We start from the raw sequence: 56,733 nt of genomic DNA on the forward strand, positions 1-56,733 counted from the left end.
GGGATCATCGCCGCCATCGAGAGCACGATGCTGATCAGGTCGATCCGGCCCGGGTTCGGGTCGCGGCTCTCCGGCACCAGCAGGGGTGCCGCGATCAGCAGCGGGATCAGGACGGGGACGGCGATGAGGAACACCGACCCCCACGCGAAGTGCTCGAGGAGGAAACCTCCGACGATCGGGCCGAGCGCCGAGCCTGCGGAGAACGCCGACGCCCAGACGGCGATCGCCATCCGGCGCTGGTCACGGTTCTGGAAGATCGAGCGCAGCAGAGAGAGGGTCGACGGCATCAGCATCGCACCGAAGAAGCCAAGCAGCGCGCGGGCCGCGATCAGCAGGGCCGCCGTCGGCGCGAAAGCCGCGAGGGCGGAGACCGCCGCGAACCCGGTCGCTCCGATCAGGAGCATCTTCCTGCGGCCGAAGCGGTCGCCGAGCGTCCCCATCGTCACCAGGAGTCCGGCGAGGACCAGCGGATAGACGTCGATGATCCACAGCTGCTCGGCGCCCGAGGGCGCGAGGGCGATGGAGATCTCGGGGAGCGCGAAGCTCAGCACCGTATTGTCCACCGATACCAGGAGCACCGGCAGCATGAGGACGACCAGCGCCGCCCAGCCCCGGGCTCCGACACGGGGAGCATCCGTCTCTGTCGTCGGGATCGACGCAGTACGGGTCATGGAACACCTCTCAGGATCACGAGGACGATCTTTTACTAAACCGTCCGGATGGTATAGTAACAGAATCCCGTCGTCTCCCCTGTGCAGAGGACCCCGAATGCCCCGACCGCCCCTGGCTCGCGAACGCGTCCTCGACGCCTTCGAAGCCATCGTCATCGCCGAGGGTGAACGCGCGGCCACCCTGGAGGCCACCGCGAAAGCAGCCGGCGTCTCCAAGGGCGGGCTCCTCTACCATTTCGGCTCGAAGGACGAACTCGAAGCGGGGATGCTCGAGCGCCTGGACGCGCTCACCACCGCCGACCTCGCACGCATGGCCGCGGCAGAGGAAGGGCCGGTGGCGTACTACGTCCGCACCTCCGTCATGGAGGATGACGCCCTCGATCGGGCGTTGATCGCGACCACGCGCCTCGCGCAGGGCGGCTCCATCCCCGCCGCAGACATGCTGCGGCACACGCGGGGACGCTGGGCGGCCGAGATCCGCCCCCACGTCCGGGACGCGGCGAGCCTCGACCTCGTGATGCTGCTCAGCGACGGGCTCTACTTCAACAACTCGCTCGACGTGCACGGCCCCGAGCGGTTGGTTCCGCATCGTGAAGAGCTCGCCGCGCTCATCGAACTGGTGCTGCGCGCCACGTCCTGACCTCCCCCGGCACGCAGAAGAGGCGGGGGCATCACGCCCCCGCCTCTTCTCCGAATCCGTGGATCAGACCTCGGTGAGCTCGATCTGACGGAACAGGTCGGCGTCGATCGCGGCGCTGACGTCTTCCAGCAGCTCCTCCGACACCGGCGAGTCGAGCGTGAGGACGCTCAGCGCCTGCGCACCCGCGGCCTGACGCGCGATCTGCATACCGGCGATGTTGATCCCCGCCTCGCCGAACTTCTGGCCGTACACGGCCACGATTCCGGGGCGGTCGGTGTAGAGCATCACGACGTGGTGCTTCTCGATCGGCAGCTCGAGCGTGTGGTCGTTGATCCCGACCAGCTTCTCTGCCTGCTTCGGACCCGTGAGCGTGCCGGACACGGAGAGTTGCGAACCGTCGGACAGTGCACCGCTGAGCGTGATGACGTTGCGGTACTCGTCGCTCACATCGTCCTTGAGCAGACGCACCGCGATCCCGCGCTGCTCGGCGAGCAGCGGCGCATTGACGTACGACACGGTTTCGCTGACGATGTTCGTGAACACGCCCTTGAGCGCCGCGAGCTTGAGCACGCTGACGTCGTACTCGTTCAGCTCGCCGTGCACCTCGACGTCGAGGCTCGTGAGCGGCGACGTCGCCAGCGCGGCGAAGATCTGACCGAGCTTCTCGACCAGCGAGATGCCGGGGCGCACGTAGGGGTCGATGACACCACCGGCGACGTTGACCGCATCCGGCACCAGGTCGCCCCCGAGGGCCAGACGCACGGACCGCGCGACCGAGACGCCGGCCTTCTCCTGGGCCTCTTCCGTACTCGCGCCGAGGTGCGGCGTCACGACCACGTTCGGCAGGTCGAGCAGCGGGCGGGCCGTGCCGCCCTCGGCCGGCGGCTCCGAGGTGAAGACATCGAGACCGGCACCGGCGATCTCGCCGGCGACCAGCGCCTCATGCAGGGCGACCTCGTCGATCAGGCCACCACGGGCGACGTTCACCACGAACGCGGTCGGCTTCATGGCCTTGAACTGCTCCGCGCCGATCATCCCCGTCGTCTCGGGCGTCTTGGGCATGTGGATGGTGAGGAAGTCCGATTCGGCGACCAGCTCGTCGAGTGAGAGGAGCTGCACGCCGAGCTGCTGCGCGCGCGCCGACGTGACGTAGGGGTCGTACGCCACGACGCGCATGTCGAACGCCGCGAGACGTGCCGCGACGAGGGCGCCGATCCGTCCGAGGCCGACGATGCCGACGGTCTTCTCGAAGAGCTCGGCACCGGTGAAGGAGCTGCGCTTCCACTGTCCTGCGGACAGCGAGGCGTGCGCGGCGGGGATGCGGCGTGCGAGGCTCAGGATGTGTCCGACCGTGAGCTCGGCGGCCGAGACGATGTTCGAGGTCGGCGCGTTGACGACCATGACACCCGCCGCGGTCGCGGCCTTGATGTCGACGTTGTCGAGGCCGACGCCGGCGCGGGCGACGACCTTGAGCTTCGGCGCGTGCGTCAGCGCCTCCTCGTCGATGCGCGTCGCGGATCGGACCAGCACCGCATCCGCGTCGGACAGCGCGGCGAAGAGCGCCTCACGGTCGGTGCCGTCGACGTCACGGACGTCGAAATCGGGGCCCAGAGCCTCGATCGTGGCGGGAGAGAGAACTTCGGCGATGAGGACGACGGGCTTCGGCACAGAGGATCCTTCGGGGCAGCGCAGCAGGGGCCGATGCGCCGCACACCATGGGGGCGCGATCACCTCCACTGTACCGGAGCCGTCTCACCGCTCCGTGCCGTGTGACGGGGCCGAGCCCGCTACGAGGTCGCCAGAGTGAGGCTGTACGCGATCAGACTCATCCAGAACACCGCGACGATACCGAGGCCGGCGAGCAGCGCCAGGGCGAGCTCACCTGCCTTCCGCCGACGCCCGATGACGTAGGCGAACGCGAACACGATCGCGGGGAAGACCACGCCGAACGAGAGCACCGCCCAGCCGCCGCCGCTCAGTCCGCCCTGAGCCATCGCGATCAGATGCGCGACCGCATTCCAGACCGCGTAGGCATAGAAGAGTCCGGCCAGGCCCAGGACCAGTCCGACCAGCCAGCCCGGAGACGCGGCGGTGCGTGGGCTCTGTGTTCCGCTCATGAGCCGATCACCCCCACCGTCACGAAGGGCCAGGGAACGAGGAGCACGACACCCAGCAACAGCAGAGACACCCGGATCCATGCCGCCCGGCCGCGCGTGAGCGCCCAGGTCGCGAGGAACCACAGCGCGGGAGCCGCGATCGCGAGCACGAACCACGGCAGGAACATCGCGTCGGCCACGAAGAAGTTGGCGAGCGGCTTGAGCCGCAACCCTCCGACCACCCACCCGATCGAGTAGAGCAGGTAGACGCCGCCGACCACCCCGAGCACCAGGAGCATCGCGGTGCTGAGCGGTTCCGAGCCCTCCGGGTCGGCGACCGCAGTGTCCTCGGCAGCGCCGTCGTCACCGACACGGCCCACCTCGTCACTGCCCTTGCCCACGGCGTTCCACCCTGAGGGGAGCGCCGGTGCGATGGGCGGCGCGTCCTCGTCACCATCCCAGCTCAGGGCGTCATCGGAATCGGAAGTCATTCCCCCAGAGTAGGACACGCGTTCCACTAGGCTCAGGGGCATCCGGGCCGGTCAGGTCCATGTCGGGGGAAGGATCACCGTGGCTGAGCAGCACAAGAAGGTCGAGCAGGGCGCATCGAAGGCCGACGCCGGCGAACCGCCCGCAGGCTGGACCCCGACGCCCGAGGCGAAGGCGAAGGCCACGCGCTTCCGCTGGATCGCGGCGATCCTCTGGGCTGTGGCGATCATCGGCGAAGCGGTCGGCATCTTCTGGTTGCTGCGTCAGCGCGTGTTCGTCGGCGAAGACGGGAAGCTCGTCCGTGACGCCGACACCGGCCTCCTGCGGGAGCAGGGCGTCGCCGCGGAGTTCCCCCAGTGGGCGTTCGTCGCGCTCCTGGTGCTGCTGGTGGTCATCGCCGCCCTGTCGATCACCGGTTCCGTTCTCTGGAAGAAGGCGAACCGCCTCGATCCGGCACGCAAGTCCGACACCGTGCGGTTCTTCGTGCAGAACCAGCTCGGCGCGATCATCGCGATCGTCGCGTTCCTCCCGCTCATCATCCTGATCTTCCTCAACAAGGACATGTCGAAGGGGCAGAAGACGACCGCCGGCATCGTCGGCATCGCGCTGGCCGTTCTCGCCGCCGTCCTGGGCACCAGCATCAACCCGCCGTCGGTCGAGCAGTACACGGCCGACCAGTCCGCCGTCATCCAGCTGCTCGGACAGGACGAGGTCGTGTGGGTCGACGGCGGTGCCGTCTACCACGTCTGCGACGAGGTCTCCGCGATCCAGACCGGCAGTGAGATCCGAACCGGCACCACTGCCGAAGCCATCGAAGCGGGCAAGAGCCGCCTCACGCTGCAGTTCGCCTCGGAGCTGCGCGCCTGCGATCTCTCCGTGCCGGAGAACGCCGATCAGATCACCGAAGCCCTGCGCGCGATCCAGGCAGGACAGACAGATACCGCCCTCCCCGCCCCCGTGTGGGCGGACCCCGCCGACGCTCCCATCACCGTGGAAGAGGCTCCCGCGGAGTAGTCCTCCGAAGCGCGCTCGGCGCTACTCGGCGCCGAGCGCCTCGACGAGTCTCTCCTCCGCGGAGGAGAGATGCGCATCCAGCAGCTGGGCGGCGCGCTGACCGTCCCCCGAAGCCACGGCGTCGAGGATCTCGGCATGCTGCGCGGCGATCGCAGAGGCGTCCAGCAGCCTTCGCCCTTGGACCTGGGCCATGCACAGCCGCACCTCGTCGAGGACGCTGCGATACATCCGCCCTGTGCGCTCACTGTGGAGGGCATCGATGAGGGCGGTGTGGAAGCGCAGGTCAGGGTCGACCGTCGCAGGATCCGGCCCTGGCTCCATGGCGAGGATCTCGGCGTTCGCGGCGATCGCCGCAGCGGGGACGGCCCGTCGCGCGGCGAGCTCGCGCAGCGCCGCGCTCTCCAGGCGCGTCCGCGTCCGATAGACGTCGCGCACCGTCTCAGGATCGATGCCGACCACTCTCGCGCTCCGATGCGCCGTGCGCTCCAGAAGCCCCGACGCGACGAGCTGCTCGATCGCGGCCTTCGCGCTGGGCCTGGCCACACCGAACATCTGCGACACCGCCGCTTCGGTGAGCGGAGCGCCGGAGCGGATCTCACCGCTCAGGATCCGCTCGCGCAGCTGCGCCGTCACGGCATCCACCACGCCGACGATGCCGAGGGCGGCTTCTGTGGTCGTCATTCGATCAGTCTATCGAAGCGCCCACATCTCGGTACACTTGTCAGACAATCTTCCGACGGAGCAGAGGAGCACCGTGCCGACCACCCTCGCCGAACCCCTGGATCCCGCCCTTCTCGGGCCATCGACTCAGGTGCACTCACGGTCGATCGATCGCTTCGCCCGGGCGCACGATGCCTCGCACTATCTGCTGATCCCCGACGCCGTGCTCTCCCCCGCCGATGCCGAGGGCGTCGCACGGGCCTTCGGAGCAGTGCGTCAGGCCGGTCGCACCCTCACCTTCCGCTCCGGCGGCACCAGCCTCTCCGGCCAGGGCGTCAGCGGAGACATCCTCGTCGACACCCGCAGCCACTTCCGCGACATCCACGTCGAGGACGAGGGGGCGACGGTGCGCGTCGGCCCCGGCGCGACCGTGCGCCAGGTCAACACCCGCCTCACCCGATACCGGCGCAAGCTCGGCCCCGACCCCGCCAGCGAGATCGCCTGCACGATCGGCGGCGTGGTGGCGAACAACTCCAGTGGCATGGCGTGCGGCATCACCGAGAACTCCTATCGGACCATCCGCTCGCTGCGCGTGGTGCTCCCCAGCGGAACGATCCTCGACACCGGTGCTGCCGACGCGAACGCCCAGTTGCGCGCGGCCGAGCCCGCCCTCGCCGAGGGGCTGCTCGCGCTGCGTGAGCGGCTGCTGGCATCACCCGATCATGTGGCCTTCCTGCGCCAGCAGTTCTCCATGAAGAACACGATGGGATACGGCCTCAACGCGCTGCTCGACTTCGACGATCCGGTGCGCATCCTCGAGCACCTGATCATCGGCTCCGAGGGCACGCTCGCCTTCGTGGCCGAGGCGACATTCCGCACGATCGAGGTACGCTCCGCCATCGCGACCGGACTGCTCGTGTTCGAGACGCTCTCCGCCGCCATGGCAGCTCTGCCCGCACTGACCGATCTCGGACTCGCGACGATCGAGCTGCTCGATGCCGCCTCCCTCCGCGTCGCCCAAGGGCTGAGCGACGTTCCCGCGACCATCGCCGAGATCGAGGTCCGAGGTCACGCCGCACTCCTCGTCGAGGTGCACGCCGCGGATGCCGAAGCGCTGACCGCCTCCCGCGCGGTTGCTCAGGCGCACTTCGAGGCCCTGCCGCTCGCCGTGACGCCGAAGCTCACCACCGATGCCGCCGAGCGCGCCGCCCTCTGGCATGTGCGCAAGGGCCTCTACACGGCGGTCGCCGGCGCGCGCCCCTCCGGCACCACCGCTCTCCTCGAGGACATCGTGGTGCCCGTCAATCGGCTGCTGGTCACCTGCGAGCGGCTGATCGAGCTGTTCGCGGAACACGGGTACGAGGGCTCCGTCATCTTCGGCCATGCCAAAGACGGCAACGTGCACTTCCTGCTGAACGAGCGCTTCGACGACGCCGACAGCGTCGCTCGCTATCGGCGCTTCACGGACGACCTCGTCGAGCTGGTACTCGGCCAGCAGGGCTCGTTGAAGGCCGAGCACGGGACCGGCCGGATCATGGCGCCGTTCGTCCGCCGACAGTACGGCGATGAGCTGACCGACATGATGTGGGAGATCAAGCGCCTCTTCGATCCCGATCTGATCCTCAACCCGGGCGTGGTGCTCTCCGACGACCCCGACTCCTATCTGCACGATCTCAAGCGTGTGCCCACAGTGGAGAGTGAAGTCGACCGCTGCGTCGAGTGCGGGTACTGCGAGCCGACCTGTCCGAGCAAGAGCATCACCCTCACGCCGCGCCAGCGCATCGTGATCCGGCGCGACATGGCCTGGGCCGAGGAACAGGGCGATACGGCACTGCTGCAGGATCTGCAGGCGGACTACGACTACGACGGCGTGCAGACGTGCGCCGTCGACGGCATGTGCGGCGTGGCCTGTCCCGTCGACATCAACACCGGCGACCTGGTGCGACGTCTGCGCGCCGAGCAGTCGTCGAAGATCGAGGACACGGTGTGGGATGCCGCAGCGAAGGGATGGGGGGCCGTGACGCGCGTCGGCGGCACTGCGCTGACTTTCGCCGCCGCGATGCCCGCCCCCCTCGTGAAGGGTGTCACGCAGGTCGGCCGCGCCGTCCTCGGCGCGGACACCGTGCCGCTCTACGACGGCGGACTCCCGCGCGGCGGCACCAGAGCACCGGCGGCGCAGAACCCTGCCGATGCACAAGCGGTGTTCTTCGGCGCCTGCATCGGCACCATGTTCGGAGCTGAGGGCCATGGCGAAGGCTCGCGCGACGCGGTGCGCGCGCTGCTCGACCGCGCCGGGATCGCCGTGGTGATCCCCGAAGACACCGGCGGGATGTGCTGCGGCACCCCGTGGAAGTCGAAGGGCCACCTCGCCGGCTACGACCGGATGACGGAGCGCGTGCTCTCATCCCTGTGGGCGGCCAGTCGACAGGGCGAGCTCCCGGTCGTGTGCGACGCGGCCTCCTGCACCGAGGGCCTGCACACCATGCTCGCGAAGTCCGTGGCCGAGTATCCGGAGTACGCCGCGCTCGTGATCGAGGACGCGACGACCTACATCGCCAGGGAGGTGCTCCCCCGCGTGACCGTGTCGGCCAAGCTCGACAGCGTCGCTGTGCATCCGACCTGCTCGACGACCGCGCTGGGAGCGACCGGTGCGCTCACGGAGATCGCTGCGGCCGTGGCATCCGATGTGTTCGTGCCGGACGGCTGGGGATGCTGCGCGTTCGCGGGCGACCGCGGCATGCTGCACCCTGAGCTCACCGCCAGTGCGACCGAGGTCGAATCGGCAGAGGTCCGCGCCGCGGATGCCGATCGAGGCGGCTTCGACGCGTTCGTCTCGGCGAACCGCACCTGCGAGATCGGCATGACCCGCGCGACCGGCCAGCCCTATCGCCACGTGGTCGAGGTTCTCGAGGAGCTCACGCGGGGCTGAGACCAGGCCGGACGACGAAGAACGGGCGCCCCTCTCGGGACGCCCGTTCTTCGTGAATCAGATCAACCGATCAACTCAGCGTGCAGCCGAACCGTCGATGTAGTCCTCGTCCTGCTGCTTCCACGCGAAGAGCGAACGCAGCTCCTTGCCGGTCACCTCGATCGGGTGCTGCTCTTCCTTGGCGCGCAGCGCGAGGAACTCCTCGGCACCGTTGTCCTGGTCGTCGATGAAGCGCTTCGCGAACGCACCCGACTGGATGTCGGCGAGCACGCCCTGCATGCTCTCCTTGACGCGTGCGTCGATGACGCGCGGGCCCGAGACGTAGTCGCCGAACTCGGCGGTGTCGGAGATCGACCAGCGCTGCTTGGCGATGCCGCCCTCCCACATCAGGTCGACGATCAGCTTGAGCTCGTGCAGCACCTCGAAGTACGCGATCTGCGGCTGGTAGCCCGCCTCGGTCAGCGTCTCGAAACCGGCCTGCACGAGGTGGCTCACGCCACCGCAGAGCACGGCCTGCTCGCCGAACAGGTCGGTCTCGGTCTCTTCCGTGAAGGTCGTCTTGATGACACCGGCGCGGGTACCGCCGATGGCCTTCGCGTACGAGAGCGCGAGGTCCCAGGCCTTGCCCGATGCGTCACGCTCGACGGCGATGATGTCCGGGATGCCGCGACCGGCGACGAACTCGCGACGGACGGTGTGACCCGGAGCCTTCGGGGCAACGAGGATCACGTCGACCCCCTCCGGGGCGTCGATGTAGCCGAAGCGGATGTTGAAGCCGTGCGCGAACGCCAGGGTCTTGCCGGCGGTCAGGTTCGGGGCGATGGACTCGCTGTAGATCGTGCGCTGGTGCTGGTCCGGCGCGAGGATCATGATGACGTCGGCCCACTCGGTCGCCTCGGCGACGGTCTTGACGGGGAAGCCGGCCTCTTCGGCCTTCGCGGCGGACTTGGAGCCCTCCTTGAGCGCGATGGCGACCTCGACACCCGAGTCGCGCAGGTTCTGCGCGTGGGCGTGACCCTGCGAACCGTAACCGACGATCGCGACCTTCTTGCCCTGGATCAGGGACAGGTCGGCGTCGGCGTCGTAGAAGATCTCGGTGCTCACGTGTGTTTCTCCTTGTTCGTGGTTGATGCGGGACCGATCGGTCCCTGAGTTCTGGGGTGGTTCAGCCGCGCAGGACGCGCTCGCTGATGCTCTTGCCGCCGCGCCCGATGGCGAGGAGGCCGGACTGGGCGATCTCCTTGATGCCGAAGGGTTCGAGCGCCTTCAGCAGCGCCTCGACCTTGCCCTTGTCACCGGTCACCTCGACGACGAGCGCATCCGGCGCGTAGTCGACGACGGAGGCACGGAACAGGTTGACGACCTCGATGACGTTGGACCGCGTCGCGTTGTCGGTACGCACCTTGACCATCATGTGCTCGCGCTGCACGGACGTCGAGAAGTCGAGCTCGACGATCTTGATGACGTTGATCAGCTTGTTCAGCTGCTTGGTCACCTGCTCGAGTGGGAGCTCGTCGACGTCGACCACGACGGTGATCCGGGAGATGCCCGGGACCTCGGTCACGCCGACCGCGAGGGATTCGATGTTGAAGCCGCGACGGGCGAACAGACCGGCGACGCGGGTCAGAAGACCGGGACGGTCCTCCACCAGCAGACTCAGCACGTGGGTCGACATGTCTCAGACCTCCTCATCGAACGAAGGCGCGTGGTCACGCGCGTACTGGACGTAGCTGTTGCTGACGCCCTGGGGAACCATCGGCCACACCATGGAGTCGGCACTGACGACGAAGTCGATCACGACGGGGCGATCGTTGGTCTCGAGAGCCAGCTGGATCGCGGCGTCGACCTCCTCCTCCTTCTCCACGCGGATCGCGAGGCAGCCATAGGCCTCTGCGAGCTTCACGAAGTCGGGGATGCGGATCGTGCCGTGCCCGGTGTTCAGGTCGGTGTTGGAGTGACGCCCGTCGTAGAACAGCGTCTGCCACTGGCGCACCATGCCGAGCGAGGAGTTGTTGATGATCGCGACCTTGATCGGGATGTTGTTGATCGCGCAGGTGGCGAGCTCCTGATTGGTCATCTGGAAGCAGCCGTCGCCGTCGATCGACCACACGACGCGATCGGGCTCTGCGACCTTCGCGCCCATCGCCGCGGGCACGGAGTACCCCATGGTGCCCGCTCCCCCGGAGTTCAGCCAGGCGTTCGGACGCTCGTACTTGATGAACTGTGCGGCCCACATCTGGTGCTGACCGACGCCGGCCGCGTAGATGCCCTCCGGTCCGGTGAGCTCACCGATCCGCTGGATCACGTACTGCGGGGCCAGCAGCCCGTCGGTCGTGGGTGCGTAGCCGAGCGGGAACTCAGTGCGCAGTCCGTCGAGGTACGACCACCACTCCTCGATGTCGGGCTTGGCACCCTCGGTCGCGCCCCGGAAGGCGGCGTCGAGGTCGGTCAGGACGTCGCGCACGTCGCCCACGATCGGCACGTCGGCCATGCGGATCTTGGAGATCTCGGCGGGGTCGATGTCGACGTGCACGACCTTGGCGTTCGGCGCGAAGAGCGCCGCCTTGCCGGTCACGCGGTCGTCGAAGCGGGCTCCGAGCGACACCAGGAGATCGGCCTCCTGCAGCGCCAGGACAGCGGGCACGGTTCCGTGCATACCGGGCATGCCCAGGTGCTGCGGGTGCGAGTCGGGGAAGGCACCGCGGGCCATGAGCGTCGTCACGACCGGCGCGCCGGTGGACTCGGCGAGCTCGAGCAGCTCGGCGGAGGCGCGACCGCGGATCACTCCGCCGCCCACGTAGAGCACCGGCTTCTTGGCCGAGGCGAGCAGAGCGGCTGCTGCCTGGATCTGCTTGCCGTGCGCCTTCGTGACGGGACGGTAGCCGGGCAGGTCGATCTTCGGCGGCCAGACGAACGGCGCGGTGGCCTGCTGCGCGTCCTTCGTGATGTCCACGAGCACGGGGCCGGGACGACCGGTCGACGCGATCTCGTAGGCGGCGGCGATCGCACCGGGGATCTCGGCCGCGTCCTTCACGAGGAAGGAGTGCTTGGTGACCGGCATCGTGATGCCGACGATGTCGGCCTCCTGGAAGGCGTCCGTTCCCATGAGGGTCGAGAACACCTGGCCGGTGATCGCGAGGAGCGGCACCGAGTCCATGTAGGCGTCGGCAATCGCCGTGACGAGGTTGGTCGCGCCGGGTCCGGAGGTCGCGATGCACACGCCGACCTTGCCGGACGCGGAGGCGTAGCCCTCGGCGGCGTGGCCAGCGCCCTGCTCGTGGCGGACGAGGATGTGACGCAGATCCTCGGCGTCCATCAGCGGGTCGTAGACGGGAAGGATCGCCCCACCGGGCAGGCCGAACACATCGGTCACCCCGAGCAGCTCGAGGGAGCGGACGACGGCTTCGGCACCGGTGATCTCCGGCGCGGCGGACTGGCGGGCGGGTGGTCTCGGCACGGCCGAGACGGAATCAGCAGTCATGATGTTCCTTCATGGTGGTCTGTGGAGCCGAAGTCATCCGGCGGGTGAACCTGAACGAAGTCGAAGGATCAGCCGGTGGTCGCGCCCTCTGCGGCAGACCGCACGAGACGCGAGTACTTGGCAAGGACGCCACGGGTATAGCGCGGGGGAAGCGGCTCCCAGCCAGAGCGGCGGGAGGCGAGCTCCGCCTCGTCGACGAGTAGGTCGAGAGAGCGAGCTGCGATATCGACCCGTATCAGATCACCATCGCGCACGAAGGCGATGGGACCTGCGTCCACCGCTTCGGGTGCTATGTGGCCGATGCACAGGCCGGTTGTGCCGCCTGAGAATCGTCCGTCCGTCAAGAGTAGTACATCTTTTCCGAGTCCCGCGCCCTTGATGGCCGCGGTGATGGCGAGCATCTCGCGCATGCCCGGCCCGCCCTTGGGTCCTTCGTAGCGGATCACGACGACGTCTCCGGCCTTGACCTCGCCCGCGGCGAGGGCATCCATCGCGCCGCGCTCGCGCTCGAACACACGGGCGGGACCTTCGAAGACGTCGGCGTCGAAGCCTGCCGACTTCACGACAGCGCCCTCCGGGGCGAACGAGCCATGCAGGATCGTGATGCCACCGGAGGCGTGGATCGGGTTGTCGAACGAGTGGATGACGTCGCCGTCGACCGGGTCGGGGTTCAGATCGCGGAGGTTCTCGGCGACCGTCTTGCCCGTCACCGTGAGCGCGTCGCCGTGCAGCAGTCCCTCGTCGAGCATCGCCTTCATGATCACCGGGATGCCGCCGTGCCGGTCGACGTCGTTCATGACGTACTTGCCGAAAGGCTTCATGTCGGCCACGTGCGGCGTCTTGCTGCCGATGCGGTTGAAGTCATGCAGGCTGAGCTCGATCTCGGCCTCGCGGGCGATCGCGAGCAGGTGCAGCACGACGTTGGTCGAGCCGCCGAGCGCCATCGCGAGGGCGATCGCGTTCTCGAAGGACTCCTTCGTCAGGATGTCCTTGGTGGTGATCCCCTGACGGAGCAGGTTCACCACGGCCTCGCCGGACCGGTGCGCGAAGTAGTCGCGGCGACGGTCCGCCGAAGGCGGGGCGGCGGAGCCGGGCAGGCTCAGGCCCAGTGCTTCGGCGACAGACGCCATCGTGTTCGCGGTGTACATCCCGCCGCACGCGCCCTCGCCGGGGGCGAAGGCGCACTCGATGCGCTTGAGGTCCTCTTCCGTCATCCGACCAGCGCGGCAGGCGCCGACGCCTTCGAACGAGTCGATGATCGTGATGTCCTTCTCGGTGCCGTCCGAGAGCTTCACCCAACCGGGTGCGATGGATCCGGCATACAGGAACACGCTGGAGAGTCCCAGCCGTGCACTGGCCATGAGCATGCCGGGGATCGACTTGTCGCAGCCGGCGAGGAGCACGGAGCCGTCCAGCCGCTCCGCCATGATCACGGTCTCGACGGAGTCCGCGATCACCTCACGCGACACCAGGGAGAAATGCATCCCCTCGTGACCCATGGAGATGCCGTCCGAGACGGAGATCGTGCCGAACTGCAGCGGGTATCCCCCACCGGAGTGCACACCCTCCTTCGCGCCCTGAGCGAGACGATCCAGACTCAGGTTGCACGGGGTGATCTCGTTCCAGCTCGAGGCGATGCCGATCTGGGGCTTCTCCCAGTCCGCGTCTCCCATGCCGACGGCACGGAGCATGCCGCGGGAGGTGGTCGCCTCGATGCCGTCCGTGACGACGCGGCTACGGGGCTTGATGTCGATGGGCGCGTGGGGGGCCGACTCGTTCGAGGACATGCAGGAAGTCTATTCCTGCAGCGCGGCTCGCTCGTCCGCCAGCGCCTCCAGAAGGAGGGCCATCTGTTGTGGGTTCTCCACACGGATCGCCGCTGCGCTCTCGCCGGGTCCGACGCGCACGCCGAGGTCGCCGTCGCCGAGCACGCGCATCGCATCCTCGTCTGTCACATCGTCCCCTGCGAAGACGATGCCGGTGGCGCCGAGTCGCTCACGCAGAGTCGCCATCGCGGCATCCTTCCCCTCCGTGCGGGAGGAGAACTCCAGCACACGGTGCCCCGCGCGGCGGCGCCAGTGCGGGAACCGCTCGGCGACGAGCGCGTCGATCTCCGCGAAGACCTGCTTCTCGACCTCGCGGTCGGCCCGACGTGTGTGCACGCCCATGCCGAACGTCTTCGGTTCGAACTCCGCGCCCTCATACCGTTCGATGATGGGGCGCGCCGCGGCCCAGAGTTCCTCACGGGCGCCGTCGTCGGTGGGATCCCCGGCCGCATCGGCCTCGCCATCGCCGGGGAACCAGTACTGCGCGCCGTGCGAGCCGGCGAGCACGATCAGGGAGTCGTCCTCGTGCTCGGTGATCTCTCGGAGGTCATGGAGGCTGCGACCCGAGACATAGGCGACGACCGTGTTCGGAAGCGCCGCGAGCCGTGCCACCTGTGCGGCGACCTCGGGAAGAGCGCGCGCGGCCATCGGGTCCGGGACCAGCGGCGATGCCGTGCCGTCGAAGTCGAGGGCGACCACGAGCCGCTCGGTGGCGGCCACCGCACTCACATCGGCATCGGGCGCTCCGGGGGTCCACACGCGCGTCACAGGGTCTCCATTCTCAGCAGGGTTCATCAGTAGCAGGGGGTGTTCTCCAGTATGGCCGCCCGCGCCGCGGCGACGTGTTCAGCGCGGGTGGACCTCGGCCAGCGCCTTCAGGAACGACGACGACCAGGCATCCACGTCGTTGTCGAGCACCCGGCGACGCAGCGAGCGCATCCGCCGCGACTGCTCGGAGGGCGACATCTCGACGGCCGTCATGATCGCGTCCTTCACTCCCTCGATGTCGTGAGGGTTCACGCGCACCGCCTGGCGCAGTTCGTCCGCCGCTCCGGTGAACTCGCTCAGCACCAGCACGCCGCGGTTGTCCGCCCGCGTCGCGACGTATTCCTTGGCGACCAGGTTCATACCGTCACGGAGGGCCGTGACGAGCATCACGTCGGCGGCCAGGTACAGCGCCACCATCTCCTCCCGCGGGTACCCCTGGTGCAGGTAGCGGATCGCGGTGTGCCCCATCGTGTCGGTGTCGCCGTTGATGCGGCTCACCGCGAGTTCGATCTCGTCGCGCAGGTGCACGTAGGCGTCCACGCGCTCCCGGCTCGGGCTGGCCACCTGCACGAGCGTGACGTCCTCGACCTTGAGCCGCCCCTCGGCGAGGAGCTCTCCATACGCCTTGATGCGGTGGCGGATGCCCTTCGTGTAGTCCAGGCGGTCGACGCCGAGCAGGATGCGTGCGGGGTTGCCCAGACTCGCGCGGATCTCAGCGGCCCGCGCCTTGACGTCCTCTCGCTGGGCGAGCTCGATGTACGGAGCCGTGTCGATCGAGATCGGGAAGGCGCGGGCGACGGCAGTGCGGGTGCTGCCATCGGCTTCGAGGACTGTGACGTGCGCGCCCTTCACCTCGTACCGCAACCGACGCCGCACTGCGGTGAGGAAGTAGGTCGCGTCCTGCGCGCGCTGGAACCCGATCACGTCGGCGCCGAGCAGACCGCGCAGCACCTGGTCGCGCCAGGGCAGCTGCGCGTACAGGCCGTGCGCGGGGAACGGGATGTGATGGAAGTATCCGATCGTCACGTCGGGACGCAGCTCCCGCACCATCTGCGGCACGAGCTGCAACTGGTAGTCGTGCACCCACACCGTGCCGTCCTGCGCCACGGCGGCCACCGCGGCCTCCGCGAATCGACGATTCACGGTCTCATAGGCATCCCACCATTCCCGGTGGTACTGCGGTGGGGCGATCACGTCGTGGTACAGCGGCCAGATGGTGTCGTTCGCGAAGCCCTCGTAGTACTCGGCGACCTCCGAGGCGCTGAGCGGGACGGGGATGAGGTTGATCCCGCCGTTCTCGAACGGCTCCATCTCGGTGTCGGCCTGCCCCGCCCATCCGACCCAGGCGCCGTTCACGTTCCGCATCATCGGCTCGAGTGCCGCGACCAGGCCGCCGGGCGACGTCCGCCATCCCACCTCGCCGTCAGGGCCTTCCACTCTGTCGACCGGCAGCCGGTTGGCTACGACCACGAAATCTGCAGCGACCAAGATGACTCCTCACGCCAGCGGTAGCTCTCAGGCTATCGAGGTTGTCGGCCGCCCGGCGCCCGACGCTCAGGCCGCGACGGTGCGCCGACGCCGACGGGAGCTGCTGAGCACCCAGTTCAACAGCCCGGCACCGAAGGCCACGGCTGCCGCGAACATCGGCAGCACGAGGGCGGCGGAGGTACCGACGCTCTCGGCGATCTCCCCCGCCACGGCGGCGCCGATCGACTGGCCGACGACGATTCCGGAACCCAGCATCGTCATGACAGTGGCGGAACGGCCGAGAGGACTGAGCGCCGCGCCGAAGCTGTACTGGGTGACCAGCGTCGGTCCGATGCCGATCCCCATGATCGCGAGGGCGAGCATCATCATCGCGGGCGAGTCGACCAGACCGAGCAGCAGCGAACCGGCCAGCAGGATGCCCGAGAAGACCAGCCAGCGCGCGCGCAGCGAGAACGCCGGCGGCAGCCAGGCGACTCCCAGAGCGAGGATGGCGGATCCGACACCCATGACCCCGTACAGCAGACCTGCCTGCTCCGCCGCGTCACGATCGGCCATGAAAGAAGTCAGCGACGTGAGCATGGTGCCGAAGAAGATGCCGACGCCGAGGATGCCGAGGATCACGACGAGGAGCTGCGGTCGGAACAGCTCCGACACCGGCGACAGCGCCTTGCCGTCTTCACCGCGCTCGCGCGAGACGTGGCGGGCGCTGGGGTGCAGGGCGAACGCCCCGACGAACACCACGGTCAGGACGGCGGCACCGACCAGCGGCGCCCACGGAGCGATGGCCGATGCCAGGATGCCGACGATGAAGGGCCCGAACACGAACACGGTCTCATCTGCGGCGGACTCGTAGGCCATGGTGCCCGAGACCGTGCGCGGCTGACGGCTGTCCTCCACACGCTCGCGGATGAGTGTCACCAGGCGAGAGCGCGACAGCGGCGACACCTGCGGAGCGGTCGCCCCGATGCCGATCGCCGCGATGAGCACGAGGGCATCCGCCGACTCGCCGTAGACGACGACGGTGAAGAGGAACAGCATCGTGCCGTTGGCCAGGGCGACGATGAGCAGCACCACGCGCTGCCCGAAGCGGTCGGCCGCAGCGCCGAGCAGTGGTCCGAAACAGGCCGTTCCGAGACCGACCGCCGCGGAGGTCAGTCCCCCGAGCGACAACGAGCCGCGCGCGGAGACGACGACGGTGAGGACACCGACGACCATCATGGCGAACGGCAACCGCGCGATGAAGGCGATCAGGAAGTAGGGGAAGCCGGCGATCCGGAAGAGGGTCGGCTCGGCGGAGGTGTGCGTCTGGGTCATGGCTCTCGCGCGCCCGAAGACGCGAAGTCGGGTGCCGCCGCTGTCCGTCGAAAAGCCGACGGCCGGTAGATACACGGTGTGCGGCCGCGGACCTGCCGCGACTCCCCCATGGTAGCGGGTACCGGGCGCGCACGGCTGGGAATCGTGCGAAACACGTGCACGGGCCGACCTCCGGCACCACTATCGTTGTCGGCACCCGCCCGCTCCCGAGGAGGATCCGTGACGTCTGTTTCCGTGCGTTCCGATGAGCTCGCCCGTGCCCTTCCCGGCCGCTCGCAGCGAGCAGGTGCGGCGAAGACCTCACCGGTGCGCGACCTGCTCGCACTGACGGAGCGCCCAGAGGTGATCTCGTTCGCCGGCGGCCTCCCCGCGCCCGAGCTGTTCGACCTCGACGGCATCCGATCCTCGTACGACGAGGTGCTCCGTACGCGGAGCGTGCTGCAGTACTCGACCTCCGAGGGCAACCGGGCGCTGCGCGAGGAGGTGGCCAGACGCTACTCCGCGGACGGTTTGCCGACGAGCGCGGCCGACCTGATCATCACGACGGGCTCTCAGCAGGGGCTGGGGCTGCTGGCGACGTGCCTGCTTGATCCGGGCGACACCATCCTGGTCGAGGAGCCCTGCTATCTCGCAGCCCTGCAGACCTTCGCTCTGGCGGGTGCACGCGTGATCGGCGTCCCCTACGCCGGTGAGGAACTCGATCTGGAGGCACTCGAGCGGCTGGCCGCGGAGCACGCCCCGAAGTTCTTCTACACGGTCCCCACGTTCCAGAACCCGACGGGACGAAGCCACGGTGTGGACGCCCGAGCCCGGATCGCGGCGTCCGCCCGCCGCCACGGCTTCCGCATCATCGAGGACGAGCCGTATCGGCAGCTCCGCTACTCCGGTGAGCCGCTCCCGTCTCTCGCCTCATTCGCGCCCGAGCACGTGCTGAGTCTCGGCAGCTTCTCCAAGGTCATCGCACCGGGTCTGCGCATCGGATGGATCCGTACGACGAAGGATCTGCACCCCACGGTCCTCATCGCCAAGCAGGCCGCCGATTTGCACACGTCGACGATCGACCAGGCGGCTGCTGCCCACTATCTGCTCTCCGGGCGAGGCGAGCCGGCGCTGGAAGTCATCCGCCGCGCATACGGGGAACGCCGCGACGCGATGCTCGCTGCCCTGCCCGCAGCGATGCCGTCTGGCACCACTTGGAACAGCCCTGACGGCGGGATGTTCGTCTGGGTCCGACTTCCCGAAGGCCGGAACGCTGCCGCTGCTCTGCCCGACGCCCTGGCGCGCGACGTCGCGTTCGTCCCCGGCGCGCCGTTCTTCGCGGGCCCTGCCGACGAGCGCACTCTGCGACTCTCCTTCACCACCTACGAGCCCGACACCATCCGCACGGGCTTGTCAAGGCTCGGTGCGGCCTGGGGCGGGGCCGGGTAGCGTGAAGGCATGAACTACCTTTTCGGCACGGGACTCATCGGCGCGATCACCGCGGGCGCCTCGCTGCTGCGCGGCTCCCGCGACACCCCCATCACGTGGCGCGCCGTGCTCGCCTGGGTGAGCTGGGGCATCACGCTCGCCCTCGCCATCGGCAGTGTCATCGACACCTACCGCTCACGGCAGGGCCGACCGGTCGCCGACGACTCCCCCCTCACCTCCAAGAAGGCGAAGAAGAGCGCGAAGACCATGAAGAAGGCGGCGAAGCAGCTCGGGAACAGCGCGAACTGAGCGACGCACCGGCCGTCGGGGGGCCGATCAGCGAGTCAGGATGAGCGCCTCGCCCTGGCCGCCGCCACCGCACAGACCGACAGCAGCGGTGCCGCTCCCCCGCCGAGCGAGTTCGTGCGCCAGGTGCACCACGAGACGATTCCCCGAAGCGCCGATCGGATGACCGATCGCGATGCCGCCTCCGTGGATGTTCACGACGTCGGAGTCCAGCCCGAGCTCGAGCTGGGAGCGTGCGACCACCGCGCCGAAGGCCTCATTGATCTCGACCAGATCGAGATCCGCGGGACTGATGCCCTGCTTCTCGCACGCCTGCTCGATCGCCCGAGCCGGCTGCGCCTGCAGGGAGTTGTCCGGTCCGGCAGTCTGTCCGCTCGCTCCTACCGTCACCAGGACCGTCCAGCCCTCGGCATCCGCGCGCGTCCGTGAGGTCACGACGACCGCTGACGCACCATCGGAGATCGGCGAGGAGTTCCCGGCCGTGATCGAACCGCCCTCGGCGAACGCGGCGCGGAGCCCCGCGAGCGTCTCGAGCGTGGTCTCCGGCCGCACACCCTCATCCGCGGTCACCGTGATCGGGGCGCCCCGACGCTGGGGCACCTCGACGGGGACGATCTCGGCGTCGAACACGCCGGCTTCCCGAGCAGCTGCTGCGCGCTGGTGCGACAGCGCGGCCACCGTGTCCTGAGCGGCGCGGGTGAGCTCGTAGCGGGCGTTGTGCCGTTCGGTGGATGCTCCCATGCTCTCCTTGTCGTACGCGTCGGTGAGCCCGTCGAACGCCATGTGATCGAGCACCTCGACGCTGCCGTACGCCCATCCTTCGCGCGAGCCCATGAGCAGGTGCGGCGCGCGCGTCATCGACTCCATGCCTGCGGCGACGACCACCTGCGCGTCGCCGGTGCGGATCATGCGCGCGGCGTCGATGATCGCCGTGAGCCCGGAGAGGCAGACCTTGTTCACGGAGTGCGCCGGGACATCCCATCCGATGCCGGCGCCGATGGCGGCCTGTCGCGCGGCGTTCTGTCCTGACCCCGCGGCGAGCACCTGTCCGACGATCACGGCGTCGACGGCCGAGGGATCCACCGCTCCCTGTGCGAGGGCGCCGCTGATCGCGAAGGATCCGAGCTGCGGCGCCGTGAACGCCGAGAGCTGGCCTTTCAGGCGGCCCTGCGGGGTGCGTGCGGCGGCGACGATCACGATGTCGTCGGTGGTGAGTCGGTTGTCAGTCATTGTCCACTCCTGTCGTTGCGTTCCGGAGCGCGTCCGGGATGATCAGCGGCGGCTGTGTGGCTGCGACGACCTCGTCGATGCTCACCCCCGGCGCGGTCTCGATCAGCACGAGACCCTTCACGGTCACGTCGATCACCGCGAGATCGGTGATGATGCGGTCCACGACTCCGCGTCCGGTGAGCGGCAGCGAGCACTCGTCCACGATCTTCGCCGAGCCGTCTCTCGCGACATGCTCCATCAGCACGATCACGGTGCCGGCACCGTGCACGAGGTCCATGGCACCGCCGGGTCCCTTGACCATCTTCCCCGGGATCATCCAATTCGCGAGATCACCCGTCGCGGAGACCTGCATGGCACCGAGGATGGCCGCGTCGATCTTGCCGCCGCGGATCATCCCGAAGCTGGCCGCCGAGTCGAAGTACGCCGCCCCCGGGAGCACCGTGACCGTCTCCTTGCCGGCGTTGATGAGGTCGGGGTCGACGGCATCCTCGTGGGGGTACGGGCCGACACCGAGGATGCCGTTCTCGGACTGCAGCACCACCGTCACGTCGGAGGGCACATGGTTGGGAACGAGCGTGGGAAGGCCGATCCCGAGGTTCACGTATGCCCCGTCCCGGAGTTCCGCCGCGGCGCGCGCCGCCATCTCGTCGCGTGTGAGCGCCATGTCAGGCTCCTTCCGCGGCGACGGTGCGCCGTTCGATGCGTTTGGGGATGTCTGTACCGACCTCGACGATCCGGTGCACGTACACGCCGGGCAGGTGCACGCGATCGGGGTCCAGCTCGCCGGGCTCTACGAGCCGCTCGACCTGGGCGATGCAGATGCGTCCGGCCATGGCCGCCAGTGGGTTGAAGTTGCGGGCGGCCTTGTTGAAGATCAGGTTGCCGTGCCGGTCACCAGCCAGGGCGTGCACGAGCGAGAAGTCGGTCGTGATCGCCTCCTCCAGCACGAAGTCGCGCGGCGCACCATCGACGTCGAAGGTGCGCACATCCTTGGTCGGCGAGGCGACGGCGATCGTGCCGTCCGGGTTGTAGCGCCGCGGCAGGCCGCCCTCCGCCACCTGGGTCCCGACACCGGTCTGGGTGTAGAACGCCGCGATGCCCGATCCGCCGGCTCGGAGCTTCTCGGCGAGCGTCCCCTGAGGGGTGAGCTCGAGCTCGAGCTCTCCGCTGAGGAACTGACGCTCGAACTCCTTGTTCTCTCCCACGTACGAGGAGGTCATCTTGCGGATCCGGTGAGCTCCGAGCAGCACTCCCAGACCCCAGTCGTCGACGCCGCAGTTGTTGCTGACGACGCTCAGATCAAAGGTGCCCTGCGCCAGCAGCGCCTCGATCAAAGCGATCGGGTTACCGGAGAGGCCGAAGCCGCCCACCGCCAGCGATGCGCCGTCCGGGATGTCGGCGACCGCCTCGGCAGCTGTTGACCATTGCTTGTCGATCACGTGCACTCCTTCGAAACGCGTCCTGCGTCCAGCCTGACGCGCACCGGGCCGCAGCGGAAGCCGGTTCTTGCGATGTGGGCGCTTCGCGCAGTACCGTCCACAATATGGAATCCATTGCGGCAGGCATCCCCGGTGCGCAGTCGATCGCGCGCGCAGCGCATCTGCTCCGCCTCGTCACGGCCGGAGGCGCGGAGGGAGCGGCACTCCACGATCTCGCGCGGGATGCCGGCCTCTCCCGCTCGACCGCACATCGCCTCCTGACCGCGCTGAAGGCCGAGGGACTGGTCGATCGCGACGCCGACAGCACGCGCTGGATGCCCGGCCCCGAGCTGTTCCTGATGGGCTCCGTCGCCGCGACGAGGTACGACGTCACCGGTCTGGCACGCGACATCGTCCGGTCGCTCGCCGTCAAGACCGAGGAGAGCGCCTTCTTCTCCGCGCGCCGCGCGGATGAGACCGTCTGCCTGCTCCGCGAGGAGGGAGCGTTCCCGATTCGCTCCTTCGTGCTCAGCGAGGGTGTCCGCTTCCCGCTGGGCGTCGCGAGCGCCGGTCTGGCCATCCTGGCTTTCCTACCTGACCACGATGTGGATACGTATCTCGAGCGCCATCCCGATCTCGACAACACCTGGGGCGGGACGCACGGCGAGCGCCCCCTCCGCACTCGCCTGGCCGAGACGAAAGAGCGCGGCTACGCGATCAATCCCGGTCTCATCGTGGAAGGAAGCTGGGGCATCGGCGCCGCGGTCTTCGATCGAGCGGGCAGACCGGAATGGGCGTTGAGCCTCACGGGCGTCGAGTTCCGCTTCGGCCCCGACCGCATGGCGCAACTCGGTCGCACGCTCCTCGCGCACGCCCACGAGCTCTCCGCACGGATCGCCAACGCCCGACGCTGAGTCCGACCGGCGCCATTTTCATACCATTAGGTATATACTTCTTGGTATGAATCGTTTGGACGTGATCCCGTCGATCGTGCTCTCCGCGTATGCGCTCGCCCGCATCGCCGCGCAGGACGCCGGCAACGAGGCGCCCGCGGCGCAGTGGCGGGTGCTGAGCCTGCTCGACCAGCAGGGCTCTCAGCGCGTGGGCGAGCTCGCGAGTGCGGCTCGGACGACTCAACCCGGCATGACGAGACTCATCGGCGTGCTGGAGCGCGAGGAGCTCGTCCTCCGCTCCCCGGACCCCGCCGATTCGCGGGCGACCGTCGTGGAGGTCACCCCTGCCGGATCCGCTGCATTGCAGGCATGGCGCGCCGAGTTCCGCGACACGCTCGCTCCGCGGTTCGCCGGAGTGAGCGACGAGGAGTGGGGCGTTCTGATACGGGCTGCCGAGATCCTCTCCACGCACACCGACAACGCAGACAAGACAGGAGCAGCACGTTGAACACCGCCGCCACCGCATCCCCGTGGAAGCAGCCGGCCCAAGTCTGGGCGGTCGCCTTCGCGTGCGTCGTCGCCTTCATGGGCATCGGCCTGGTCGATCCCATCCTCCCGGCCATCGCCGAATCCCTCCAAGCATCGCCGGTCGAGACCGAGCTGCTCTTCACCAGCTACCTGCTGGTGACGGGACTCGCGATGCTCGTGACGAGCTGGATCTCGAGTCGCATCGGCGCCAAGGCCACGCTGCTGATCGGTCTCGCACTGATCGTGGTCTTCGCGCTCCTCTGCGCCCTGAGCGGGAGCGTCGACGCCGTCATCGGCTTCCGAGCCGGCTGGGGGCTCGGAAACGCCCTGTTCATCTCGACGGCCCTGGCGACGATCGTCGGCGCCGCATCCGGAGGCAGCAGCGCCGCCATCGTGCTGTACGAGGCCGCCCTCGGCCTCGGAATCGCGATCGGCCCCCTCCTGGGAGGGCTGCTCGGCGAGCAGAGCTGGCGCGGCCCGTTCTTCGGGGTCGTCGTCCTGATGGCGATCGCCTTCGTCGCCGTGCTCGTACTCGTGCGCGGCTCGTCGGAGAAGCGTGTACCCGTGCCGTTCTCCGCACCTTTCACGGCGCTGCGACGCCCGGCACTCGCGGTACTCGCCGTTGCCGCACTGTTCTACAACATCGGTTTCTTCGTGCTCCTCGCCTTCTCGCCCTTCCCTCTCGGCTTCGGCGCGATGGGAATCGGTCTCACCTTCTTCGGCTGGGGGGTCGCTCTGGCGGTCACGAGCGTGTGGGTGGCGCCGGCCCTGATGCGCAGGATGCCTCGCACGCGCATCATCCTGCTCGTGCTGCCTCTGCTCGCGGTGGATCTCATCGTGGCAGGTCTGCTGGTCGCGAACCCCGCGGCGCTGGTCGTCTGCATCGTGATCGGCGGCCTTCTCCTCGGCGTCATGAACACCGTGTTGACCGAGGCCGTCATGGAGGCGACCGACCTGCCTCGCTCCGTCGCCTCCTCGTCGTACTCCGCCGTCCGCTTCCTCGGCGGCGCCATGGCTCCCCCCATCGCCGCTCTGCTGTGGCACGCGTTCAACGCCACCGTGCCGTATCTGTTCGCCGCTGCGGCCGTGCTGATCGCCGCGCTCACGGTGTTCCTCGGCCGACGCGTGCTGGCCCACATCGACGATGAACCCGCGGATGTTCCGGCCGAGGACGCCGCGGCGATCCTGGTCGGCGACGCCGCCTGATCACACGACGGGCGGATTGGATACGGTGGGGCGATGATCGATGTGTCCGCGCTCCCGGAGCGCAGCAGAGTGGTCCACCAGCATCTCGCAGAGGCTGGGGTCGACGCCGAGATCCGCGTCCTTCCGGACTCCGCGAGAACGGCGCCGCAAGCCGCAGCGGCGATCGGGTGCACGGTCTCCGCGATCGCGAACAGCCTGGTGTTCCTCGCCGACGACGAGCCGGTGCTGGTGATGACCAGCGGAGGGCACCGGGCTGACGTCGCGATCCTCGCCGTTGAGATCGGCGTCGACGCTGTCGTGATGGCACCCGCCGCGACCGTGCGCGCCGTCACCGGCCAGGCCATCGGGGGCGTGGCACCGGTCGGGCACCCCGCGCCGATCCGCACGTACATCGATGAGGCGCTCCGCCAGCACGACACCGTATGGGCTGCCGCCGGGCACCCGCACACCGTGATGTCGCTGACCTTCGCGCAACTCGTGGCACTGACATCGGGAATCGTGATCCCGGTCGCCTGACGTGCGTCTCCGCCTCTCGCGAGAATCCGGAGCGTCTCCGCGCCCGGCATCGGGTGGCCGGGCGCGGAGCGCGGTCCGACGCGTCATCCCTCGCGGCGCACACGCCTCCTGAGGGCCGCTCCACCGGTCAATGCGAGCCCGAGGAGCATCACCGCTCCACCGGCCCACAGGAGCCCGGCAGGAACGTCGCTTCCGGTCGAGGCGAGTCCACCCGTGAGCGGCAGCTCACTCGGCGGGGTCGGAACGACGGGCGTCGCCGGCGTCGGCGGGTTCGTCGGCGGGGGCGTCGTCGGGGGCACGACCGGGGTCGCGGTGTTGGTCAGAGTGATGGCGACCGCCGAACCAGCGACGATCGTCATCTCTGCGGTGCCGTCGGCGAGAGAGCGCACGCCGCTCCCGCCGAACGTCGGCGTCCCCCAGGTCACGCCATCGATCGCCGGCAGGTCGATCTCCTCGAGAGTGATGATCGTGCCGCGAGGCAGCGCGATGCTGGTCGCCGGCGCCCCCACCGTCACCTCGAGCACCTTGCGCACGACGGGGTCGCCGTAGGAGTACGCCACGTCGAACGTCGTACCCGCAGGCACGCTCTCCGCGCCGTCGCCGGCGAGCACCTTCTGGATCGAGAAGCCGCCTGTCGTCCCGCCGGTTCCGCTTCCCCCTCCCGTCGCGGTCCAGACCTGAGTGGCACGGACGATGACTCCCGCGATATCGGCGACATTCGAGAACGAGTCTCCCGTGGCGCCGTCGATCGGCACGGTGTAGTACTTCACGACGTAGTTGCGCGCCGGATCGATCGGGCCTGCGATCTCGAGATGGAAGGAGCTGCCGGTGGCGTCCCAACCGCCCGTCCAGGCGGTGATCGTCCCACGATCCTGGCCTGCCGTGTCGGTGCTCCACACGCTGAGTGCACCGTCGATGTTGTGGTGCTCGCCCACGCCTGCCCCCGGCGGCGTCAGGGTGTCATCGATCGACAGCGAGCCCGCCCCGGCGAACTGCGCACCGGGGATCATGAGCTGCCAGGCGAGCCGGCCATCCGCTGTCTGCCACGACCATTTCTCGGGCTCGGTCGGCACGGGCTCCCCGACGATGCCTCCGCCGGGAATCGGCACGGGCACGATCGTGCCGTCCACCTCGAAATCGACGGTCGTGTCCGTCGTCTCCTCGACGGCCGACACGAGGAACCAGAGCGACCCCGAGATATCCGTTCGTCCGTCGACGTAGTCCGTGAGCGTACAGGTGACCACGGGCGGGCTGTCCTCGGAGACCGTGCAGTCTGCGACGGTCGCAGACGGATCATCGTCGGCAGGAACCGAGAATGCCCCCGTGTATCCCGCGAATTGGGCGGGCAGCGTGAATCCGAAGGTCTGCCCGGAGACGGCACCGTCCGGCACCGCCCAGCCCGCGTCCACTCGAAGATGCTCATTGACGGTGGTACCGCTACTCCCGTCCGCGGTCGTCACGACGATCGATGCCGGATCGATGGCCGCGGGATAGTCGTAGTCGGCGGCCATCGCTGCCGAGGCACCCCAGCCCGTCATGGTCGCCACGGCCACGATCGCCGTCGTGACCACCGTCCCGATCGTTCGAACGCGCGACGCGCGCCGTATCTGCTTTCGCATAGGTGTTGTCCTCCAGTCACCTTTCGACTCTGCCTGCGCAGAGACCCCGGTTATGAGACCACGGGAAGGCGCAGGCGTTACGCGATATACCGGAACACGTCGCGGCGACGACGAACTCGTCTGCAGATCGACCTCGGAGTGGTCGCGAGGGAGCCGCCCGGAACGCGAGCACTGAACGTGGTCACGGAGCGAGAATCGCTGGGGCGACCACGCCTTTCCGCCCTCGATTTCACATGCCGCCCGTCGACTGGTAATGTAATTCCTCGGCCGGGGTCATCCCGGAAAACGCACCTCTAGCTCAATCGGCAGAGCAACTGACTCTTAATCAGTGGGTTCTCGGTTCAAGTCCGAGGGGGTGCACGGATCAGCCTCACGAATCTCTCGCCAGATTCGTGAGGCTTTTCTGCTTCCTGCCGTGCTGCACGGCAGATTCCGCATCCCCGCTCCATGACGCCGCACGACGTTCCGGATCGAGGCGGGCGATATCCTGTATCCGTGACCGTCTCCTCCCCCGCTGACGCCCTTCGCGCAGACCTCGATCTCGCCCTCCGGCTCGCCGATGCGGCCGACGCGCAGTCGCTGCCGAGGTTCGATGCCGCCGATCTGGTGATCTCGACCAAAGCCGACAACTCGCATGTCACCGACGCGGACCTCGCGACGGAGCGGGCGATCCGCGCGCTCCTGGCCGTCGAGCGGCCGGACGACGGCATCTTCGGCGAGGAGTTCGGAGCAGAGGGCGACACGCATCGGCAGTGGATCATCGATCCGATCGACGGCACGGCGAACTTCCTGCGCGGCGTCCCGCTCTGGGGCACCATGATCGCTCTCGCGATCGATGGAGTCCCACAGGTCGGCGTGGTCAGCATGCCGGCGCTCGGACGGCGCTGGTGGGCTTCCACGGGCGCCGGCGCGTGGACGGCCACCGAGACAGGACCTCGGCAGCTCGGGGTCTCGGCCGTCGCGACGCTGGACGACGCGAGCGCGAGCTTCCAGAGCATCGCCCAGTGGGCTGATGCCGGGCACCTCGACGATCTCGTGCGCCTCTCGTCCCGCATCTGGCGGGATCGCGCCTACGGCGATGTGTACTCGTACATGCTGCTCGCAGAGGGACGGCTCGAGATGGTCGCCGAGTTCGATGTGAAGGAGTACGACATCGCTGCGGCCGTCCCGATCGTGCGCGAGGCCGGCGGACGGATGACCGCCTACGACGGTTCTGAGACGATCTCGGCTCGATCGACGCTCGCAACCAACGGCATCCTCCACGAGGCGTTCCTCTCCCTGTTGCACGACTGATCCGAACCATGAGGCCCGCGATGATCCCCCGCATCACCTCCGCGACAGCGGGAGCCTTCCTTCTCCTCGCCGCCCTCACCGGGTGCGCCGGCCCCGCCGCGCCCGCGCCGTCACCGACCGCTGAGGCAGCGAGTCCGACACCGCGCGCGACGACCGAGCCGATCGACACTCCCGCCACCGAAGAGCCGGCCGCCGAGATCTCCTGCGAATCGATGATCTCGGCCGGCACCGTCGAGGCGCTGACAGCGGCCGGCTGGACGGCGAAGCCGAAGGAGTTCGTGATCGGCGACGTCACACTCACCGAGGGCCTGCTGTGCTTCTGGGCGGACTACGCGGTCGGCTCGGACCATGGTCAGCTCTACGGCTGGTCGGCGATCACGCCCGAAGACGCGGCATCAGCCCAGACCGCGCTCCTGGCCTCCGGGTGGACCCGCGAAGATGGCCCTGAGGGTACCTACATCACCGAGGATCCCCAGTATTCGATGGGCACCGACGAGGACGGCTACGGCATGACGTACCTGTTCCACGACGGGTGGGTGAAGCTCGCCGACACCCGTCAAGGGCTGGTCCTGATCGAGTGGGCCGGCTGAATCGCCTCCGGGTGCACGATGAGCGCGCCCCCGCCGGCCGATCTCAGTCGGAACGCGCCGACCGCACCCGTCCGATCGGCACCACGCTCGGCTTGCCCGTGATCGGATCCGGCACAACCACGCAGGGCAGCCCGAACACCTCTTCCACCAGCTCCGCCGTCACGATGTCCGCCGGTGCACCCTCCGCCACGACCGCCCCGTCCTTCATGGCGATCAGGTGGGTGGCGTAGCGGGCCGCATGGTTGAGGTCGTGCAGCACCGCCACCAGCGTGCTCCCCGACTCGTGCAGATCGGTGAGCAGCTCCAACAGCTCGATCTGGTGCGCGATGTCGAGGAAGGTCGTGGGTTCGTCGAGCAACAGCAGCGGCGTCTGCTGCGCGAGCACCATGGCGACCCAGACCCGCTGTCGCTGGCCGCCCGAGAGCTCATCGACGAGGCGATCGGACAGTTCGACGATGCCGGTCGCGGCCATGGCGTCTGCAACCGCGCGCTCGTCCTCGTCCGACCACGGACGCAGGATCGTCTGGTGAGGGTACCGCCCGCGCGCCACGAGATCGGCGACGCGGATGCCGTCCGGGGCGAGAGAGCTCTGCGGGAGCAGTCCCACACGACGCGCGACCTCCTTGGGCCGGTAGTCGTGTATCGAGCGCCCATCGAGCATCACCCGACCCGCGTCAGGCTGAATGAGTCGGGAGAGGGCGCGCAGCAGCGTTGACTTGCCGCAGGCGTTCGGCCCGACGATCACTGTGAACGATCCGTCGGGGATCTCGACCGACAGGTCGGTCGAGATGATCCGGCGGTCGTAGCCGATCGTGACGTCCGCAGCGCGCAGACGACTCGAGACGATCTCTGTCATCGACGGAACCCTTCCTTGATGAGCAACCAGGCGAAGTACCCTCCGCCGAGGACGACGGTGACGAGGCCGACGGTGATGTCGACCCGTTGGCCGACGAAGTCCGCGGCGAGGAGCAGTACGGCCCCCATGAGGCCGGCGCTCACGACGTCGAGGCCAGGAGTCCGCACCAGCCGCCTCACCACCTGCGGCGCGACCAGCGCGACGAAGGAGATCGGCCCTGCCGCGGCCGTCACGATGGCCGTGAGCGCCACACCGAGCGCGGTCATGGTCAGACGGGAGCGCTCGACGCCGACGCCGACCGCCTTCGCGGCGTCGTCACCGAGCTCGAGCTGCGCGAAACCGCGGCGCACGATCGCGACGAGCGGCAGGATCACGATGAGCACGAGCACGAACGGGACGAGCTGTTCGTAGCCGAGCGCGGAGAACGAACCGAAACCCCAGGAGACGGCGGCACGCGCTTCCTGCGCTCCGGTGCTGATCAGCAGGTAGCTGTTGATGCCGACGAGGAACGCCGACACCCCGATTCCGACGATGATGAACCGGAAGCCCTGTATCCCCCGGCGATACGCCAGCAGATACACCGCGAGGGCGGTCACCACCCCTCCGAGAACGGCGCCGGTCGCGATCGTGGCGTAGGAGACGCTCCCGAGGACCAGCATGACCACGAGCGCGCCGGTGTAGGACCCGGCATCGAAGCCGATGACGTCGGGGCTGCCGAGAGGGTTGCGCGTGAGCGATTGGAAGATCGCCCCGCTGATTCCCAGTGCGAGCCCTCCGAGCACGGCGAAGAGCACCCGCGGTAGACGCCATTCGAGGACGAGCTTCCTGACATTGCCCTCCCCACCTCCGGTGAGAGCCGAGAGCACTTGCGACAGGTCGAGTTGGTAGGTTCCGATCGCGAGCGAAGCCGCACCGACCATCAGGAGGATGACGATGAGGATGCCCCGAACCGCCAGGGCACGTCGCTCCCACCGCCAGATCCCCGGACCGATGCGGATCGAGACCGTCCGCGGAGACGCGTCATGGATCACAGTGCTCACAGTCCGCTCACCCGCTTGCGACGAGCCAGCGCGATCAGCACGGGTGCGCCGACGATCGCCGTGACGATGCTCACCTGCAGCTCGCCGGAAGGCAGCACGACGCGACCGATCACGTCCGAGAGCAGGAGCATGCTCGGCGCCACGACCGCAGAGTAGGCGATGATCCACCGCTGGTCCGGACCGGTGAACCAGCGCACGGCGTGCGGAACCATCAGTCCGATGAAGGCGATGGGCCCCGCGAGCGCGGTCGCCCCGCCCGCGAGGATCGTGACTCCGATGATCGAGACCACTCGTGTGCGCACCAGCCGCGCACCGAGAGTGCGTCCCAGGTCATCCCCGAGAGCGATCGCGTTGAGGGGTCGAGCCACCAGGAGGGCGATCACCAGGCCCACGCCGATGAAGGGCGCGATGATCGCCACGGCGCTGTCGTCACGGCCGCCCAGACTGCCCAGCCCCCAGAAGCGCAGCATGGTGAAGACCTCCAGGTTCTTGAGCATCACGATCGACGTGATCCCGCTGAGCACCGCACCGATCGCGACGCCGGCGAGCGTCATCCGGCCGGCGGAGGGACCACCCCGCCCTGCAGCGCCGATCAGATACACGACGAGTGTCACCACGAGCGCTCCCCCCAGCGCGAACCACACGTACGCATTCGGCCCGCGCACTCCCAGGAGCCCGACACCGATGGTGACGGCGAACGTCGCACCGGCGTTCACGCCGAGGATGCCGGGGTCTGCCAGCGGATTGCGGGTGAACGCCTGGATCAGTGCGCCGCACACGCCGAGTGCCGGACCGACCACCAGTCCCACGATCGTGCGGGGAAGCCGCGAGTCCCGCACGATGGCCTGCGCATCCGAACCGTCGAAGTCGATGAGCGCCGAGATCACGGTCGTGGGCGCGAGAGCCTTCGCCCCGACCATCAGGCTCAGCAGCACCGAGAGGGCGAGGAGGAGCAGTGCGAGCGCGAAGCCGACCGTGCGCGCCGCCGCGCCGCGGGACGTCACAGGACGCTCCGCGGCGCGGCTCGACAACGTGGACAACGTCAGTTCGTCGAGGGGACAGCGCTCGCGAGCGCGTCGGCGAGATCATCGATCGTCGAGGGGATGCTGAGCACGCTCGGCGCAGTGGTCGCCCAGGCGAGGCGCTGATCTTCGAAGAAGTAGTAGGAGTTCTGCGTGATCGGCGCCCAGCGCGAGATCAGCGGGTCGGCCAGCGTGTGGGAGACGTCCTCCGGGGTGTTGCTCCACCCGATGTGGAACTGGGACTCGATGTCGCCGAGCTCCTCGAGGCTGACGTTCGCGTAGAACTCCTTCGTCGTGCTCTCGAGTGCATCCACATCCGGCGACGACACGAAGCCGAGCTCCTCCAGAAGCGGCACGCGCGGGTCACGCGGCAGGTAGAGGCCGAGCGCGGTCTCGCCCTCACCGAGGAACCAGCCATAGGTGAAGACGATCCCCTCGAACTCCGGGTGTGCTTCCGCGGTGGCGGCGATCGCGGCATCCGCGTCGTCGAGCAGCTGCTGCGCCTCCTCCTCCTTGTCGAGGATCGAACCGACCGAGAGCGTGAGCTGCTCACGATCCGAGGCCCATGCCGACTTCTGGAACGCGACGGTCGGTGCGATCTCCGTCAGGCGCTTGTAGTCGGTCTCGCTGATGCCGGAGTGGTTGGCGAGGATCACATCGGGCGCGAGCGCAAGAATCTGCTCGAAGTCGTACTCACCGGCGTCTGTGAACTGGATGACCTCGGGAAGCTCGCCGCCGAGCTCCTCCACCTTGTCCTTGAACCACGGCAGGTACGTGTCCACGTTGCCCCAGCTGAAGTCCTCCACACCCACCGGCACTTCGCCCAACGCGGCGACGACGTCGAGCGAGTACCAGCCGAGAGTGACGACGCGCTCGGGCTTCTCCGTGATCGTGGTCTCGCCGTAGACATGTTCCACGGTGAGGGGGTACGTGTCGGAGGCCGTCTGAGAGGACTCGCCGCCCTCCGCGTCCGACGCCGCGGCGCACGCAGAAAGCGAGGATGCGGCGAGGGCGAGAGCGGTGAGCGCGATGAGCGCTCGGGGGGCGCGCCGGAACGGGCGGGACATGGGACTCCTCGGGTGGAAGGGCACAGGTGACGAGGCCCCAACATAGTAAAGGCTTACCTAATTTGCTACCATCCGAGAAGGACACCAATCGTCCCAGAAGTCGGTCGTGATGTCCGTCCAGGATGATCTGGTTCCACGATCACCACCGGAGGCTCGACCGCTGTGCCTGGAAAGACATACGAGAAACTTGAGGCGCACCGCGAGCAGGTGCTGCCGGACCAGTACTTCGAGCCGCATTCGCACGCCGCCGACCAGCTGGCGTGGATCCCCGGCGGGGCCCGCATCGGCGTGGGCGATTCCCGCTGGCATCTGCACGGTGACCACTTCGCCTGGATCCCCGCCCTCGCCGAGCACGAGATGCAGATGGTCGGGGCCGAGGAGATGTTCAGCCTCTACATCGACCCTGTCCTGCGGCTCCCCCAGCCGCGCTGGACCCGGCCGCTGGTTCTCCCCGTCGATCCCGTGGCGGTGGCGATCATCCAGAGCCTGTCGTCGATCGACGTCGATGAGTCACGATTGGACGCCTCGATCGCTCTGCTGCGGGAGATCCTCTCCTCGACCGAGGAGAGCTATGACGCGCTGGCGCTCCCCTCCGACCCGCGCGCTCGTGCGATCGCGGAAGCCATCCTCGAGGATCCTCAGGAGCTCCGCGAGCTGGAGAACTGGGCGCAGCACTTCGGTGTCAGCACCAAGACCCTGCATCGTGCCTTCCTCGCGGACACCGGGATCACCTTCAGCCAGTGGCGCACCCGCGCACGCGTCTATGCGGCTGAGCGCCTCCTCGTGGAGGGGCACTCCGTGCAGGACACCGCCGAGCTCATCGGCTACAGCACGCCGACCGGCTTCATCAAGGCATTCCGGCAGGTGTTCGGATCGACGCCGGCGACCTACATCCGCGCGAAACGACGACTGCGCGGCGCCCCCGCGTTCCGTCGGCCCCTGCACTGACACCGCGCCTCCCCGCGTTGTCAGCGCCCAGTGAGATCCTCGACTCATGGCAGACATCACACTTCGCCTCTGGAGCGAGGACGATCTCTGGTTGCTGCACCGGGCCAACACTGCAGAGATGACCGCGCATCTGAACGGTCCCGAGTCGGACGCCGAGGTCGCCGATCGTCACGCTCGCTATCTCCGCTACGTCGAGACCGGGGAAGCCCGGATGTTCGTCATCCGGCACGGCACGCAGGAAGTCGGGTCCATCGGCTACTGGAGCGTGCGCTGGAGAGAGCAGGACGCTTTCGAGACCGGATGGTTCGTCCTTCCGGAAGCCCAAGGCCAGGGGATCGCGGGCCGAGCGGTCGGGCTGCTGCGCGACGACATCAGCAGCCAGGGAGGCGACAGTCGCCCACTCGTCGCGTTTCCCGAAACCGACAACCCTGCGTCCAATGCCGTCTGCCGACGCGCCGGCCTCCAGCTGGTCGGCACCATCACTGCGAGCTTCCGAGGCGCTGATCTCACGATGAACGAGTGGGTGCTCGACGGGTATGAGCGCCGGGGCTCGTAGGCTGTTCGCATGTCGCCCTTCGCCGGACTCAGCGCGTTCCCCCTCACCCCGTTGCACGATGACGTCGTCGACGAACGTGCCTTCGCCGGGCTCGTGGAGCGGCTGGCGGCGGCCGACGTCGATTCGATCACCGCACTCGGCTCCACCGGGTGCGCGGCATACCTGAGCCCGATCGAGCGCGCTCGCGTCGCACGTCTCGCCGTCGAGCACGCCGACCGCACACCGGTCTTCGTCGGCATCAGCGCCCTGCGGACATCCGAGGTGCTCCTGCACGCCGCGAACGCGGAGCGGGCGGGAGCTGCCGGCCTTCTCCTGGCTCCGATGACCTATCAGCCGCTGACCTCGGACGACGTGTTCGAGATGTATCAGACCGTCACCGCACGTAGCGGACTTCCCGTGATCGTCTACGACAACCCCGGCACGACGCACTTCGCCTTCTCGCCCGAGCTCTACGGTCGCATCGCCGAGCTCCCCGGCATCGCGTCGATCAAGATCCCGGGGGTCCCCCGGGAACCGGATGCGGCACGCGCCCACGTCGCCGAGATCCGCGCAACCATTCCCGACCATGTGACCATCGGAGTCTCGGGCGACGCGTTCGGTGCCGCCGGCCTCGCCGCTGGTTGCGATGCCTGGTACTCCGTGGTGGCAGGCACGCTGCCCTCCCCCGCCGCTCGGATCACCCGGAGCAGCCAAGAAGGGGCCTTCGATGCGGCCGCCGCCGAGTCGGCGCGTCTCGCGCCCCTGTGGGAGCTCTTCGCCGAATTCGGGGGCAGCCTGCGTGTGATCGCCGCTGTCGCCGAGCACCTCGGCCTCGCACCTTCTCGGTGCCTGCCGCTCCCGATCCGCGGGCTCGACGATGAACAGCGAGGCCGCGTCGCGACCGTGATCGAAGAGCTCTCGCTCGGAGGCTGACACTCACTCACCGCGGCTGTCGACCATCTTCCCCGGGTTGAGCATTCCCTCCGGATCCAGAGCGCGCTTGATCGCTCGCATCACCGGAACGCCGCTGGGATGCTCATCGATCAGATCGGACATCTTCCCCTCTCCGATACCGTGTTCGCCGGTGCAGGTGCCGCCGACGGAGAGTGCTCGGCGGATCATCCGTCGATACAGCGCGGCCGCGCGATGCCGTTCCGCATCGTCTCCCTTCGCGAGGACGAACGCGAGGTGGAAGTTCCCGTCGCCCACATGCCCGGCGATGGGGGCGACGAGTCCACTGGCTTCGATGTCGGCCTGTGTCTCGGTGATGCACTGCGCGAGGTGGGCGATCGGCACGCAGACATCGGTCGACCAGGTGTACGCATCGGGACGAAGCGCCTGCGCGGCCGGGAGCGCGTCATGGCGCACCTGCCAGACCCGCTCCTGGTCATCAGGGGCGATGCTCCGGCGCTCGAGCATTCCCTCGGACTCCGCGATGGCGTCGAGCCGCTCCCCCTGCCCCACGAGACTTCTCGTCTCACCGCTCAGCTCGATGAACAGGGTCGACGTCTCGCGGAAATCGGTGTGCGAGTAGGCGTTGAGTGCGGCGATCTGCACGGTGTCGAGCAGCTCCGCTCTGGCCAGATCGGCGCCCGCCTGCAGACTCCGCTGCACGACGCGCGCCGCGGCTTCGACCGAGCGGAAGGACAGCACGGTGAGCGAACGCGCCTCGGGTATCGGCGTCAGCTTCAGCGTCAGCTCGGTGATGATCCCGAGGGTCCCCTCCGAGCCGATGAACAGGTGCGTGAGGTCGTAGCCAGCCGATGACTTGCGTGCGCGGCCACCGGTCCGCACCACCGTGCCGTCCGCCATGACCACCGTGAGCCCTCGGACGTTCTCGGCCATCGTGCCGTACTTCACCGCGTTCGTCCCGCTGGCCCGTGTGGCGGCCATCCCTCCGAGGGACGCGTCCACACCCGGACCGGCCACGAACTGCAGCCCCTCGCGCGCCAGCACGGGATTGAGACCGCTGCGCCGCACGCCCGCCTCGACTGTCGCATCTGCGGAGTCCGGATCGATCCGCAGGATCCTGTTCATCTCCTGAAGGTCGATGATCACGACGTTCGCCCGGGGAGGCACCGTTCCGGTGATCGGGTCGACTTCACCGGGGCGCGCATTTGCCCCGCCCTCGAGCCCCGTGCCGGTGCCCCGTGCGATCACCGGCACGCCCGCCGCCCGACAGACCCGCACCGCCGTCGCCACGTCATCCGTCGACGTCGCTCTGACCACGGCGACCGCCGGGGCCCACGGGTGATGAGAGCGATCATGCGAGTAGTCACTCGTATCGGCAGCACGCCGCAGCACCCGGCCGGGAAGCGCCCGCTCCAGCGTTTCCACGACGCCTCGCTCATCGCCGTCCGCCTCGTCTGCGCGCGCAGATCTCTGTGCATCGCCCATCGTCCTCTACTCCTTCCGGTTCGACGCAGTGAGATCACGGACGATCCCGAGCACGCGCAGGTGCGCCTCCCGCAGACCGATGGAGACCCGCACACCCTCCGCCGCGAACTGACGCACCGCGACAGCCTGCGCATTGCAGAGCGCGGTGAACTCCGCCGACCGTTCGCCCCATGGCAACCAGACGAAGTTGCCCTGCGCCTCCGGGATCCTCAGCCCCGCGCTCGAGAGCTCAGCTCGGAACCACTCCCGCTCCTGCACGGTCCGCTCGACCCGCTCGAGCACATCCGGCAGCGCGTCCAACGAGGCGATGGCCGCCATCTGCCCCGCCTGGGAGACGGAGAACGGCACGGCGACGGCATCCAGGTGCTTGATGACGCGTTCCCTGGCGATGGCGTAGCCCACCCGCAGCCCCGCGAGGCCGTGCGCCTTGGAGAACGTGCGCAGCACGAGCACGTTCCCGAACTCCCTGTGCAACGCCATCGCATCGAGCCTGTCGTCGCCGCGCACGTACTCGACGTAGGCCTCGTCGATCACGACCAGCACATGCGAGGGCAGCCGCAGGAGGAAGTCCTTGACCTCGGCATGACCGAGGGCGGGACCCGTCGGGTTGTTCGGGGTGCACAGGATCATGACTCTCGTCCGCTCCGTCACGGCCGCGAGCATGCCCTCGAGGTCATGCGTCATGTCCGGCCGCAGTGCCACCGGGACACCATGTGCGCCGGTCTGACCGATCGAGATCGGATAGGACTCGAACGAGCGCCAGGCATAGACGACCTCGTCGGCGGTGCCGTCGGGACGACGTCCCGCGAACACCTGCAGGACGTCGTTCAGCACCGCGAGGCTCCCGGCGCCCGCCACGATGTTCGAGGGCCGGATGCGCAGCATCTCTGCGAGCCTCTCCCGCAGTGGCGAGGCGCTGGGGTCCGGGTACACGTTCGGGCGATCGGCCAGGCGTATCGCCTCCTGCACCGCCGGTAGCGGATCGAACGGACTCTCGTTGGATGAGAGTTTGAACCCCTCCAGCCCCGGACGGGCGATCACCGGCTTGCCGGGGCGGTACCGCGGCAGCCGGGTGATCTCGGGGCGCGGTTGCACGGCGTCCGCGTGCTCGTCGACGGTTCTCATCATGAGGGTTCCTCTGGTCGCGAGAACGAGTGGGGAAGGCACCTCACACCACCGCGATCTGACCGGTCTGCTCTGGTGTGTAGTCGCGCGGGTAGATCATGGCCGACGGCGGTCTCATGGTGCGCTTGGCCCACGGGTAGTACACCGCGAAGGTGACGATCATCGACACGGCCCAGGAGACGTCTATCCCGCCCATCACATCGGCCAACGGCCCGTTGAACGTTCCCAGCACGCTGTAGGTGTCACTGGTCAGGAAGGGGATCTGCACCGCGATGCCGATCGCATATGACACGAGGGCGGTCCAGTTCACCGCGCCGTAGCGTCCGCGCCGGTCGTAGAGCGCGGGAATGTCGATGCGCTCCTTGGAGATCAGATAGTAGTCGACCAGATTGATGATGCTCCACGGGATGAACACCGCGAGGAGCAGCAGGACGAAGTTCTTGAAGTTGTTCAGGAAGTCCGCGCTCGCAGCGATGGCGATGACCATCGTCAAGGCGACGAACACGATGATGTAGATCGAGCGCGCTCGAGACGTGATCCGCGTGCCGGCGTTGAAGCTGGTGATCACCGTCACTGTGCTCATGATGCCGCCGTAGGCGTTGAGCGTGTTGGCCGTGAGCTTGCCGACGATGATCACGAGGTAGATCACGAATGCCGCCGCTGCCGGTCCCGCGAGGTGCCCCACGAACCCCACCGGTCCACCGAGCAGCGCCTCCCCTGAGACCGCACCGATCAGGATGCCGAGCGTCATCGAAATCTGCGTGCCGGTGACGCTGCCGAGGAAGGTCGACCAGAACGTCGTCGACACCGGGGTGTCCGCGGGGAGGTAGCGCGAATAGTCGGCCACGTACGGCGCGTAGGTCATCTGCCAGCTCGCTCCGAGCGTCAGGCACACCATGAACGTCGCGGCATCGGTCGCCCCCTCCCCGAAGCTCGCCCCGACGTCATAGTTCGCGAAGAGCTGGAAGAAGAGGTAGGCGAATCCGAGGATGCCCGCGACGGTCGCCACCCGCCCCATCACGTGGATGAGTTGGTATCCGAAGACCGACACGATGACCGTCAGCACGCCGAAGATGAGGATGCCGACGACCGGAGCGGCTCCGGCGGTGGAAGGCAACCCGAGGAGATGGCTGATGGCATCTCCCGCCAACGCGGCGCCGGTCGACGCGAAGCCGAGATACATGCATATGACGAGCACGAGCGGGAGCGTCGCTCCGATCACCCCGAACTGCGCGCGGCTCGAGATCATCTGCGGCAGGCCCATCCGCGGACCCTGCCCCGAGTGCAGAGCCATCGTCACTCCGCCGATGACATTGCCCACGAGCACGGCGATGATGGCGGTGAGCGGCTCAGCGTGGAAGATCGCGACCGCGATCAGGCCGGTGACGATCGCCGTGATCTGCATGTTCCCGCCGAACCAGAGCGTGAACTGGCTCCACGGCGTGCCGTGGCGTTCGTTCTTCGGCACCATGTCGATGGTTCTCCGCTCGATGATCAGAGTTCCGGTCGTCGTCGTCTGTTGACTCGTCATCGTGTCAACTCTCCTTTCGGTTGTCCGCGGAAGGCGGCATGCATCGTCGCGAGTGAGCGAGGAGCAGCGGACGCCGAGCCGTCGGAGGGTGTGAGTTCGTGCAGATCTGGGAGTCAGAGGCGAAGCCCCTGCTCGGAGAGAGCCTTCGCCGCCAGCACCGTCGCCGGGACGACGGCGCGAGCGAGCCGGGAGGCGCGGATCACCGGAGCCATGGTGGCGACCGCGCCGATGACCATCCCCTCTCTGAACACCGGCGCCGCCACGCCCCACACCCCCTCATCGACTTCGCCCGCGCTCATCGCGAAGCCGCGCTCGCGGACCTCGGCATATGACGCCCGCAGCGCCGCGGCGTCGCCACCGGCGACGCTGTTCCGGGCCAGAACGCCCTCGACCTCATCGTCCGGAAGATAGGCGAGTATCGCGCTCGCACTGGCCCCGGCGACCATCGGCACGACCTCACCCACGACGAACGTGCAGCGCAACACCCGGAAGCCGTCTGCCGCATCGATGCAGACGATGTCGTCGCCCCGACGCACCAGCAATGCGGCGAACTCCCGTGTGTGCGCAGCGAGCGCATGAAGCGTGCGGGAGGTGACGTCGCCGCTGAGAACGCTGTGCCGATACCGCTCGGCGAGTGCGACGGTAGCGACGCCGGCGTGGTATCGCCCGCGGGTCGGCCCCTCCTCGACGAGCCCGGCCTCGACGAGCGACGTGAGGCATCGGTAGACGGCGCTCGCGGGAAGCCCCGTGTATGCACCGATCTGCGCGACACGAGGCGCGTCCATGCGCGACATCGCGACCAGGACGTTCGCGACCCGGTCGAAACTCCCCATCGGCGGATTGGCCGCCGATATGACCTCAGACATACGTCGGATGCTACAAGGACTTGATCACCCCAGAAATGGCGAATTTTCGCTGAGCGACAATTGCTCCTGAGCGTGTCCGGATGCGACGATCGCCGTGTGTATGCGCAGTCCCCTTTGGCCCCCATATGCGACTGAATATCGAGCCAATAACGCATTTCCGTAAAAGCGCACACGCGAATGCGGTAGTGGCTCGCGAATCGAGATCACCCCCCGACGGGACGCCGACGAGACGTCTCCGGACACAGAGAAACCCCGTACCTCCCTGCGAACAGGGCGGTACGGGGTTTCTCTCGCGACAGCGACCTGGTGGAGCTGGGGGGAATCGAACCCCCGTCCAACGCTGAGTCTCCACGCCTTCTCCGGGCGCAGTCTGTGAAGACGTTCTGCTCGGCTCCGACCTTTGTCACAGACACCTAAGTCGACAAGCCCAGCCTGGGAAGAGTCCCACGTGACGTCCAGACGCCATCACGCAGCAAGATTCCTAGATGACGCCAGGATCCGTATCGGAATCACATACGGCCTGACGGACTATCGGGCTCGCTTATGCAGCGAGGGCGAAGTCGTTGCGCTTGGTTTCGGCAACTATTTTTTTGCAGAGAGCGTTTACGAGATAACTCTGCATCCTCGGCCCGCTTCTCGTGGATTCACAGGCGCTGTCGAAACCGATCAGCCCCGTGGTCCTTCTCTCGAAGGAGCCGCTGTCGCACTGTGTAGTTGTTCTTCTCGAGCCGATGAACGACTCCAGCATTACAGACTACAACGGTTGCCGGCCGCCCGCCATTCCCGCCGCTCGCTGGCGTAGAGTCGGCGCATGAGCGAAGTCACCGTCACCGTCCGCGGCGAGCATGAGGCGCGCATCGCACCGGAGCGCGCCACCATCCGTGTCACCGTCCGTTCCGAAGGTCCGGAGCGCGGCTCCGTCGTCGACGATGTGATGCGACTCGGCGAACCGGTGCGCGCGAGCATCACGGAGCGTGCCGAGACGGATGTCGTCGTGGACTGGTCTAGCAAGAGACTCTCCGTCCGCGCCGAGCGCCCGTGGAACAGCGAAGGCAAGCGCCTTGCTCCCGTCTACTACGCGAGCATCGATTTCACCGCGACCTTCACCGAGGCATCCGAACTCTCGATCTGGGTCTCCGACATCTCCGCGTGGGACGGGGTCGAGGTCGGCTGGGTGGACTGGCACCTCACGCCCACCACGCGTGATCGCGTCGAGCGGGAAGTCGCGGCGGCCGCGGTCGGAGTCGCGGTGACGCGCGCCGAAGCCTACGCAGGGGCACTCGGGCTCTCGACGGTCACTCCGCTGGAGATCGCGGATGTCGGACTCATCTCGAGCGGACAGCCCTCCCCCGGCGCTCCCTTGATGAAGGCACGTGCGGGGGCTTTCGCCGCCGATTCCGCGCCCGCGATGGAGTACGAGCCGGAAGAGCTCACGGTCACCGCGACGGTGGAAGCTCGATTCGTCGCGCGTTGACGCGTGAAGGCCCCGAAGCCTGCGATGGCGGCACGACGGCCGTCAGCGGACGAACGGCGCGAGCTCCGCAGCCAGCCGCTCGGACACCCGGGCGTGCACGGCTGTGCCATCCTCCTGATGCTCCACGGACAACAGCATCCCGGTCTCATGGATGGCTGCCACAAGATCGCCGCGATCGTAGGGGACGACTGCACGCACCTCGACCGCAGGCTTCGGCAGCGCCTCTTCGATCGCCGCACGCAGCTCGGCGATGCCCTCGCCGGAGCGGGACGAGACGAAGTGTGCATGCGGCTCGAGGCCCCGCAGCACGAGGCGTTCGTCGTCGGGGATCAGATCGGCCTTGTTGAACACCACGATCTCGGGCATGTCCCGCACTCCGACGTCACCCATGACGTCGCGGACGGTCAGCAGCTGGCCCGCCGGGTCAGGATGGGAACCGTCCACCACATGGAGGACGACATCGGCGTCTCCGACCTCCTCCAGGGTCGAGCGGAACGCCTCGACGAGCTGGTGCGGCAGGTTCCGCACGAAACCGACGGTGTCGGTGATCGTGTAGACACGGCCGTCGGAGGTCTCGGAGCGCCGCACGGTGGCGTCCAGCGTCGCGAACAGCGCGTTCTCGACGAGCACGCCTGCGCTCGTGAGCGCGTTCAGCAGACTGGACTTGCCCGCGTTCGTGTAGCCCGCGATCGCCACGGACGGGATCGTGTTGCGCTTGCGCTCGGCGCGCTTGGCTTCTCGCGCCGGAGCGTAGTCACGGATCTGCCGCCGCAGCAGCGCCATCTTGGTGCGGATGCGGCGACGGTCCAGTTCGATCTTCGTCTCACCAGGTCCGCGGGAACCCATACCGGCGCCACCGGCGCCGACCTGGCCACCGGCCTGGCGGCTCATGGAGTCACCCCAGCCACGCAGACGCGGCAGCAGGTATTCGAGCTGCGCGAGTTCGACCTGAGCCTTGCCCTCGCGGCTCTTGGCATGCTGGCTGAAGATGTCGAGGATCACGGTCGTCCGGTCGATGACCTTGACCTTGACCACGTCCTCGAGTGCACGACGCTGGCTCGGGGCCAACTCGGTGTCGACGATCACGGTATCGGCGCCGACCGCGGCCACGATGTCCTTGAGCTCTTGCGCCTTGCCTCGACCGAGATAGGTCGCGGCGTCGGGATGCGGGCGGCGCTGCAGCACGCCGTCGAGCACGACGGCTCCGGCGGTCTCCGCCAGCGCAGCGAGTTCGCGCAGCGAGTTCTCGGCGTCCTCCTGAGCACCCTGCGGGTAGACCCCGACCAGGACGACGTTCTCCAGGCGCAGCTGACGGTACTCGACCTCGGTGACGTCTTCCAGCTCCGTGGACAGTCCGCCGACTCGGCGAAGGGCGTGCCGATCCTCGAGATCCCACTGGTTTCCGTCAGTCGTGGAGTGCGCGGTGGTCGATTCGTCCTGCAACGCCTGTGCTGCGCCGAACGTGCGTACCTCTGTGCGCTTCTCCGCATGGGCGAGCACGCGATCCATCGCGTCGTCGCCCGTGGAGGGTGTCGTGGTATCCGTCATCCGTTCCTTATCTCTGGCTTTTGTTGCGAGCCTTAACCTTAGCCCCCGCTCTCCGGTACGCTCGCCGTATGGGGTCCGACCACTACTTCACTGCGGCCCCGGCAAGCCCTGAGAACCTGCGTGCGATCCATGTGACGCTCGCGGGCCGAGAGCTGGACGTCACCACTGCGGGAGGCGTCTTCAGCCCGGATCGTCTGGATGCCGGCACCGCAGTGCTTCTCGCCAACATGCCTCCGGTGCCACCGGGAGGCAACCTTCTCGACCTCGGCAGCGGATGGGGTCCCATCACGCTGTCGATGGCGATAGCCGCACCGCACGCGACGGTGTGGGCCGTCGACGTGAACGAGCGGGCGCTCGATCTGGTCCGGCGCAATGCCGCAGCCCTCGGGCTCACCAATGTCAACGCGTCGCTGCCCGATGATGTTCCCGCCGATGTGACGTTCCGCACCATCCGTTCCAACCCACCCATCCGGGTCGGGAAGAACGAACTGCACGGGTTGCTCGAGCGCTGGATCCCGCGGCTCGACGAACGCAGCGATGCCTGGCTCGTGGTGCAGCGCAATCTCGGCGCCGATTCACTCCAGCGCTGGATCGGAGCGACGTTCCACCCCGGCTACAGCGTCTTCCGCACGACCACGGCCAAGGGCTACCGCGTGCTCAAGGTGCGCAAGCACGGCAGTCCGCCGACCGAGCCGATCGCCCTCAGCTGAGACTCTCGCCGCGGCGCGAACGCCCCAGCGGCGAGGCCAGGCACCGAGGTCAGATCAGATCGACCTCGCCGTGGAAGACGAGCTGGGCCGGACCGGAGAGGGCGACGTGCTCGCCGTCCTCGGCCGGGAACATCCGCACACCCAGGGTGCCGCCGGGAACCTCCACGCGCCAGTTGTCCGGCGCGGCCTCGCCCGCCCAGTAGCGCACGGCCAGGGCCGTCGCAGCCACGCCCGTGCCGCAGCTGAGGGTCTCGCCGACCCCGCGCTCGGAGACCCGCATGCGCACGTGACCGATGCCGTCGCGCACCAGCGGCTCGCCGGGCACGACGAACTCCACGTTCGCGCCGGCCGGCGGTGCCGGATCGAGTTCAGGGGCGCGGTGCAACTCGAGCGAGGCGAGTTCGACCTCAGAGGCAAGTGCCACGACGACATGCGGGTTGCCCACGTCGATACCGATGCCAGGGCGCGTGATCGTGAGTCCGTCCGCCTTCACCAACGGTTCGCCGCCCGACAGGCGCCAGCGTCCGAGGTCCACCTGGTAGCCGGACTCGCTGCGTGTCACATCCCGCACTCCAGCCCTGGTGCCGATCGGCAGCGTCGAGCCCGGTTCGATCTCCGCGAGACCCGAGCGGAGCAGGAAGTGCACGAAGACGCGGATGCCGTTGCCGCACATCTCCGCGATCGAGCCGTCTGCGTTGCGGTAGTCCATGAACCATTCCGCGTCGGGCTCCTCGGCCAGACTCGCTGCGCCTTCCGGGATGGCCGATGACCGCACGACCCGGAGCACGCCGTCCGCACCGATGCCGAAGTGGCGGTCGCACAGGACGGCGACCTGCTCCGCACTCAGATCGAGCTCCCCATCCGCGTCCGCGATGATGATGAAGTCGTTGCCGGTGCCATGTCCCTTGGTGAATGCGACCATCAGCCCAGTCTAGGGATCAAGGCTAGGCGTCGGCGACGAGCCGCTTCCCCGTGTTCGCGACGGTGAAGCGCTCATAGCCGAGCGCGTCGTAGAACCCGAGGACCACCTCGTTCCCTTCCCGCACCATGAGTTGCACCTTCGGGCATCCCATCTCCTCCAGGAGCCGCTCCGCTTCCTGCACGAGGCCGCGGGCCACTCCGCGCCCACGAGCGGATTCTGCCGTGGCGAGGTAGTACAGCCACCCCCGATGACCGTCGTACCCTGCCATCACGGTGCCGATCACTGTCGCCTCGTCGGAGGCCTCCCCCGGCGGAAGCACGGCGACCAGGAACAGCTCCGGCTGCACCGCGCGTTTACGCGCGATGTCGAGATAGGGGTCGTTCCAGGGTCTGGTCAGACCAGCCTCATGCCACAGAGAAACAACGGGTTCTGTGTCGCTGTCCACGAACGCACGAATGGCCCACTCCACGCTCTGTCCTCCTCGTCCTGCCGACTGCACCGGGTCACGAGTCTAGGGGCGAACGGTCATCTCTTCGTCACGCGGTAGCGACCGCAGAGGAAGCTCCGGTTCCGCGCCACATCGAGCAGTTCCAGGTCGAGGGCACGCGGCAGCAGCGGCGCTCCCGCGCCGAGCGTGACGGGTGCGTACTGCACCCAGACCTCGTCGACCAGATCGGCATCGGCGAACTGCCCGGCGAGTTCTCCCCCACCGACGATCCAGACGTCCTTCTCCCCCGCCGCAGCGACCATCTCCCTGTGCACCGTGCGCACATCGTCTTCGACGAATCGGACATCCGCTCCTTCCGGCGTCGGGAGGTCCCGGTGTGTGAAGACCCAGGTCGGCTGCGCATATGACCACGGTTCCTCACCCTGGTTGCGGAGCAGCCACTCGTACGTCGACGCGCCCATCGCCAGCGCTCCGATTCCCTTCTCGAACGCCGCGTACGCCATCGGGCCTTCGTGATCGATGTCCTGCTTCAGCAGCCACTCCAGCGAGTGCTCGGGGGTAGCGATGAACCCGTCCAAGCTGGACGCCGTGTAGTAGTAGGTGGTCATGCTCCCAGCCTCGCAGGAGCCACCGACATCGACGGGTCTCAGCCGACGAGCAGGGCGCGCACATCGACGGGAGGCTGGTGCCATTCCAGCCCGTCGTACCGCTTGAACCACGACACCTGACGGCGGGCGTAGCGACGCGTGAGCGCCTGGGTCTCGGCGATCGCCTCGGCGCGCGTGAGCCGACCCTCGAGGTGCCCCAGGGCCTGCGCGTAGCCGATCGCGCGCTGCGCGGTGACGCCGCGCTCGAGTCCGTGATCGCGCAGCCCGGCGACTTCATCGAGCAGTCCGGCCTCCCACATGCGCTCCACGCGCGCGTCGAGCCGCTCGACAAGCTCCGCACGATCGATGTGCACGCCGATCAGCTTCGTGCGCCCGTGCCACAGCACCGGCTCTTCGGGCAACGCCGCTCCATGGGTCGCACCACCCTGTTCGAGGACTTCCAGCGCACGGATCACACGGCGGTCGTTGCGCGGGTCGACACGGGCCGCCGTGGTCGGATCGAGGGCACGGATCCGCTCGAGCAGCGCGGTGACGCCCTGCTCCGCCAGCTCCTGCTCGAGTCGTGCGCGCACCTCCGGATCGCGCGGAGGGAACTGGAAGTCGTAGATGACGCTGGAGACGTACAGCCCGGACCCGCCCACCAGGATCGCATCGCCGCCGCGCTCATGAATCGCGGCGACCGCATCACGAGCGAGCGGCTGATACCAGGCGACCGCGGCCTCTTGGTCGACCTCTCTCACATCGAAGAGGTGGTGCGGAATACCCCGACGTTCGTCGAGGTGCAGCTTCGCCGTGCCGATATCCATCCCTCGATACAGCTGCATCGCATCGGCGTTGACGATCTCTGCCGGGTTCCCGCGCTCGCGCAGTGCTTCCGCAAGATCGAGCGCGAGATCGCTCTTGCCTGTGCCTGTCGCACCGACGATGCCCCAGAGCCGAGGCTCCGATGCCGCCGACGATTCGTGCGCGGGGATCGTGTTCACACTCCGACGCGCAGCGTCGGGAGTCCGAGCGACACAGCCCGCGGTCCGCCGTCGCTCGCGGGAGCCGGCACCGCGCAGGACTCTGCCTGTGCGCGATCCCATGCGTCCCCGCCGCGCGTACGACGGATCTGCAACGGACGACCGGTCGGATCGTCGGCGAGCAGGTGGAACGGAGCTGCGTGAGTGATGGTCACGGTGACCACATCGCCGGGACGGGGAAGATCGGAGCCTTCGGTGACCTCGAAATGCACGAGACGATTGTCCTGCGCACGACCGGTCAGGCGATGCGTCGCCGCGTCCTTCTTCCCTTCGCCGGTGGAGACGAGGACCTCGACCTCACGACCGATCTGCTTCTGACTCTCTTCCAGCGAGATGCGCTCCTGCAGCGCGATCAGCCGGTTGTACCGTTCCTGGACGATCTCCTTCGGCACCTGGTCGTCCATCGTGGCGGCGGGCGTACCCTCGCGGATGGAGTACTGGAACGTGAAAGCGCCGGAGAAGCGCGCCTGCTCGACGACACGCATGGTGTCCTCGAAGTCCTCCTCGGTCTCACCGGGGAAACCCACGATGATGTCGGTCGTGATCGACGCGTGTGGGATCCGCTCGCGCACCCGATCGAGGATGCCCAGGAAACGCTCGCTCCGGTAGGAACGCCGCATCGCTTTGAGGATCCGATCGCTCCCGGACTGCAACGGCATGTGCAGCTGCGGCATGACGTTGGGGGTCTCGGCCATCGCGTCGATGACATCATCAGTGAACGCCGCCGGATGGGGACTCGTGAAGCGCACACGTTCGAGGCCGTCGATCTCTCCCGCCGCTCGCAGGAGCTTTCCGAACGCCTGGCGGTCACCGAACTCGACGCCGTAGGAGTTGACGTTCTGGCCGAGGAGGGTGACCTCGAGGGCACCATCCTCGACGAGAAGACGGATCTCGTTCAGGATGTCACCGGGGCGACGGTCCTTCTCTTTGCCGCGGAGGCTGGGCACGATGCAGAACGTGCAGGTGTTGTTGCAGCCCACCGAGATCGACACCCAACCGCTGTGAGCCGCGTCACGCTTCGTGGGAAGCGTGGATGGAAACACCTCCAGCGCTTCGAGGATCTCGAGCTCGGCCTCGCCGTTGTGGCGGGCGCGCTCGAGCAGACCGGGCAGAGAGCCCATGTTGTGCGTCCCGAAGACGACATCGACCCAGGGCGCCTTATCGAGCACGGCCTGTTTGTCCATCTGAGCGAGACACCCGCCCACGGCGATCTGCATCCCGTCCTTGCGCCGCTTGACGGCGGCCAGCTGGCCGAGCGTCCCGTACAGCTTGCCGGCGGCGTTGTCACGCACGGCGCAGGTGTTGATGATGACGACGTCCGCCTCGGTCCCTGCCTCAGCACGGGTATAGCCGGCGCTTTCCAACGAACCGGACAATCGCTCCGAGTCGTGGACATTCATCTGGCACCCGAAGGTGCGCACTTCGTAGGATCGCTGTCGGCCGTCGACGTCGACGGCTGCCGACGAGGCGGTGATGATCGTCGGTTCGCTGCGCGGGATAGTCATGATGCTCCCATTGTACGAGCGCGATCGCGTGGATCAGCGCGGCGCAGGCGTCAGTCGGAATCCACGAATCGCACGCCGCTCGGTCGACCACCGAACGTCGCTTCGGCCAGGGCCGTCTTCGCCGCGGTCATGGCGACGGATCCGTTGTATCCGCGGCGAGACAGCTGGCCCACCAGACGCCGCAGCGCCGTCTCGGCGTCGAGCCTGCTGAGCGACCGTGCCTTGGTCCGCGCGAAGTCCAACGCCCGCTCGGCATCGTCGTCCGGAAGCTCATCGAGCGCCGCGTTCACCACGTCGCGCGGGATACCGCGCTGTGCGAGAGCACGGGACAGCGCAACGCGTCCCTGCCCCTTGCGCTGGCTCCCCGACTCCACGAGCTGACTCGCGAGGGCGGCGTCATCGAGGTAGCCACGTCGGGTGAAATCGTCGAGCACATCGTCGATCTGGGCGCCGTCGAGACCGTGGGTCTTCAATACCGTGCGGGCTTCCGAGATCGACAAGGAGCGTGTTCGGAGCTTCCTGACGAGACTCTCCGCCGCGATCTTCCGGTTCTCTTCCGGGTCAGGAGCGTCGAAGGACTCCACTTCTTCGACGCCGGAATGCCTGTCCAACGCCCGCAATCGCGGAGCACTCTTCGTCGCCGCTCCCCCACGCGCGGGATGCCGATCGCTCGGCGTCGCTTCGGCGCTTTCCCCTGTCGAGCTCCCGTTGTTCGGCGATGAATCCCACGTCGATCGCCAAAGACCGGCGTCTCCGGTCCTGCGTGGAACGACGGCCGCTGCCTGCTCCGCTCCCGCTAGAACATCCGCTCCAGATGCGCGAGACGGTGAGTCGTCCGAGCTCCCCTTCTGAGAAGAGGACCTCGCCTCGGATGCGGAGACTCCTTCCGGGGCTGGCGTCGCTGACGGCGCATCGCTCGATACGTCACCGGCGCGAGCCGTTCCTCCGCCGAACAAAGGGATAACGGGGGCGAGTCGCTCATCAGCGCCTCGCGATCCGCCCCCGCTCTCGCCGGTCATGATCAGGCCGGGCGACGCTCGGCGAGCTCGTCAGCTGCGGCAACAGCTGCCACCTGCGGGCCGATGCCGAGCTTCTGCTTGATCTGGGTCTCGATAGCCAACGCGATGTCGGGGTTGTTCAGCAGGAACGTACGGGCGTTCTCCTTGCCCTGTCCCAGCTGGTCACCGTCATACGTGTACCAGGAGCCGGACTTCTTGACGATGGCGTGCTCCACGCCGAAGTCGATCAGGCTGCCCTCGCGAGAGATGCCGATGCCGTAGAGGATGTCGAACTCCGCCTGCTTGAACGGCGGTGCCATCTTGTTCTTCACGACCTTGACGCGTGTGCGGTTTCCGACCGCCTCCGTACCGTCCTTCAACGTCTCGATTCGACGAATGTCGAGTCGCACCGAGGCGTAGAACTTCAGCGCCTTTCCACCGGCGGTGGTCTCCGGGGAACCGAAGAAGACACCGATCTTCTCGCGCAGCTGGTTGATGAAGATCATCGTGGTGTTGGTCTGGTTGAGACCACCGGTGAGCTTACGAAGCGCCTGCGACATGAGGCGCGCCTGGAGACCGACGTGCGAGTCACCCATCTCGCCTTCGATCTCGGCGCGCGGCACCAGGGCGGCCACCGAGTCGATGACGATCAGGTCGATCGCGCCGGAGCGCACGAGCATGTCGGCGATCTCGAGCGCCTGCTCTCCGGTGTCGGGCTGCGAGACCAGCAGCGCGTCGATGTCGACTCCGAGCTTCGCTGCGTAGTCAGGGTCGAGCGCGTGCTCGGCATCGATGAACGCAGCGATACCGCCGGCGCGCTGCGCATTGGCGATCGCATGCAGCGTCAGCGTCGTCTTACCCGAGGACTCCGGGCCGTAGATCTCAACGATTCGACCGCGCGGCAGGCCTCCCACGCCGAGAGCGACGTCAAGAGCGATGGATCCCGTCGGGATCACGGCGACAGGAGCACGTTCGTCGCTGCCCAGCCGCATGACCGAGCCCTTTCCGAACTGGCGATCGATCTGAGCGAGAGCTGTTTCCAGGGACTTCTCGCGGTCTGCGGGTGATGGCATGATGTGTTCCTTCTGCTCGCGTGGTGCCGCCTGTAGGCTGTCGCGGCGCTCCCGGCTGGGAGCAACTCTCCGACAAGGCGTATGGCTCATCGGCCATGTCTTCACCGTACGAGGGACCTCCGACATTCGGCCGTCGACCCTGCGAACGGTGGAGAGCACCAGCTCTGAACCACTTGTGCAGAAGACTACGCCGGATTCGAACGCATCTTCGACGACACGCCGTTCACGGCGCGTCGGAACCTGGATTCATCGAACACCGATGCGGTTCAGCGCTTGCGGGGTTCGAGGCGTCCGGCTCCGTGGCGCCGCGACAGCGGCACATCCATCTCGTCGCACAGCGCATACCAGATCTCGCGCGGAGGCACCCCCGCATCGAGCGCCTCGGCCGCAGTGCGACCTCCCAAAGGCGTCAGCACGAGATCCTGGAGGAGAGACGACGCGCGGGTGTGGAATTCAGCCTCCACGGCGCGGAGAAACTCACTACGACGCATCGTGGTGGAAGACCGCGCGTCAGCGCAGCGACAGCTCGGGCTCGATCGACGCCACGAGGTCGTCCGGGACGACATCCGGGAAGACCTGAATGCCCTCAAGCACGGAGATACGATCGCCGACCTCACGCATGATCGTCGAGATCGGTACGTCGAGCGCGTCGGCGACCGAAGCGAGGATCTCGCTCGATGCTTCCTTCTGGCCTCGCTCGACCTCGCTGAGGTATCCCAGCGCAACCGATGCCTTGCTCGCGACCTGCCGGAGGGTGCGTCCCTTCTGCAGGCGGAAGTCCCTCAGCACATCGCCGATTTCCTGTCGTACAAGAATCATCGGAACCTCCTCCCGGATCGTAAAGTCGGAGTCCCCTCCGACGAGATCGCCAGTCTAGTCCTACTGGCTTTCACAAAATCTACCCCTGCACTCTGTGGTTTGAATGTGAGCACATCATACGTAACGGCGAGAATACGCCGGCTATTCCCCGAGCACATCACGCAGGGTGAGCAACACCGCGTCGACCGCGGCAGAACGGATCTGCGCGCGATCGCCGTCGAACCGAAACTCGACTGTGCGCGACGCCTCGGGGGTGACAACGCCCACGTGGACGGTGCCCACAGGCTGGCCGTCCGGCGAATCGGGGCCGGCGATCCCGGTCGTCGATATCCCCACGTGCGCGTCTACGCCGTCGATGCTCACCGCCCTCCGTACCCCGTCCGCCATCTGCAGCGCGACGCTCGGATGCACGGCGCCGTGACGCGCCAGCAGATCGGCGTCGACGCCGAGCAGGGAATGTTTGACGGGTGTCGCGTAGGCGACGACGCCGCCCCACAACACGGCCGACGCACCGGGCACCGCCACGAGAGCAGCGCTGACGGAGCCACCCGTCAGGGATTCAGCGACCCCGAGGGTCCAGCCTCGACGTCCCAGAGCCGAGAGGACAGCGGCAGCAGGAGACATCATGCCTTCTGACGAGAGCCCCGGACCTGCGCGACGATGTAGTCGATCCCGCTCACCACGGTGAGGATGAGCACGATGATCATCAGAACGGCCGTGATGAGGGTCCACGGTCCGAGCCCGATGAACTCGTGCAGCGGCAGCAGCGCCCACCCCAGAGCCACGCCCTGGAACGCGGTCTTGATCTTGCCCATCCACGCGGCCGCCACGACATGCTCCTTGGCGACGACGAGCCGGTGCACCGTGATCCCCCACTCGCGCACCAGGATGATCAGCACGATCCACCACTGGATCTCCCCGAGGATCGCGAGACCGATGAAGCCTGCGCCGGTGAGGAGTTTGTCGGCGATCGGGTCCCAGAGCTTCCCGAAGTCGCTGACGATGTCGTACTTGCGCGCCAGATAGCCGTCGACCCAGTCCGTCGAGATCGCCACGATGAACAGGATCGCGGCCGTCCACCGGAGGCCGGGGCTCGGGACACCGTAGGTCCCGCCGAGCAGGAGCACGACAAAGAAGATGACCGCCAGTGGGATGCGGGCGATCGTGATCGCGTTGGGGAGCTGCCTCGGAATGGTCATCAGTCCCGTCCTGTCAGGCCCCAGGCGTCTTCATCGCCCTCGGATTCGACGACGGGGAGTCCGTCATACTGCGCCTCGATCGGGTCGACTGCAGTCGGAAGCGGCGGCACAGGGGGCACAGTCGAGCTTGCTGCCGGTGCGGGAGAGTCCTCCCCGCGCAGCTTGGCCATGACCTGCGGAAGCTGTTCGGCGGTCGCCAGCACGTCTCGCGCCTTCGATCCCTCGGAGGGCCCGACGATCTCGCGAGACTCCAACAGGTCCATGAGGCGTCCCGCTTTCGCGAAGCCGACACGCAGCTTGCGCTGAAGCATCGAGGTGGAGCCGAACTGGGACGAGACGATGAGCTCTGCGGCCGCGAGCAGCAGTTCGAGGTCGTCGCCGATGTCCTCGTCGACTTCCTTCTTCTTCGCCGGCTCCATGGCCTCCTGGACATCCGAGCGATACTCGGGGCGCGCCTGGCGGGTCACGTGCTTGACGACCGCGTCGATCTCCTTCTCGTCGACCCACGCGCCCTGCAGACGGAACGGCTTCGACGACCCCATGGGCGAGAACAGGGCGTCACCCTGACCGATCAGCTTGTCGGCACCGGGGCTGTCGAGGATCACTCGGCTGTCCGTGACACTGGTCACGGCGAACGCCAGTCGGGAGGGCACGTTGGCCTTGATGAGACCGGTGACCACGTCGACGCTGGGTCGTTGAGTCGCGAGCACCAGGTGGATACCGGATGCACGCGCGAGCTGGGTGATGCGCACGATCGAGTCCTCGACGTCTCGCGGGGCCACCATCATCAGGTCGGCCAACTCGTCGACGACGACCAGGAGGTACGGGTACGGCTTGAGCACGCGCTCACTGCCGATGGGAAGCTCGACCTCGCCGGCACGCACCGCACGGTTGAAGTCGTCGATGTGACGGAAGCCGAACGACGCGAGGTCGTCGTACCGCATGTCCATCTCCTTCACGACCCACTGGAGCGCCTCTGCGGCCTTCTTCGGGTTCGTGATGATGGGCGTGATCAGGTGAGGCACGCCGGCATAGCTCGTGAGTTCCACGCGCTTCGGGTCGATGAGGACCATGCGCACATCAGAAGGTCGGGCGCGCATCAGGAGGCTCGTGATCATCGAGTTCACGAAGCTGGACTTACCGGATCCGGTCGAACCGGCGACCAGCAGGTGAGGCATCTTGGCGAGGTTCGCGATCACGATGTTGCCACCGACGTCCTTGCCGACGCCGATCGTCATCGGGTGCGTGCTCTTCTGAGCCGCCTGAGACCGCAGCACGTCACCGAGCGCGACCATCTCCTTGTCGGCGTTCGGGATCTCGATGCCGATCGCGCTCTTGCCCGGGATGGGCGAGAGGATACGGACATCGTTCGATGCCACGGCGTACGCGAAGTTGTTGCTCAGCTGCAGGATTTTCTCGACCTTGACGCCGTGGCCGACCTCGACCTCGTACTGCGTCACCGTCGGCCCGCGGGAGAACCCGGTGACCTTGGCGTCGACCTTGAACTGCGACAGCACGCTCGTGATCTGCTCGATCACCTTGTCGGTCGCCTCGGAGCGCTCGACCGGCGCCGGGCCTTCGACGAGCAGCCCGGGAGACGGGAGGATGTAGGGCGCGATCGGAGCCTGCGGTCCGCGGTCTCCGGGACCGTCGGTGCCGAATCCGTCGAGACCGGGGAGTTCCGGCATCTCGCCGGTGTCCGACTCGTCGTCGAGCAACGCCGTCGTCTGCTGACCTGCGAGCGACTCCGTCACGGAGCGCACCTCGGACAGGATCTCGGTCGCCGCGTCCTGGGCGTTCGCCACGATCACCGCCTGATCGTAGGCGGGCGTCGCATCCGGAGTCGACAGCAGCGCGGTGATGTCGTCAGAGCCGAGCGTTCCCTCATCCGGGTCTTCTTCGCGGCCGGTCTTGTTCCGCCGCCACCAGGGCAGCACATCCGGATCATCGACCTTGTCGGCCTCGTCGACCGGCGGGGCTTCCTTCACCGGCTTCTCGGCACGCTCCGCGTCGAACATCCACGCGTAGAGGTCGCCGAGGCGGGTTCCGATCCGGTTCGGAGGGGTCTTGGTGAGGATGAGTACGGCGAGCACGGCGAGCAGGCTGAGCACGATGTAAGCGACGACCGGGGTCAGGAACGCGAGCGGCTCCCCCACCATCCATCCGAAGAGTCCACCGGCCTCGCTGAGCGCGAGCATCCCCTCCTTGGGCTGCGCGCGCACGACGGCACCGAACTTGTCGGTGGTCCCGGCAGCGACGTGGCAGAAGCCCGCCAGGGTCAAGATGAACAGTCCGAAGCCGATTCCAATGCGACCGTTGTCGTGCACCGAGGAGGGGTGGCGGAACAGCCACCCGGCGAGGAACAGCAGGAGCACGGGCATCACGAAGGCGACCCGGCCGATCAGCCCACCGACCGAGTACGCGCTGATGTTGGCCGCGACCTCGTTGCCGATGAAGAACCACTCGTTGACGGCGCCGAGGATTGCGAGAAGGACGAGCAGGAACGGGAAACCGTCGCGACGGTCGTCCTTCTCGAGCGTCTCCGGGCCGAAAGCGCGGAAGAGGCCGCCGACGCCATGCGCCAGTCCGCCCCACGCCCGCACCACGACCGGCGCCTTGTCTACCTCGTCGATGTACTTCTTGGGTGCCGGCTGGGCCTTCGGAGCCGTCTGCCGTTTCGGGCGTGACGGTGCGCTCTCCGACGCGCGCGCAGATTTCGTGGTGCTCCTGGCCATGCCCTCACGTTACGACCAGGCACCGACATTTCCGCGTAATGACGCGGCTTTCCTGCGATCCGGCACCTCGGGTTCACCCGGTGCGGCGCACCATCGTGTCGCGCAGCAGACCCTGCGCCGAAACCGAGAACCCTTCAGATCGGTAGAGGGTGCGGGCGAAGTTGTCGCGTTCGACGCTCAGCGAGATACGGGCGTAGCCGTGAGCGCCCGCCAGTTGGACGACGCCGCGCAGCAGCATCCTCCCGATGCCTCTGGCACGCCACAGCGGATGGACGCCGACGATGAGCTCCGGCACGGACGCCGCGACGAACCCGAACCCCGGTTCGTTCTGCGGCAGCATACGGAACCAGGCCGCGCCGATCGGGATGCCGTCTGCATCGATCGCCACGAGCCCGTCGTCCGCGGAACGCTTCCACCCCGCGATGTACCGCCGGTGCTCCGCGGACGTCAGCACCTCATGTCGTGGCCGCACTCCCCCGGCGCGCCAGTTCGCCGCCTCGACGAGCATGTCGCCGAGGAAGACGGCGTCGGACTGCTCCGCCGGCCTCGTCGAGAATCCCGTGAACATGACGTGAGCCTATGCCCGCGGTGTTACACCCCGATGTCGGTCAGCCGTGAAAGCTCGACCGGTCCGCGTGGTCCGATCAGGCCTCGATGACGAGCGGCACGATCATCGGACGACGGCGCAGTCGCTGATTGACCCAGCGGCCGATCGTGCGACGGACGACCTGCGAGAGCGAGTGCGTGTCCCGGACGCCGTTGCCGGCGGCCTCCTTGAGCGCGGCCACGATCTTCGGGGTGACGTCGTCGAAGACCGAGTCATCCTCGGCCACTCCGCGCGCGTGGATCTCCGGCCCGGAGATGATACGGCCCGTCGCGGCATCCACCACCACGATCACGGAGATGAAGCCCTCCTCCGCGAGGATGCGACGATCCTTGAGGTCCGCATCGGTGATCTCTCCGACCGTGGAGCCGTCCACGTACACGAAACCGAGGTCGAGCTGCCCGACGACGCGCGCATCGCCGTCCTTGAGATCGATCACGGTGCCGTTCGACGCGATGATCGTGCGCTCAGCGGGAACTCCCGTGTCCTGCGCCAGCTTCGCGTTGGCGATCAGATGCCGGTACTCGCCGTGCACGGGAAGCACGTTCTTCGGCTTCAGGATGTTGTAGCAGTAGATGAGCTCACCCGCGGCAGCGTGTCCGGAGACATGCACCTTCGCGTTCGCCTTGTGGACGACATTCGCGCCCAGCTTGGTCAGCCCGTCGATCACGCGGTACACCGCGTTCTCGTTGCCGGGGATGAGGCTGGACGCGAGGATGACCGTGTCGCCCTCACTGACCTCGATCGCGTGATCCATGTTCGCCATGCGGCTCAGCACCGCCATCGGCTCGCCCTGCGAACCGGTCGACATGTAGACGATCTGCTCGTCGGGCAGGTCTCGTGCCTTCTTGAAGTCGATCAGAAGTCCGTCCGGCACCTTGAGGTAGCCCAGCTGCTCGGCGATCGTCATGTTGCGCACCATGCTGCGCCCGAGGAACGCGACCCGACGGCCGTGCGCATGCGCGGCATCGAGGACCTGCTGCACGCGATGGACATGGCTCGAGAAGCTCGCGACGATCACTCGACGAGGCGCCTTGCCGATGACCTGATCCAGCACGGGGCCGATCGAGCGCTCGGTCGGGGTGAAGCCGGGGACGTCGGCGTTCGTCGAGTCGACCAGGAACAGGTCGACTCCCTCTTCGCCGAGGCGCGAGAACGCACGGAGGTCGGTGATCCGGCCGTCGAGCGGCAGCTGGTCCATCTTGAAATCGCCCGTGGCCAGCACCAATCCGGCCGGCGTGCGGATGGCGACGGCGAGGGCGTCGGGAATCGAGTGGTTGACGGCCACGAACTCGAGGT

The 56,733-nt window shown here is 67.7% G+C and carries 55 protein-coding genes, 1 tRNA gene and 1 other RNA gene (2 of these 57 only partly in view); 17 read left to right on the plus strand and 40 right to left on the minus strand.

Annotated elements, in window-relative coordinates; all coding sequences use genetic code 11:
• A protein-coding gene (locus tag FB560_RS10035) for an MFS transporter (protein WP_141872224.1) crosses the window boundary here: on the minus strand, positions 1–671 show its 5' end (the start). The gene continues 865 nt to the left of window position 1, outside the view; 671 of the gene's 1,536 nt are visible here — the first part of the coding sequence; the start codon lies at positions 669–671; its stop codon lies off the left edge, out of view.
• A gap of 97 nt (positions 672–768) precedes the next feature.
• Here FB560_RS10035 and FB560_RS10040 point away from each other — a divergent pair, with 97 nt between their 5' ends.
• Positions 769–1,311 (plus strand): TetR/AcrR family transcriptional regulator, encoded by a 543-nt coding sequence (locus tag FB560_RS10040; protein ID WP_141872225.1) that lies wholly within the window; start codon positions 769–771, stop codon positions 1,309–1,311.
• A 63-nt stretch (positions 1,312–1,374) separates the two neighbouring features.
• Here the strand turns inward: FB560_RS10040 and serA are convergent, their stop codons facing one another.
• The 3 genes from serA to FB560_RS10055 form a co-directional block, all read right to left on the minus strand.
• On the minus strand, positions 1,375–2,979 hold the full coding sequence (gene serA / locus FB560_RS10045) for a phosphoglycerate dehydrogenase (protein ID WP_141872226.1): 1,605 nt from the start codon (positions 2,977–2,979) through the stop codon (positions 1,375–1,377).
• Between the two features lie 119 nt (positions 2,980–3,098).
• Positions 3,099–3,428 (minus strand): hypothetical protein, encoded by a 330-nt coding sequence (locus tag FB560_RS10050; RefSeq protein ID WP_141872227.1) that lies wholly within the window; start codon positions 3,426–3,428, stop codon positions 3,099–3,101.
• Entirely contained in the window at positions 3,425–3,898 is a 474-nt protein-coding gene (locus FB560_RS10055; protein ID WP_141872228.1) for a hypothetical protein, read from the minus strand. The genes FB560_RS10050 and FB560_RS10055 overlap by 4 nt, the downstream gene beginning before the upstream one ends.
• A 79-nt stretch (positions 3,899–3,977) precedes the next feature.
• On the opposite strand from FB560_RS10055, the gene FB560_RS10060 reads away from it, so the two are divergent.
• The gene (locus tag FB560_RS10060) at positions 3,978–4,910 is read left to right on the plus strand and encodes a hypothetical protein (RefSeq protein WP_229673137.1); all 933 of its coding nucleotides are present in this window, start codon (positions 3,978–3,980) and stop codon (positions 4,908–4,910) included.
• Between the two features lie 21 nt (positions 4,911–4,931).
• On the opposite strand, the gene FB560_RS10065 is transcribed toward FB560_RS10060, so the two are convergent.
• Positions 4,932–5,591: a GntR family transcriptional regulator gene (locus tag FB560_RS10065; protein ID WP_141872230.1), complete on the minus strand. Its 660-nt coding sequence runs from the start codon at positions 5,589–5,591 to the stop codon at positions 4,932–4,934.
• 73 nt (positions 5,592–5,664) lie between these two features.
• Between FB560_RS10065 and FB560_RS10070 the strand changes: the two genes are divergently transcribed.
• A complete protein-coding gene (locus FB560_RS10070; RefSeq protein ID WP_141872231.1) occupies positions 5,665–8,499 on the plus strand; it encodes an FAD-binding and (Fe-S)-binding domain-containing protein in 2,835 nt (944 codons plus the stop codon).
• Positions 8,500–8,574: 75 nt separating this feature from the next.
• Here FB560_RS10070 and ilvC read toward each other — a convergent pair whose 3' ends face one another.
• The 7 genes from ilvC to FB560_RS10105 form a co-directional block, all read right to left on the minus strand.
• Positions 8,575–9,603, minus strand: coding sequence for a ketol-acid reductoisomerase (ilvC, locus tag FB560_RS10075; RefSeq protein ID WP_141872232.1), 1,029 nt, complete (start codon positions 9,601–9,603; stop codon positions 8,575–8,577).
• A 61-nt stretch (positions 9,604–9,664) separates the two neighbouring features.
• A complete protein-coding gene (gene ilvN / locus FB560_RS10080; protein ID WP_141872233.1) occupies positions 9,665–10,174 on the minus strand; it encodes an acetolactate synthase small subunit in 510 nt (169 codons plus the stop codon).
• A 3-nt stretch (positions 10,175–10,177) separates the two neighbouring features.
• Positions 10,178–11,980 carry an acetolactate synthase large subunit gene (locus tag FB560_RS10085; protein ID WP_141872234.1) on the minus strand — a complete coding sequence of 601 codons (1,803 nt, stop codon included), beginning with the start codon at positions 11,978–11,980 and terminating at the stop codon, positions 10,178–10,180.
• Positions 11,981–12,048: 68 nt separating this feature from the next.
• On the minus strand, positions 12,049–13,767 hold the full coding sequence (gene ilvD, locus FB560_RS10090; protein WP_141872235.1) for a dihydroxy-acid dehydratase: 1,719 nt from the start codon (positions 13,765–13,767) through the stop codon (positions 12,049–12,051).
• Between the two features lie 9 nt (positions 13,768–13,776).
• Positions 13,777–14,574: a trehalose-phosphatase gene (otsB, locus tag FB560_RS10095; protein WP_188895151.1), complete on the minus strand. Its 798-nt coding sequence runs from the start codon at positions 14,572–14,574 to the stop codon at positions 13,777–13,779.
• Positions 14,575–14,652: 78 nt separating this feature from the next.
• The gene (locus FB560_RS10100; RefSeq protein WP_188895148.1) at positions 14,653–16,062 is read right to left on the minus strand and encodes an alpha,alpha-trehalose-phosphate synthase (UDP-forming); all 1,410 of its coding nucleotides are present in this window, start codon (positions 16,060–16,062) and stop codon (positions 14,653–14,655) included.
• A 66-nt stretch (positions 16,063–16,128) separates the two neighbouring features.
• On the minus strand, positions 16,129–17,376 hold the full coding sequence (locus tag FB560_RS10105) for an MFS transporter (RefSeq protein WP_141872238.1): 1,248 nt from the start codon (positions 17,374–17,376) through the stop codon (positions 16,129–16,131).
• Positions 17,377–17,595: 219 nt separating this feature from the next.
• Here FB560_RS10105 and FB560_RS10110 point away from each other — a divergent pair, with 219 nt between their 5' ends.
• Positions 17,596–18,804 carry an aminotransferase-like domain-containing protein gene (locus FB560_RS10110; protein ID WP_229673136.1) on the plus strand — a complete coding sequence of 403 codons (1,209 nt, stop codon included), beginning with the start codon at positions 17,596–17,598 and terminating at the stop codon, positions 18,802–18,804.
• Between the two features lie 9 nt (positions 18,805–18,813).
• Complete coding sequence (locus FB560_RS10115) at positions 18,814–19,092, plus strand: hypothetical protein (RefSeq protein ID WP_141872240.1); 279 nt, start codon at positions 18,814–18,816, stop codon at positions 19,090–19,092.
• A 27-nt stretch (positions 19,093–19,119) separates the two neighbouring features.
• Here FB560_RS10115 and FB560_RS10120 read toward each other — a convergent pair whose 3' ends face one another.
• Genes FB560_RS10120 through FB560_RS10130 form a run of 3 tightly spaced genes read right to left on the minus strand, consistent with a single transcriptional unit; the run spans position 19,120 to position 21,758 of the window.
• Positions 19,120–20,319, minus strand: a complete 1,200-nt coding sequence (locus FB560_RS10120) for an acetyl-CoA C-acetyltransferase (protein ID WP_141872241.1) — start codon at positions 20,317–20,319, stop codon at positions 19,120–19,122.
• Positions 20,312–20,983, minus strand: a complete 672-nt coding sequence (locus tag FB560_RS10125; RefSeq protein WP_188895146.1) for a 3-oxoacid CoA-transferase subunit B — start codon at positions 20,981–20,983, stop codon at positions 20,312–20,314. The genes FB560_RS10120 and FB560_RS10125 overlap by 8 nt, the downstream gene beginning before the upstream one ends.
• A gap of 1 nt (position 20,984) precedes the next feature.
• Entirely contained in the window at positions 20,985–21,758 is a 774-nt protein-coding gene (locus FB560_RS10130) for a CoA transferase subunit A (RefSeq protein ID WP_141872242.1), read from the minus strand.
• Between the two features lie 104 nt (positions 21,759–21,862).
• On the opposite strand from FB560_RS10130, the gene FB560_RS10135 reads away from it, so the two are divergent.
• Genes FB560_RS10135 through FB560_RS10150 form a run of 4 tightly spaced genes read left to right on the plus strand, consistent with a single transcriptional unit; the run spans position 21,863 to position 24,880 of the window.
• Positions 21,863–22,651, plus strand: a complete 789-nt coding sequence (locus FB560_RS10135) for an IclR family transcriptional regulator (RefSeq protein WP_141872243.1) — start codon at positions 21,863–21,865, stop codon at positions 22,649–22,651.
• A 46-nt stretch (positions 22,652–22,697) separates the two neighbouring features.
• Entirely contained in the window at positions 22,698–23,138 is a 441-nt protein-coding gene (locus FB560_RS10140) for a MarR family winged helix-turn-helix transcriptional regulator (RefSeq protein WP_141872244.1), read from the plus strand.
• Positions 23,135–24,364, plus strand: a complete 1,230-nt coding sequence (locus FB560_RS10145) for an MFS transporter (protein WP_141872245.1) — start codon at positions 23,135–23,137, stop codon at positions 24,362–24,364. The genes FB560_RS10140 and FB560_RS10145 overlap by 4 nt, the downstream gene beginning before the upstream one ends.
• 33 nt (positions 24,365–24,397) lie before the next feature.
• Entirely contained in the window at positions 24,398–24,880 is a 483-nt protein-coding gene (locus tag FB560_RS10150; RefSeq protein ID WP_141872246.1) for a YbaK/EbsC family protein, read from the plus strand.
• Positions 24,881–24,963: 83 nt separating this feature from the next.
• Here the strand turns inward: FB560_RS10150 and FB560_RS10155 are convergent, their stop codons facing one another.
• Complete coding sequence (locus tag FB560_RS10155) at positions 24,964–26,451, minus strand: DUF5979 domain-containing protein (RefSeq protein WP_141872247.1); 1,488 nt, start codon at positions 26,449–26,451, stop codon at positions 24,964–24,966.
• 335 nt (positions 26,452–26,786) lie between these two features.
• Between FB560_RS10155 and FB560_RS10160 the strand changes: the two genes are divergently transcribed.
• From FB560_RS10160 to FB560_RS10170, 3 genes are all read left to right on the plus strand, one after another.
• A tRNA-Lys gene (locus tag FB560_RS10160) sits at positions 26,787–26,859 on the plus strand.
• Between the two features lie 135 nt (positions 26,860–26,994).
• On the plus strand, positions 26,995–27,792 hold the full coding sequence (locus tag FB560_RS10165; protein WP_229673134.1) for an inositol monophosphatase family protein: 798 nt from the start codon (positions 26,995–26,997) through the stop codon (positions 27,790–27,792).
• 20 nt (positions 27,793–27,812) lie between these two features.
• A complete protein-coding gene (locus FB560_RS10170; protein ID WP_141872249.1) occupies positions 27,813–28,382 on the plus strand; it encodes a hypothetical protein in 570 nt (189 codons plus the stop codon).
• Positions 28,383–28,425: 43 nt separating this feature from the next.
• On the opposite strand, the gene FB560_RS10175 is transcribed toward FB560_RS10170, so the two are convergent.
• Genes FB560_RS10175 through FB560_RS10190 form a run of 4 tightly spaced genes read right to left on the minus strand, consistent with a single transcriptional unit; the run spans position 28,426 to position 32,367 of the window.
• Positions 28,426–29,238: an ABC transporter ATP-binding protein gene (locus FB560_RS10175; protein WP_141872250.1), complete on the minus strand. Its 813-nt coding sequence runs from the start codon at positions 29,236–29,238 to the stop codon at positions 28,426–28,428.
• Positions 29,235–30,278, minus strand: coding sequence for a FecCD family ABC transporter permease (locus FB560_RS10180; protein WP_211349960.1), 1,044 nt, complete (start codon positions 30,276–30,278; stop codon positions 29,235–29,237). Before FB560_RS10180 ends, FB560_RS10175 begins: the two co-directional genes overlap by 4 nt.
• Positions 30,275–31,282, minus strand: coding sequence for an iron chelate uptake ABC transporter family permease subunit (locus FB560_RS10185; RefSeq protein WP_229673133.1), 1,008 nt, complete (start codon positions 31,280–31,282; stop codon positions 30,275–30,277). Before FB560_RS10185 ends, FB560_RS10180 begins: the two co-directional genes overlap by 4 nt.
• Before the next feature lie 38 nt (positions 31,283–31,320).
• A complete protein-coding gene (locus FB560_RS10190) occupies positions 31,321–32,367 on the minus strand; it encodes an ABC transporter substrate-binding protein (protein WP_141872252.1) in 1,047 nt (348 codons plus the stop codon).
• Between the two features lie 162 nt (positions 32,368–32,529).
• On the opposite strand from FB560_RS10190, the gene FB560_RS10195 reads away from it, so the two are divergent.
• The 3 genes from FB560_RS10195 to FB560_RS10205 are packed head-to-tail and all read left to right on the plus strand — an operon-like array spanning position 32,530 to position 34,783.
• A complete protein-coding gene (locus FB560_RS10195; protein ID WP_141872253.1) occupies positions 32,530–33,315 on the plus strand; it encodes a helix-turn-helix transcriptional regulator in 786 nt (261 codons plus the stop codon).
• A gap of 46 nt (positions 33,316–33,361) precedes the next feature.
• Positions 33,362–33,871, plus strand: coding sequence for a GNAT family N-acetyltransferase (locus tag FB560_RS10200; protein ID WP_141872254.1), 510 nt, complete (start codon positions 33,362–33,364; stop codon positions 33,869–33,871).
• A 9-nt stretch (positions 33,872–33,880) separates the two neighbouring features.
• Positions 33,881–34,783 (plus strand): dihydrodipicolinate synthase family protein, encoded by a 903-nt coding sequence (locus tag FB560_RS10205; protein ID WP_141872255.1) that lies wholly within the window; start codon positions 33,881–33,883, stop codon positions 34,781–34,783.
• 3 nt (positions 34,784–34,786) lie between these two features.
• Here FB560_RS10205 and FB560_RS10210 read toward each other — a convergent pair whose 3' ends face one another.
• From FB560_RS10210 to ssrA, 5 genes are all read right to left on the minus strand, one after another.
• The gene (locus FB560_RS10210) at positions 34,787–36,247 is read right to left on the minus strand and encodes an FAD-binding oxidoreductase (protein WP_141872256.1); all 1,461 of its coding nucleotides are present in this window, start codon (positions 36,245–36,247) and stop codon (positions 34,787–34,789) included.
• Between the two features lie 6 nt (positions 36,248–36,253).
• Positions 36,254–37,375 carry a histidinol-phosphate transaminase gene (locus FB560_RS10215; RefSeq protein WP_325058551.1) on the minus strand — a complete coding sequence of 374 codons (1,122 nt, stop codon included), beginning with the start codon at positions 37,373–37,375 and terminating at the stop codon, positions 36,254–36,256.
• A 40-nt stretch (positions 37,376–37,415) separates the two neighbouring features.
• Entirely contained in the window at positions 37,416–38,903 is a 1,488-nt protein-coding gene (locus FB560_RS10220) for a purine-cytosine permease family protein (protein ID WP_141872257.1), read from the minus strand.
• Positions 38,904–39,016: 113 nt separating this feature from the next.
• Positions 39,017–39,769 carry an IclR family transcriptional regulator gene (locus FB560_RS10225; RefSeq protein WP_141872258.1) on the minus strand — a complete coding sequence of 251 codons (753 nt, stop codon included), beginning with the start codon at positions 39,767–39,769 and terminating at the stop codon, positions 39,017–39,019.
• 304 nt (positions 39,770–40,073) lie between these two features.
• Positions 40,074–40,443: a transfer-messenger RNA gene (gene ssrA / locus FB560_RS10230) on the minus strand.
• A gap of 137 nt (positions 40,444–40,580) precedes the next feature.
• Between ssrA and FB560_RS10235 the strand changes: the two genes are divergently transcribed.
• Positions 40,581–41,243, plus strand: coding sequence for an SIMPL domain-containing protein (locus tag FB560_RS10235; protein ID WP_141872259.1), 663 nt, complete (start codon positions 40,581–40,583; stop codon positions 41,241–41,243).
• Between the two features lie 42 nt (positions 41,244–41,285).
• Here the strand turns inward: FB560_RS10235 and hflX are convergent, their stop codons facing one another.
• Positions 41,286–42,791: a GTPase HflX gene (gene hflX, locus FB560_RS10240; protein WP_141872260.1), complete on the minus strand. Its 1,506-nt coding sequence runs from the start codon at positions 42,789–42,791 to the stop codon at positions 41,286–41,288.
• Between the two features lie 68 nt (positions 42,792–42,859).
• On the opposite strand from hflX, the gene FB560_RS10245 reads away from it, so the two are divergent.
• Positions 42,860–43,501, plus strand: a complete 642-nt coding sequence (locus FB560_RS10245) for a class I SAM-dependent methyltransferase (protein ID WP_141872261.1) — start codon at positions 42,860–42,862, stop codon at positions 43,499–43,501.
• Positions 43,502–43,550: 49 nt separating this feature from the next.
• Here FB560_RS10245 and dapF read toward each other — a convergent pair whose 3' ends face one another.
• From dapF to FB560_RS10315, 14 genes are all read right to left on the minus strand, one after another.
• A complete protein-coding gene (dapF, locus tag FB560_RS10250; RefSeq protein ID WP_141872262.1) occupies positions 43,551–44,423 on the minus strand; it encodes a diaminopimelate epimerase in 873 nt (290 codons plus the stop codon).
• Between the two features lie 22 nt (positions 44,424–44,445).
• Complete coding sequence (locus tag FB560_RS10255) at positions 44,446–44,892, minus strand: GNAT family acetyltransferase (RefSeq protein WP_141872263.1); 447 nt, start codon at positions 44,890–44,892, stop codon at positions 44,446–44,448.
• Between the two features lie 56 nt (positions 44,893–44,948).
• Entirely contained in the window at positions 44,949–45,479 is a 531-nt protein-coding gene (locus FB560_RS10260; protein WP_141872264.1) for a dihydrofolate reductase family protein, read from the minus strand.
• 38 nt (positions 45,480–45,517) lie between these two features.
• Positions 45,518–46,462, minus strand: a complete 945-nt coding sequence (gene miaA, locus FB560_RS10265; protein WP_407662554.1) for a tRNA (adenosine(37)-N6)-dimethylallyltransferase MiaA — start codon at positions 46,460–46,462, stop codon at positions 45,518–45,520.
• Positions 46,459–48,006, minus strand: a complete 1,548-nt coding sequence (gene miaB / locus FB560_RS10270) for a tRNA (N6-isopentenyl adenosine(37)-C2)-methylthiotransferase MiaB (RefSeq protein ID WP_141872266.1) — start codon at positions 48,004–48,006, stop codon at positions 46,459–46,461. Before miaB ends, miaA begins: the two co-directional genes overlap by 4 nt.
• Positions 48,007–48,056: 50 nt before the next feature.
• Positions 48,057–48,506 carry a regulatory protein RecX gene (locus FB560_RS20945; protein WP_229673132.1) on the minus strand — a complete coding sequence of 150 codons (450 nt, stop codon included), beginning with the start codon at positions 48,504–48,506 and terminating at the stop codon, positions 48,057–48,059.
• A 521-nt stretch (positions 48,507–49,027) separates the two neighbouring features.
• The gene (gene recA, locus FB560_RS10280; RefSeq protein WP_141872268.1) at positions 49,028–50,077 is read right to left on the minus strand and encodes a recombinase RecA; all 1,050 of its coding nucleotides are present in this window, start codon (positions 50,075–50,077) and stop codon (positions 49,028–49,030) included.
• Between the two features lie 266 nt (positions 50,078–50,343).
• The gene (locus tag FB560_RS10285; RefSeq protein WP_141872269.1) at positions 50,344–50,568 is read right to left on the minus strand and encodes a DUF3046 domain-containing protein; all 225 of its coding nucleotides are present in this window, start codon (positions 50,566–50,568) and stop codon (positions 50,344–50,346) included.
• A 19-nt stretch (positions 50,569–50,587) separates the two neighbouring features.
• The gene (locus FB560_RS10290; protein WP_046014377.1) at positions 50,588–50,896 is read right to left on the minus strand and encodes a helix-turn-helix domain-containing protein; all 309 of its coding nucleotides are present in this window, start codon (positions 50,894–50,896) and stop codon (positions 50,588–50,590) included.
• Between the two features lie 141 nt (positions 50,897–51,037).
• Positions 51,038–51,523: a CinA family protein gene (locus tag FB560_RS10295; protein WP_229673131.1), complete on the minus strand. Its 486-nt coding sequence runs from the start codon at positions 51,521–51,523 to the stop codon at positions 51,038–51,040.
• Positions 51,520–52,095: a CDP-diacylglycerol--glycerol-3-phosphate 3-phosphatidyltransferase gene (gene pgsA / locus FB560_RS10300; protein WP_141872270.1), complete on the minus strand. Its 576-nt coding sequence runs from the start codon at positions 52,093–52,095 to the stop codon at positions 51,520–51,522. The genes FB560_RS10295 and pgsA overlap by 4 nt, the downstream gene beginning before the upstream one ends.
• A complete protein-coding gene (locus tag FB560_RS10305) occupies positions 52,095–54,830 on the minus strand; it encodes a DNA translocase FtsK (protein WP_141872271.1) in 2,736 nt (911 codons plus the stop codon). The genes pgsA and FB560_RS10305 overlap by 1 nt, the downstream gene beginning before the upstream one ends.
• Before the next feature lie 73 nt (positions 54,831–54,903).
• Complete coding sequence (locus FB560_RS10310; RefSeq protein ID WP_141872272.1) at positions 54,904–55,398, minus strand: GNAT family N-acetyltransferase; 495 nt, start codon at positions 55,396–55,398, stop codon at positions 54,904–54,906.
• 76 nt (positions 55,399–55,474) lie between these two features.
• Positions 55,475–56,733, minus strand: partial view of a ribonuclease J gene (locus FB560_RS10315; protein ID WP_141872273.1) — the 3' portion only. The gene runs 418 nt beyond the window's last position; 1,259 of the gene's 1,677 nt are visible here — the last part of the coding sequence; the start codon falls outside the window, past its right edge; the stop codon is at positions 55,475–55,477.

It is taken from the genome of Microbacterium saperdae, assembly GCF_006716345.1.
GTDB lineage: Bacteria > Actinomycetota > Actinomycetes > Actinomycetales > Microbacteriaceae > Microbacterium > Microbacterium saperdae.

What these genes read in the sequence shown, in the direction of transcription:
- FB560_RS10040 (WP_141872225.1), top strand. Translation starts at nt 769, where the DNA reads ATGCCCCGACCGCCCCTGGCTCGCGAACGCGTCCTCGACGCCTTCGAA.
- FB560_RS10050 (WP_141872227.1), bottom strand. Translation starts at nt 3,428, where the DNA reads ATGAGCGGAACACAGAGCCCACGCACCGCCGCGTCTCCGGGCTGGCTG.
- FB560_RS10055 (WP_141872228.1), bottom strand. Translation starts at nt 3,898, where the DNA reads ATGACTTCCGATTCCGATGACGCCCTGAGCTGGGATGGTGACGAGGAC.
- FB560_RS10065 (WP_141872230.1), bottom strand. Translation starts at nt 5,591, where the DNA reads ATGACGACCACAGAAGCCGCCCTCGGCATCGTCGGCGTGGTGGATGCC.
- ilvN (WP_141872233.1), bottom strand. Translation starts at nt 10,174, where the DNA reads ATGTCGACCCACGTGCTGAGTCTGCTGGTGGAGGACCGTCCCGGTCTT.
- FB560_RS10085 (WP_141872234.1), bottom strand. Translation starts at nt 11,980, where the DNA reads ATGACTGCTGATTCCGTCTCGGCCGTGCCGAGACCACCCGCCCGCCAG.
- ilvD (WP_141872235.1), bottom strand. Translation starts at nt 13,767, where the DNA reads ATGTCCTCGAACGAGTCGGCCCCCCACGCGCCCATCGACATCAAGCCC.
- FB560_RS10105 (WP_141872238.1), bottom strand. Translation starts at nt 17,376, where the DNA reads ATGACCCAGACGCACACCTCCGCCGAGCCGACCCTCTTCCGGATCGCC.
- FB560_RS10115 (WP_141872240.1), top strand. Translation starts at nt 18,814, where the DNA reads ATGAACTACCTTTTCGGCACGGGACTCATCGGCGCGATCACCGCGGGC.
- FB560_RS10120 (WP_141872241.1), bottom strand. Translation starts at nt 20,319, where the DNA reads ATGACTGACAACCGACTCACCACCGACGACATCGTGATCGTCGCCGCC.
- FB560_RS10125 (WP_188895146.1), bottom strand. Translation starts at nt 20,983, where the DNA reads ATGGCGCTCACACGCGACGAGATGGCGGCGCGCGCCGCGGCGGAACTC.
- FB560_RS10135 (WP_141872243.1), top strand. Translation starts at nt 21,863, where the DNA reads ATGGAATCCATTGCGGCAGGCATCCCCGGTGCGCAGTCGATCGCGCGC.
- FB560_RS10140 (WP_141872244.1), top strand. Translation starts at nt 22,698, where the DNA reads ATGAATCGTTTGGACGTGATCCCGTCGATCGTGCTCTCCGCGTATGCG.
- FB560_RS10150 (WP_141872246.1), top strand. Translation starts at nt 24,398, where the DNA reads ATGATCGATGTGTCCGCGCTCCCGGAGCGCAGCAGAGTGGTCCACCAG.
- FB560_RS10170 (WP_141872249.1), top strand. Translation starts at nt 27,813, where the DNA reads ATGATCCCCCGCATCACCTCCGCGACAGCGGGAGCCTTCCTTCTCCTC.
- FB560_RS10175 (WP_141872250.1), bottom strand. Translation starts at nt 29,238, where the DNA reads ATGACAGAGATCGTCTCGAGTCGTCTGCGCGCTGCGGACGTCACGATC.
- FB560_RS10190 (WP_141872252.1), bottom strand. Translation starts at nt 32,367, where the DNA reads ATGTCCCGCCCGTTCCGGCGCGCCCCCCGAGCGCTCATCGCGCTCACC.
- FB560_RS10200 (WP_141872254.1), top strand. Translation starts at nt 33,362, where the DNA reads ATGGCAGACATCACACTTCGCCTCTGGAGCGAGGACGATCTCTGGTTG.
- FB560_RS10205 (WP_141872255.1), top strand. Translation starts at nt 33,881, where the DNA reads ATGTCGCCCTTCGCCGGACTCAGCGCGTTCCCCCTCACCCCGTTGCAC.
- FB560_RS10210 (WP_141872256.1), bottom strand. Translation starts at nt 36,247, where the DNA reads ATGGGCGATGCACAGAGATCTGCGCGCGCAGACGAGGCGGACGGCGAT.
- FB560_RS10215 (WP_325058551.1), bottom strand. Translation starts at nt 37,375, where the DNA reads ATGATGAGAACCGTCGACGAGCACGCGGACGCCGTGCAACCGCGCCCC.
- FB560_RS10220 (WP_141872257.1), bottom strand. Translation starts at nt 38,903, where the DNA reads ATGACGAGTCAACAGACGACGACGACCGGAACTCTGATCATCGAGCGG.
- FB560_RS10225 (WP_141872258.1), bottom strand. Translation starts at nt 39,769, where the DNA reads ATGTCTGAGGTCATATCGGCGGCCAATCCGCCGATGGGGAGTTTCGAC.
- FB560_RS10235 (WP_141872259.1), top strand. Translation starts at nt 40,581, where the DNA reads ATGAGCGAAGTCACCGTCACCGTCCGCGGCGAGCATGAGGCGCGCATC.
- hflX (WP_141872260.1), bottom strand. Translation starts at nt 42,791, where the DNA reads ATGACGGATACCACGACACCCTCCACGGGCGACGACGCGATGGATCGC.
- FB560_RS10245 (WP_141872261.1), top strand. Translation starts at nt 42,860, where the DNA reads ATGGGGTCCGACCACTACTTCACTGCGGCCCCGGCAAGCCCTGAGAAC.
- dapF (WP_141872262.1), bottom strand. Translation starts at nt 44,423, where the DNA reads ATGGTCGCATTCACCAAGGGACATGGCACCGGCAACGACTTCATCATC.
- FB560_RS10260 (WP_141872264.1), bottom strand. Translation starts at nt 45,479, where the DNA reads ATGACCACCTACTACTACACGGCGTCCAGCTTGGACGGGTTCATCGCT.
- miaB (WP_141872266.1), bottom strand. Translation starts at nt 48,006, where the DNA reads ATGACTATCCCGCGCAGCGAACCGACGATCATCACCGCCTCGTCGGCA.
- recA (WP_141872268.1), bottom strand. Translation starts at nt 50,077, where the DNA reads ATGCCATCACCCGCAGACCGCGAGAAGTCCCTGGAAACAGCTCTCGCT.
- FB560_RS10285 (WP_141872269.1), bottom strand. Translation starts at nt 50,568, where the DNA reads ATGCGTCGTAGTGAGTTTCTCCGCGCCGTGGAGGCTGAATTCCACACC.
- FB560_RS10290 (WP_046014377.1), bottom strand. Translation starts at nt 50,896, where the DNA reads ATGATTCTTGTACGACAGGAAATCGGCGATGTGCTGAGGGACTTCCGC.
- FB560_RS10295 (WP_229673131.1), bottom strand. Translation starts at nt 51,523, where the DNA reads ATGATGTCTCCTGCTGCCGCTGTCCTCTCGGCTCTGGGACGTCGAGGC.
- pgsA (WP_141872270.1), bottom strand. Translation starts at nt 52,095, where the DNA reads ATGACCATTCCGAGGCAGCTCCCCAACGCGATCACGATCGCCCGCATC.
- FB560_RS10305 (WP_141872271.1), bottom strand. Translation starts at nt 54,830, where the DNA reads ATGGCCAGGAGCACCACGAAATCTGCGCGCGCGTCGGAGAGCGCACCG.
- FB560_RS10310 (WP_141872272.1), bottom strand. Translation starts at nt 55,398, where the DNA reads ATGTTCACGGGATTCTCGACGAGGCCGGCGGAGCAGTCCGACGCCGTC.